This window comes from Denitrificimonas halotolerans (genome assembly GCF_034259425.1).
In the GTDB taxonomy this organism is placed as follows: Bacteria; Pseudomonadota; Gammaproteobacteria; order Pseudomonadales; family Pseudomonadaceae; genus Denitrificimonas; species Denitrificimonas halotolerans.
In genome coordinates, this window is the sequence record NZ_JAXIVU010000015.1 from 1 (window position 1) to 57,671 (window position 57,671).

General features: G+C 45.5%; 55 protein-coding genes, 1 tRNA gene and 1 pseudogene (1 of these 57 running past the window's edge). 9 read left to right on the plus strand and 48 right to left on the minus strand.

From position 1 onward, the window contains the following. Positions 1 to 31 precede the first annotated feature (31 nt). Positions 32 to 139, plus strand: a pseudogene (locus TOI97_RS10165) (zinc ribbon domain-containing protein); the annotation flags it as partial. 214 nt (positions 140 to 353) lie between these two features. Here TOI97_RS10165 and ligA read toward each other — a convergent pair. The 22 genes from ligA to trmJ all read right to left on the minus strand — a co-directional run bounded on the left by ligA (position 354) and on the right by trmJ (position 21,335). After that, positions 354 to 2,711: an NAD-dependent DNA ligase LigA gene (gene ligA, locus TOI97_RS10170; protein ID WP_321554015.1), complete on the minus strand. Its 2,358-nt coding sequence runs from the start codon at positions 2,709 to 2,711 to the stop codon at positions 354 to 356. Between the two features lie 64 nt (positions 2,712 to 2,775). After that, positions 2,776 to 3,579: a cell division protein ZipA gene (zipA, locus tag TOI97_RS10175; protein ID WP_321554016.1), complete on the minus strand. Its 804-nt coding sequence runs from the start codon at positions 3,577 to 3,579 to the stop codon at positions 2,776 to 2,778. A 302-nt stretch (positions 3,580 to 3,881) separates the two neighbouring features. Beyond that, entirely contained in the window at positions 3,882 to 4,676 is a 795-nt protein-coding gene (locus tag TOI97_RS10180) for an amidohydrolase (RefSeq protein WP_321554017.1), read from the minus strand. 200 nt (positions 4,677 to 4,876) lie between these two features. Then, positions 4,877 to 6,340 carry a ribosome biogenesis GTPase Der gene (der, locus tag TOI97_RS10185; RefSeq protein ID WP_321554018.1) on the minus strand — a complete coding sequence of 488 codons (1,464 nt, stop codon included), beginning with the start codon at positions 6,338 to 6,340 and terminating at the stop codon, positions 4,877 to 4,879. Between the two features lie 99 nt (positions 6,341 to 6,439). Next, complete coding sequence (bamB, locus tag TOI97_RS10190; RefSeq protein ID WP_321554019.1) at positions 6,440 to 7,591, minus strand: outer membrane protein assembly factor BamB; 1,152 nt, start codon at positions 7,589 to 7,591, stop codon at positions 6,440 to 6,442. Beyond that, positions 7,584 to 8,228 (minus strand): YfgM family protein, encoded by a 645-nt coding sequence (locus tag TOI97_RS10195; RefSeq protein WP_321554020.1) that lies wholly within the window; start codon positions 8,226 to 8,228, stop codon positions 7,584 to 7,586. Before TOI97_RS10195 ends, bamB begins: the two co-directional genes overlap by 8 nt. A 13-nt stretch (positions 8,229 to 8,241) precedes the next feature. Beyond that, entirely contained in the window at positions 8,242 to 9,543 is a 1,302-nt protein-coding gene (gene hisS / locus TOI97_RS10200; RefSeq protein WP_321554021.1) for a histidine--tRNA ligase, read from the minus strand. Between the two features lie 16 nt (positions 9,544 to 9,559). Next, a complete protein-coding gene (gene ispG / locus TOI97_RS10205; RefSeq protein ID WP_321554022.1) occupies positions 9,560 to 10,669 on the minus strand; it encodes a flavodoxin-dependent (E)-4-hydroxy-3-methylbut-2-enyl-diphosphate synthase in 1,110 nt (369 codons plus the stop codon). Between the two features lie 2 nt (positions 10,670 to 10,671). Continuing rightward, on the minus strand, positions 10,672 to 11,655 hold the full coding sequence (locus TOI97_RS10210; RefSeq protein WP_321554023.1) for a RodZ family helix-turn-helix domain-containing protein: 984 nt from the start codon (positions 11,653 to 11,655) through the stop codon (positions 10,672 to 10,674). Beyond that, the gene (pilW, locus tag TOI97_RS10215; RefSeq protein ID WP_321554024.1) at positions 11,655 to 12,413 is read right to left on the minus strand and encodes a type IV pilus biogenesis/stability protein PilW; all 759 of its coding nucleotides are present in this window, start codon (positions 12,411 to 12,413) and stop codon (positions 11,655 to 11,657) included. The genes TOI97_RS10210 and pilW overlap by 1 nt, the downstream gene beginning before the upstream one ends. Before the next feature lie 35 nt (positions 12,414 to 12,448). Beyond that, positions 12,449 to 13,561, minus strand: coding sequence for a 23S rRNA (adenine(2503)-C(2))-methyltransferase RlmN (gene rlmN, locus TOI97_RS10220; protein WP_321554025.1), 1,113 nt, complete (start codon positions 13,559 to 13,561; stop codon positions 12,449 to 12,451). 31 nt (positions 13,562 to 13,592) lie between these two features. Further along, positions 13,593 to 14,024: a nucleoside-diphosphate kinase gene (gene ndk / locus TOI97_RS10225; protein WP_321554026.1), complete on the minus strand. Its 432-nt coding sequence runs from the start codon at positions 14,022 to 14,024 to the stop codon at positions 13,593 to 13,595. A gap of 148 nt (positions 14,025 to 14,172) precedes the next feature. Continuing rightward, positions 14,173 to 14,373, minus strand: coding sequence for a Fe-S cluster assembly protein IscX (gene iscX / locus TOI97_RS10230; protein ID WP_321554027.1), 201 nt, complete (start codon positions 14,371 to 14,373; stop codon positions 14,173 to 14,175). Between the two features lie 16 nt (positions 14,374 to 14,389). Then, entirely contained in the window at positions 14,390 to 14,728 is a 339-nt protein-coding gene (gene fdx / locus TOI97_RS10235; RefSeq protein WP_321554028.1) for an ISC system 2Fe-2S type ferredoxin, read from the minus strand. A gap of 5 nt (positions 14,729 to 14,733) precedes the next feature. After that, positions 14,734 to 16,599 carry a Fe-S protein assembly chaperone HscA gene (hscA, locus tag TOI97_RS10240; protein ID WP_321554029.1) on the minus strand — a complete coding sequence of 622 codons (1,866 nt, stop codon included), beginning with the start codon at positions 16,597 to 16,599 and terminating at the stop codon, positions 14,734 to 14,736. Positions 16,600 to 16,640: 41 nt separating this feature from the next. Then, positions 16,641 to 17,177 (minus strand): co-chaperone HscB, encoded by a 537-nt coding sequence (gene hscB, locus TOI97_RS10245; RefSeq protein WP_321554030.1) that lies wholly within the window; start codon positions 17,175 to 17,177, stop codon positions 16,641 to 16,643. Then, entirely contained in the window at positions 17,170 to 17,493 is a 324-nt protein-coding gene (gene iscA, locus TOI97_RS10250) for an iron-sulfur cluster assembly protein IscA (protein WP_321554031.1), read from the minus strand. Before iscA ends, hscB begins: the two co-directional genes overlap by 8 nt. Position 17,494: 1 nt before the next feature. Continuing rightward, positions 17,495 to 17,890, minus strand: coding sequence for a Fe-S cluster assembly scaffold IscU (gene iscU / locus TOI97_RS10255; protein WP_321554032.1), 396 nt, complete (start codon positions 17,888 to 17,890; stop codon positions 17,495 to 17,497). Between the two features lie 29 nt (positions 17,891 to 17,919). After that, entirely contained in the window at positions 17,920 to 19,134 is a 1,215-nt protein-coding gene (locus tag TOI97_RS10260) for an IscS subfamily cysteine desulfurase (RefSeq protein ID WP_321554033.1), read from the minus strand. A 24-nt stretch (positions 19,135 to 19,158) separates the two neighbouring features. Beyond that, positions 19,159 to 19,629 (minus strand): Fe-S cluster assembly transcriptional regulator IscR, encoded by a 471-nt coding sequence (iscR, locus tag TOI97_RS10265; protein WP_321554034.1) that lies wholly within the window; start codon positions 19,627 to 19,629, stop codon positions 19,159 to 19,161. 127 nt (positions 19,630 to 19,756) lie between these two features. Continuing rightward, positions 19,757 to 20,557 (minus strand): serine O-acetyltransferase, encoded by an 801-nt coding sequence (gene cysE / locus TOI97_RS10270; RefSeq protein WP_321554035.1) that lies wholly within the window; start codon positions 20,555 to 20,557, stop codon positions 19,757 to 19,759. Next, positions 20,550 to 21,335 carry a tRNA (cytosine(32)/uridine(32)-2'-O)-methyltransferase TrmJ gene (gene trmJ, locus TOI97_RS10275; RefSeq protein ID WP_321554036.1) on the minus strand — a complete coding sequence of 262 codons (786 nt, stop codon included), beginning with the start codon at positions 21,333 to 21,335 and terminating at the stop codon, positions 20,550 to 20,552. The genes cysE and trmJ overlap by 8 nt, the downstream gene beginning before the upstream one ends. Positions 21,336 to 21,498: 163 nt before the next feature. Here trmJ and TOI97_RS10280 point away from each other — a divergent pair, with 163 nt between their 5' ends. Continuing rightward, positions 21,499 to 22,314 (plus strand): inositol monophosphatase family protein, encoded by an 816-nt coding sequence (locus TOI97_RS10280; RefSeq protein WP_321554037.1) that lies wholly within the window; start codon positions 21,499 to 21,501, stop codon positions 22,312 to 22,314. A 62-nt stretch (positions 22,315 to 22,376) separates the two neighbouring features. Here TOI97_RS10280 and TOI97_RS10285 read toward each other — a convergent pair whose 3' ends face one another. The 6 genes from TOI97_RS10285 to queA form a co-directional block, all read right to left on the minus strand. Next, the gene (locus TOI97_RS10285) at positions 22,377 to 22,916 is read right to left on the minus strand and encodes a glycine zipper 2TM domain-containing protein (protein ID WP_321554038.1); all 540 of its coding nucleotides are present in this window, start codon (positions 22,914 to 22,916) and stop codon (positions 22,377 to 22,379) included. A gap of 130 nt (positions 22,917 to 23,046) precedes the next feature. Then, entirely contained in the window at positions 23,047 to 23,955 is a 909-nt protein-coding gene (gene secF, locus TOI97_RS10290) for a protein translocase subunit SecF (protein WP_321554039.1), read from the minus strand. Between the two features lie 11 nt (positions 23,956 to 23,966). Beyond that, the gene (gene secD, locus TOI97_RS10295) at positions 23,967 to 25,829 is read right to left on the minus strand and encodes a protein translocase subunit SecD (RefSeq protein WP_321554040.1); all 1,863 of its coding nucleotides are present in this window, start codon (positions 25,827 to 25,829) and stop codon (positions 23,967 to 23,969) included. Between the two features lie 127 nt (positions 25,830 to 25,956). Next, the gene (gene yajC, locus TOI97_RS10300; protein ID WP_321554041.1) at positions 25,957 to 26,289 is read right to left on the minus strand and encodes a preprotein translocase subunit YajC; all 333 of its coding nucleotides are present in this window, start codon (positions 26,287 to 26,289) and stop codon (positions 25,957 to 25,959) included. Positions 26,290 to 26,325: 36 nt separating this feature from the next. Beyond that, entirely contained in the window at positions 26,326 to 27,447 is a 1,122-nt protein-coding gene (tgt, locus tag TOI97_RS10305) for a tRNA guanosine(34) transglycosylase Tgt (RefSeq protein WP_321554069.1), read from the minus strand. A 12-nt stretch (positions 27,448 to 27,459) separates the two neighbouring features. Further along, positions 27,460 to 28,506: a tRNA preQ1(34) S-adenosylmethionine ribosyltransferase-isomerase QueA gene (gene queA / locus TOI97_RS10310; protein WP_321554042.1), complete on the minus strand. Its 1,047-nt coding sequence runs from the start codon at positions 28,504 to 28,506 to the stop codon at positions 27,460 to 27,462. Between the two features lie 107 nt (positions 28,507 to 28,613). Here queA and TOI97_RS10315 point away from each other — a divergent pair. From TOI97_RS10315 to TOI97_RS10335, 5 genes are all read left to right on the plus strand, one after another. Continuing rightward, positions 28,614 to 28,700: transfer RNA gene (locus tag TOI97_RS10315), tRNA-Leu, on the plus strand. A gap of 281 nt (positions 28,701 to 28,981) precedes the next feature. Continuing rightward, the gene (locus TOI97_RS10320) at positions 28,982 to 29,992 is read left to right on the plus strand and encodes an AraC family transcriptional regulator (RefSeq protein WP_321554043.1); all 1,011 of its coding nucleotides are present in this window, start codon (positions 28,982 to 28,984) and stop codon (positions 29,990 to 29,992) included. Positions 29,993 to 30,102: 110 nt separating this feature from the next. Further along, positions 30,103 to 30,879 (plus strand): class II aldolase/adducin family protein, encoded by a 777-nt coding sequence (locus TOI97_RS10325; RefSeq protein ID WP_321554044.1) that lies wholly within the window; start codon positions 30,103 to 30,105, stop codon positions 30,877 to 30,879. A 9-nt stretch (positions 30,880 to 30,888) separates the two neighbouring features. Next, positions 30,889 to 31,815 carry a TauD/TfdA dioxygenase family protein gene (locus TOI97_RS10330; RefSeq protein ID WP_321554045.1) on the plus strand — a complete coding sequence of 309 codons (927 nt, stop codon included), beginning with the start codon at positions 30,889 to 30,891 and terminating at the stop codon, positions 31,813 to 31,815. A gap of 3 nt (positions 31,816 to 31,818) precedes the next feature. Then, positions 31,819 to 32,754: an NAD(P)-dependent oxidoreductase gene (locus tag TOI97_RS10335; protein WP_321554046.1), complete on the plus strand. Its 936-nt coding sequence runs from the start codon at positions 31,819 to 31,821 to the stop codon at positions 32,752 to 32,754. Positions 32,755 to 32,952: 198 nt separating this feature from the next. Here TOI97_RS10335 and TOI97_RS10340 read toward each other — a convergent pair whose 3' ends face one another. The 4 genes from TOI97_RS10340 to TOI97_RS10355 form a co-directional block, all read right to left on the minus strand. Continuing rightward, positions 32,953 to 33,888: a 2-hydroxyacid dehydrogenase gene (locus TOI97_RS10340; protein ID WP_321554047.1), complete on the minus strand. Its 936-nt coding sequence runs from the start codon at positions 33,886 to 33,888 to the stop codon at positions 32,953 to 32,955. A 142-nt stretch (positions 33,889 to 34,030) separates the two neighbouring features. Next, entirely contained in the window at positions 34,031 to 34,753 is a 723-nt protein-coding gene (locus tag TOI97_RS10345; protein ID WP_321554048.1) for an RNA-guided endonuclease InsQ/TnpB family protein, read from the minus strand. After that, the gene (locus TOI97_RS10350; RefSeq protein WP_321554049.1) at positions 34,690 to 35,028 is read right to left on the minus strand and encodes a hypothetical protein; all 339 of its coding nucleotides are present in this window, start codon (positions 35,026 to 35,028) and stop codon (positions 34,690 to 34,692) included. Before TOI97_RS10350 ends, TOI97_RS10345 begins: the two co-directional genes overlap by 64 nt. Before the next feature lie 105 nt (positions 35,029 to 35,133). Next, complete coding sequence (locus tag TOI97_RS10355) at positions 35,134 to 35,355, minus strand: hypothetical protein (protein ID WP_321554050.1); 222 nt, start codon at positions 35,353 to 35,355, stop codon at positions 35,134 to 35,136. A 151-nt stretch (positions 35,356 to 35,506) separates the two neighbouring features. Here TOI97_RS10355 and mutS point away from each other — a divergent pair, with 151 nt between their 5' ends. Further along, on the plus strand, positions 35,507 to 38,086 hold the full coding sequence (gene mutS, locus TOI97_RS10360; protein ID WP_321554051.1) for a DNA mismatch repair protein MutS: 2,580 nt from the start codon (positions 35,507 to 35,509) through the stop codon (positions 38,084 to 38,086). A 135-nt stretch (positions 38,087 to 38,221) separates the two neighbouring features. After that, positions 38,222 to 38,545 (plus strand): ferredoxin FdxA, encoded by a 324-nt coding sequence (gene fdxA, locus TOI97_RS10365; RefSeq protein ID WP_321554052.1) that lies wholly within the window; start codon positions 38,222 to 38,224, stop codon positions 38,543 to 38,545. Between the two features lie 96 nt (positions 38,546 to 38,641). Here the strand turns inward: fdxA and lipA are convergent, their stop codons facing one another. The 16 genes from lipA to TOI97_RS10445 form a co-directional block, all read right to left on the minus strand. Then, on the minus strand, positions 38,642 to 39,616 hold the full coding sequence (gene lipA, locus TOI97_RS10370) for a lipoyl synthase (protein ID WP_321554053.1): 975 nt from the start codon (positions 39,614 to 39,616) through the stop codon (positions 38,642 to 38,644). Beyond that, entirely contained in the window at positions 39,609 to 40,268 is a 660-nt protein-coding gene (lipB, locus tag TOI97_RS10375; protein ID WP_321554054.1) for a lipoyl(octanoyl) transferase LipB, read from the minus strand. The genes lipA and lipB overlap by 8 nt, the downstream gene beginning before the upstream one ends. Further along, the gene (locus TOI97_RS10380; protein WP_321554055.1) at positions 40,268 to 40,549 is read right to left on the minus strand and encodes an HP0495 family protein; all 282 of its coding nucleotides are present in this window, start codon (positions 40,547 to 40,549) and stop codon (positions 40,268 to 40,270) included. The genes lipB and TOI97_RS10380 overlap by 1 nt, the downstream gene beginning before the upstream one ends. A 125-nt stretch (positions 40,550 to 40,674) precedes the next feature. Then, positions 40,675 to 41,793 carry a D-alanyl-D-alanine carboxypeptidase family protein gene (locus TOI97_RS10385; protein ID WP_321554070.1) on the minus strand — a complete coding sequence of 373 codons (1,119 nt, stop codon included), beginning with the start codon at positions 41,791 to 41,793 and terminating at the stop codon, positions 40,675 to 40,677. A gap of 178 nt (positions 41,794 to 41,971) precedes the next feature. Beyond that, positions 41,972 to 42,946, minus strand: coding sequence for a septal ring lytic transglycosylase RlpA family protein (locus tag TOI97_RS10390; protein ID WP_321554056.1), 975 nt, complete (start codon positions 42,944 to 42,946; stop codon positions 41,972 to 41,974). Between the two features lie 8 nt (positions 42,947 to 42,954). Further along, a complete protein-coding gene (gene mltB / locus TOI97_RS10395; RefSeq protein ID WP_321554057.1) occupies positions 42,955 to 43,962 on the minus strand; it encodes a lytic murein transglycosylase B in 1,008 nt (335 codons plus the stop codon). A 9-nt stretch (positions 43,963 to 43,971) separates the two neighbouring features. Next, complete coding sequence (gene rodA / locus TOI97_RS10400; protein ID WP_321554058.1) at positions 43,972 to 45,111, minus strand: rod shape-determining protein RodA; 1,140 nt, start codon at positions 45,109 to 45,111, stop codon at positions 43,972 to 43,974. Next, positions 45,101 to 47,074, minus strand: a complete 1,974-nt coding sequence (mrdA, locus tag TOI97_RS10405) for a penicillin-binding protein 2 (RefSeq protein ID WP_321554059.1) — start codon at positions 47,072 to 47,074, stop codon at positions 45,101 to 45,103. The genes rodA and mrdA overlap by 11 nt, the downstream gene beginning before the upstream one ends. A gap of 9 nt (positions 47,075 to 47,083) precedes the next feature. Further along, complete coding sequence (gene rlmH, locus TOI97_RS10410; protein WP_321554060.1) at positions 47,084 to 47,551, minus strand: 23S rRNA (pseudouridine(1915)-N(3))-methyltransferase RlmH; 468 nt, start codon at positions 47,549 to 47,551, stop codon at positions 47,084 to 47,086. After that, a complete protein-coding gene (gene rsfS, locus TOI97_RS10415; RefSeq protein WP_321554061.1) occupies positions 47,552 to 47,914 on the minus strand; it encodes a ribosome silencing factor in 363 nt (120 codons plus the stop codon). Between the two features lie 21 nt (positions 47,915 to 47,935). After that, positions 47,936 to 48,577, minus strand: a complete 642-nt coding sequence (gene nadD, locus TOI97_RS10420) for a nicotinate-nucleotide adenylyltransferase (protein ID WP_321554062.1) — start codon at positions 48,575 to 48,577, stop codon at positions 47,936 to 47,938. Continuing rightward, positions 48,570 to 49,835 carry a glutamate-5-semialdehyde dehydrogenase gene (locus tag TOI97_RS10425; RefSeq protein WP_321554063.1) on the minus strand — a complete coding sequence of 422 codons (1,266 nt, stop codon included), beginning with the start codon at positions 49,833 to 49,835 and terminating at the stop codon, positions 48,570 to 48,572. Before TOI97_RS10425 ends, nadD begins: the two co-directional genes overlap by 8 nt. Positions 49,836 to 49,978: 143 nt before the next feature. After that, a complete protein-coding gene (locus tag TOI97_RS10430) occupies positions 49,979 to 53,044 on the minus strand; it encodes a UDP-N-acetylmuramoyl-tripeptide--D-alanyl-D-alanine ligase (RefSeq protein ID WP_321554064.1) in 3,066 nt (1,021 codons plus the stop codon). Between the two features lie 60 nt (positions 53,045 to 53,104). Next, positions 53,105 to 54,325 (minus strand): HlyD family type I secretion periplasmic adaptor subunit, encoded by a 1,221-nt coding sequence (locus TOI97_RS10435; protein ID WP_321554065.1) that lies wholly within the window; start codon positions 54,323 to 54,325, stop codon positions 53,105 to 53,107. Between the two features lie 27 nt (positions 54,326 to 54,352). Next, entirely contained in the window at positions 54,353 to 56,539 is a 2,187-nt protein-coding gene (locus TOI97_RS10440; protein ID WP_321554066.1) for a type I secretion system permease/ATPase, read from the minus strand. A gap of 2 nt (positions 56,540 to 56,541) precedes the next feature. Beyond that, positions 56,542 to 57,671 carry the 3' portion of a TolC family outer membrane protein gene (locus TOI97_RS10445; protein ID WP_321554067.1) on the minus strand. The gene runs 268 nt beyond the window's last position, so the window shows 1,130 of its 1,398 coding nt (coding positions 269–1,398); the start codon falls outside the window, past its right edge; it ends in the stop codon at positions 56,542 to 56,544.

The window sequence follows — 57,671 nt, forward strand, 5'->3', positions numbered from 1 at the left end:
GAAAGGTATCGCAGGACTTGGAATATGAGAATGGACGTGCAGTGGGTGCGGTGTTACCCACTATCGCGATATCAACGCGGCACGTAACATTCTCGCGGTCGGGCATGGTCGTCTAGCAGTAGGAATCCCCGTCCTTTAGGTCGGGGAGGATGTCAAACCGCATAAGTGGTAAGCATCGCTAAAACAATAAAAAAGACGGCCTGGACGGCCGTCTAAACAATATTCCATGGGGAAGGAATATTTTACGCATGAAGTTGTCATCTCGCAGGAGGTAGACGCTTTCGATAGTAACCGAGTAGCTTTCCTAAACAATCCAACGAAAGTCTAATCAGTCAATATATGACTAAATATTTCTAGCCTTCCAACTCAGCTATTTTTTCTAAAAACTCGGCCTCATCCAGCACTGTTATATTGAGTTCTTGTGCCCGTACTAATTTAGAACCAGCATTTGCTCCTGCTACAACACAACTGGTTTTTGCAGAGACTGAACCTGCCACTTTAGCCCCCAACAACTCTAAACGTGTTTTTGCTTGTGTACGTGTTAAAGTCTCTAACGTTCCTGTCAGCACCCAAGTTTGATTAGTTAAAGGGGCTGCCTGCACAGTTTTACTCTGACAAGACCAATGCATACCAAAGTCCAAAAGCTGCTGTTCAAGCTGTAAAGCCTGCTCACGCTGGCCTCCTTGCTGAATAAACCTTTCGACAGCTTGCGCAGCATTTTTGGATATTCGATCTATGCTTGATAATGCTAGCCAGTCAGCAGCGAACACAGCGTCAACACTTTTAAAATGTTCTGCTAAGCGTTGCGCAGTCGTCCGTGCTACGCCTGCGATATTAAACTGTTCAATAAAGCCTGCCAAAGTGGTAAAACCTTGAAACTGCGGTTCAGGCTCACCTTCATCTATAGGCTGTACATTCAGTTCTAACAATTCAGTCAAAACACTTTGATTGTGCTCATCGGAAAAAAAGCTTGCAATCTCATGCGCCACTTCTAGACCAATTTCAGGCAGCCACAATAAAGTTTGCGGATAGGCTTTTCGAATCCGCTGTAAAGAACCCAACGCACGCGCAAGCACTTTAGCTGTTTCCTCGCCCACATCAGGAATCCCCAACGCAAAAATTAAGCGTGCTAAAGTCGGCTCTTTACTCTGCGCAATAGCTGCTAACAAATTGCTCGCAGACACATCGGCAAAGCCATCCAGCTCAATCACTTGCTCATAGGTGAGGCGGTATAAATCTGCTGGGGAGGCAACCAGCTTACGAGTCACCAATTGTTCAATGATTTTTTCGCCTAGACCATCAATATCCATCGCACGACGTGAAACAAAGTGCAGTAATGCTTGCTGCAACTGTGCTTGACAGCTTAAACGGCCCATACAACGCCAAACTGCTCCATCACTCAAGACTTGCTTGCTTTTACTCCGTCGCACCAGCTGAGTACGCTCCACCTTAGCCCCACATACAGGGCACTGAGTTGGAATCTGCACTGGTTGAACATGCTCAGAACGACGTTCCAAGACAACCTGGGTAATTTGCGGGATCACATCACCGGCACGACGAACGATCACTTGATCACCAATCATTACACCTAAACGAGCGACCTCATCCATATTATGCAAGGTCGCATTAGACACCATCACCCCCCCCACATGCACAGGTTTTAAACGTGCAACCGGCGTGACCGCACCAGTGCGTCCAACCTGAAACTCAACATCTAATAGTTCGGTAATTTCTTCTTGTGCTGCATATTTATAAGCAATGGCCCACCGCGGCTCACGGGCCCGAAAGCCTAAACTCTGCTGTTGTATTAAGGCATTGACTTTAAATACTACGCCATCAATATCATATGGTAACTGTGTACGACGCGCACCAATATCTGCATAGTAAGCTAGACAATCTTCAATACTGTCCATTACTTTAAGTTCTGGACTGATGCTGATGCCCCATTCGCGTAAACGTTGTAGGGTTTCACTATGACTCTCCGCCAACCCTTCGGTACTGGTACCATAGCAACAAAACTCTAATGGGCGCGTAGCTGTAATTTTTGCATCCAACTGACGCAGGCTACCGGCTGCAGCATTCCGCGGATTGGCAAAAGGTTTGCTTCCAGCAGCTAAGACACGCTCATTTAAATCCGCGAAGCCTTGCTTAGGCATGTAGACCTCGCCACGCACTTCCAGTAGTTCAGGCCACCCTTTACCCTGCAGTTTCAAAGGCACATTACGTATAGTGCGCACATTTGCTGTAATATCCTCACCCGTTTGTCCATCACCACGAGTAGCAGCGCGGGTTAACACCCCTTGCTCATAACTGATACTAACTGCTAAACCGTCCAGTTTCGGCTCACAACAATATTCAACCTTTGCTACGCTAAACAAATCATCACTTGCTTGCTTCAATGACTGTTCGACGCGCTGAGCAAAATCCAATACCTGCTCAGCAGCAAATGCGTTACCTAAACTCAACATAGGTACTTGGTGCTGCACTTGTTGAAAAGTGTCTAAAGGCTGGCCAGATACACGCCGTGTCGGTGAGTCTGCAGTGATCAGTTCAGGCTGTTGTGTTTCAAGCTCGCGCAGCTCATTGAAGAGTCGATCATACTCACTATCAGGCACAGTGGGAGCATCTAACACATAGTAACTGTAATCATGCTTCTCAATTGCCTCACGCAACTGAAGTATACGTTTAGCTGTACTGTGATTTGAATTCATAGCCTATATCCAAACAAAAAGAGCAGCGTAAGCTGCCCTTTTTAAACAAGACGAATGACAGTCATTATAGTTTCTGAGTTAACTGCTGTCGCTCAAAATCAGAAATCCGTTGGCGATAATGCTCAATAGTCTGCGCAGTTAGAACACTACGATGATCATCTTTTAGGTCACCATCTAGCTCTTTTGCTAATTTACGAGCGGCGGCTATCATTAAGTCAAATGCTTGACGACTGTTGCGCGGGCCTGGCAATCCCATAAAGAAACACACCGCACGAGTACTGAACATATCCATATCATCCAAATCAAAAGTCCCTGGGTTCAGTGCGTTAGCCATGGAGAATAATTTCTCCCCATTACCTGTCATACTTTCATGACGATGAAAAATATCCATGGCACCAAAGCGTAGCCCACTCTCTAAGATACTTTGCAATAAAGCAGGCCCCTTAAATCCTTCTGGGTCACGAGATACCACATGAATGATTAAAATTTCATCGTAATCCCCCATGCCTTTCTCTTCCTCTACAGAACCCTCTATCTCTTCATCGTAAGGGTTCACTAGATCATCAATATCCGGCTCAACGCGATCGACAGTAACATCCTCTACCCTTTTATTTGAGGTAGGAGTATCAGCTTGCAAACCTGACTCAAAGTCACTATTGGCCGTTAAAGAAGGCTCTCGCTTTTCCACTTTGCGTACAGGACCTAAAATCTCAGGGTTTTCCTCTTCAGGTAAGTCAGCCAAGTTACGATCTAACCGAAACTTAAGATTACTTTTATTACCGCTCATACGTCTCCAGCCATCAAATAAAACGGCGACAATGACAATAATGCCGATAACAAATAGCCATTCACGTAGACCGATATCCATAAGATATGTGTACTCCAAAGCAGTTAAATGAAAAAGGGCTTCACAACCCTACACACGTAAACACACTGCAGTTTGATGCAATGTGCTACGCAAAAATATAAATTTTATACTGTCCCACAACACCAACATACACATTTAGTAGAAAAAACTCTAAGCTTGTTTGTGTATTAGCGCTATATTAACAAAGATTTCAACCCAACTTACATGTCATGCTGAATAAATCGACATAACTGAAGCCAATAATGACGCACCTTTAGACACTAAAAATACCTATGTACTCAGTACTAGATTTTTAAAACTCTCTATATCTCGAAAACAAACTCATCAGCATCTAAATAAGCGGGAAAGCGTTGTTTGAATTGTTCCAAAGGTTCAGCTTGTAAACTGCAGTAAAATACACCTTGCTGGTCAGCAGCATGCAGCAATGTTTCACCCATAAAGTCTAATACTTGACTATCCCCAGCATATTGATGGCCTTTATTATCCTGCCCTGTACGATTCACTGCAGCAACGTAACACAAATTCTCAATTGCCCGCGCTGGCAATAAACGGTTCCATGCAGCACGGCGAGCTGCAGGCCAACAGGCCAAGTAAAACAACAGATCCGTATCTTGAGCATCGCGGCTCCATACAGGAAAGCGCAAGTCATAACAAATCAGTGGCCGAATGCGCCAGCCGTTAAGCTCTACTTGCAATTGCTTTTCTCCAGCCGTAAAGCGTTTATGTTCGCCAGCCATGCGAAATAAATGACGCTTATCATAATATTCAAAACTACCATCTGGACGTGCCCAAATTAGCCGGTTGCGATAATCGCCTTCAGCCACCTTCACAATTAAGCTACCACAAAGCACCACATTTAAATCACTTGCATGTTGCAATAGCCACTGAATGGTGATTCCCATTTCCGACTCTGCTTGTGATGCTGAGTCCATCGTAAACCCTGTGTTAAACATCTCGGGTAGTAATACCAAATCAACAGGATTCAGGCTTTTAAATAATTGACTGAAATACTCTAAATTCGCTTGCTTATCATGCCATACCAAAGGACCTTGCAATAAAGCGAGTCGTAAATCAGGTTTTGGAGTTGCATCGGACATTATTATTTTTACTCACTTTCGGCTGTTCAGCCTGCACAAAATGTAACTCGCACCAAGCCTTATTAAGACATTGTGACTAAGACCATGTTGGCAATTCTCTGTAGCAGCGTCAATCAATCCACAAAGTTAATTCTCCCACATAAACTTTATGGTCAAAAAAAAGCCAGATACTGCTCGCAGAATCTGGCTTATGCATCACTTTATTTCTTCTTTTTACGTTTCTCTTGCTTTTTCTTATTAGCAATGAGACGGCGTTTTTTATTCACTTGTCGATCAGTGAGCTTATTTTTTTTACCTTCGTATGGGTTTTCACCACCTTTAAACTCAATACGGATAGGCGTACCTACCAGCTTCAATACACGCCGATAGGTATTCTCTAAATAACGCATATAGCCTTTAGGCACTGAATCAACTTGGTTGCCGTGGATCACAATCAATGGTGGATTCGCACCACCCAAGTGAGCGTAACGCAACTTAATGCGACGACCAGCAATCATTGGCGGTTGATGCTCACGAACTGCATCTTCTAGGATTTGAGTTAAACGATTGGTCGGCCAACGAGTCACAGCTGAAGCAAAAGCATTTTGTACTGATTTATATAAATGCCCAACCCCGGTACCGTGTAAAGCTGAAATAAAATGAATGTCTGCAAAATCAACAAAATACAAGCGTCGCTCAAGTTCTTTTTTTGCGTACTCACGCTCGCTAGGATGCATGCCATCCCATTTATTAAGGGCAATAACAATTGCACGGCCCGACTCTAACGCAAAACCCAGTAAGTTCAAATCATGATCCACCACCCCTTCTCGGGCGTCCATGACAAAAATCACTACGTTAGAATCTTTAATGGCCTGCAAGCTTTTAACGACCGAAAACTTTTCAACATCTTCAGAAATGCGACCACGACGGCGCACACCTGCAGTATCAATTAAAGTGTACTTTTCTTCACCCCGTTCAAAAGGAATATAAATACTGTCTCGCGTCGTACCAGGTTGGTCGTAAACCACTACACGTTCTTCACCGAGCATACGGTTCACTAAGGTAGACTTACCCACATTGGGACGCCCAATAATAGCGATTTTAATCCCGTCTTTTTCATCCGGCCCAGGAATACGCTTAAGCTCTTGCCCTTCCTCAATAGTGGAAAAATCTTCGAGCTCAAATACAGGATCCTTTGGGAATTGACCCAAGGTGAATTCCAACATCGGATTAATACCACGGCCATGAGCTGCTGCAATGGCTACAGAGTCTCCTAACCCCAGAGGACTGAATTCAGCCAATGCAATATTCTCATCAAGATGGTCAACCTTGTTGACTACAACCAATGAAATTTTATTACGCTTACGTAGATGTTCTGCAATCATCTGATCCGCAGGACATAAGCCATCACGCGCATCAACTAAAAACAGCACCACATCCGCTTCTTCAATCGCGAGTAGCGACTGTTCGGCCATTTTGGCATCAATACCTTCCTCGTCACCGGTAATACCACCGGTATCGATCAAAATATAACTGCGACCCTGCCACTGCGCTTCACCATATTGGCGGTCACGCGTTAGACCGGGAATATCGCCTACAATCGCATCGCGGGATTTAGTCAGGCGGTTAAACAACGTCGATTTGCCAACATTTGGTCGGCCCACCAGAGCAATTACGGGAACCATTGGCTCCTCCAGCGATAATTCATAAAACACAAAGGCCGCTGTCGATCTAACGACAGCGGCCAAACGCTTAGCTAGACAGGTCTCTCGCCTACCTAACTCTTACTTAATGGTCAGGGCAACTAACTTGCCACCATTTCCATAAACATACATCCAGCCACCGACGACTAAAGGTTGTACACGTACACCTTTACCATCAACTTTTGTACGGGCCACAAAACGCCCATCAACTTGGCTGAGCACGTGCAAGTAACCCTCTAAATCAGCGACAGCTATGTAACTGGAAAACACCGCGGGAGCCGTTAACTGACGACGCATTAAATCTGTATTACTCCACATCGCCGTTGCTGAACGCTCATCAACACTTTCTATCACGCCATCCGCTAAACTTACATAAGCATTACCATAACCTTCAGCCACGCCCACGTAGCTAGAGGCTTCACGTTGCCAAAGTACTTGGCCACTTTGCGGGTCAAGTCCGGCTAAACGCCCTTGGTAACTGACAACATATAAAACATTACCACTAAGTAGCAAGTCGCCATCAATATCCACCATTCGCTCTAATTCTGTGCGCCCTGTAGGTATAGCAATACGTTGTTCCCACACAGGCAAACCACGCTGGGTATCAATAGCGACAACTTTACCTGTGGACAATCCCGCATAAGCAACATAGTCAGTCACAATAGGAGTGCCACTACCACGTAAAGTCAAAACAGCAGGAGTACTTTCGTAAATCCAACGCTGCTGTCCTGACTGCGCCTCCAAACCAATTAAACGATCATCTTGAGTTTGCACTACAACTACATCACCGTTCGTTACTGGAGCTGATAATACTTCGCTACTCACTTTACTGCGCCAAAGGTCTTCACCTGTAGCGGCATCTAAAGCAATAACATCACCCGCTAGAGTGCCTAACAAAACCATTCCAGATGCTGCGCCTACACCGCCAGAAACGTCTAGTTTGAGCTTACGAGTCCAAAGCGTTTTTCCAGTAAAACGATCCAGAGCCATTACCCGCCCCTTCACATCTGCTGTATAAATCTGGTTACCATCAACTGCTGGAGCTAAGTTATTCCACAACCTACCTTGCCCTGCGCCAACAGACTTACTCCACTCTTTCTTCAGTGAGACTTCAGTGGTTATTTTTTCCAGCGCTTGGGGTTTCAATTCTTTTTTACTGGTGCTGCTGCAACCCACTGCAAACAGCGCTAAAACTAGCACTGCCATATACTTGTACTTTTTCAAGTTAGGCATCCTTTTCACTTAGATTGTCGAGTTTCATCAATAAAGCGCCTGTTGCCGCATCAGAAGCAAGCGACTTTTGCGCTTTTTCATAAGCTGCTCGAGCGTCTGCTGGCCGCTGTAAAGCAACCAATGCATCACCACGCAGCTCTTCACGCGTTGCAGCATAGGCCGGTAACACTTGGGTATCCAATAACTTCAATGCTTTTTCAGCTTTTTTTTGTGCAAGGAATACGCGAGCTAAGCGCTGACGAGCAAGCTCTTCTAGCGTTTCATCAGCCGGCTTATCTAAAATACCTTGCAACTCCAATACTGCATCATCTAACTGGTTACTATCCACCGCCACTTTAGCAGCTAATAATCGTGCATATTGTGTGTAAGCACTGTTAGCCTGAATTTTTTTTAGTTCAGTTAATAACTGTGCAACACGCTGAGAATCCACTTGATCTCTCGGTAACAACGCTACCTCTAGTAACTGCTGATACAACATAGATACTGTTGCACTCTGATTGGCTTGATGCTTTTGCCAAGCCTGCCAACCAAATACTAAGACAAGCGCTAATGCGCCGCCTGCCAGCAGCGGCTTACCGTTGCGCTGCCACCACTCTTTAATCCGCGCAATTTGTTCTTCTTCGCTGTAGTCGCTCACGCTGAAACTCCTATTAGTTCAATGCTGCGTCATCACACAAGTTGTTGCGTAAATGCTCGCTTAATACATCCCAGGCTACCGACTGTTGTTCAGCGTCAGTCCGTAACGGTTTGACTGCAACAGTATTAGACTCTAACTCATTATCACCCAATATTAATGCATATAATGCGCCACTTTTGTCAGCTTTTTTAAACTGGCTTTTAAAGCTACCAGCGCCCGCATTCACCTGTAAGCGCAACTGCGGCAACTCATCTCGTAAGCGTTCAGCCAAATTTAACGCAGCCAATTCACTGGCCTCACCAAAAGCACAAAAATAGACATCCACTTGGCGTGATAATGCTTCAGGAATTTTACCCAAAGTCTCAAGCATTAAAATTAAACGCTCAATCCCCATAGCAAAACCTACTGCAGGTGTTGCACGCCCACCCATTTGTTCGACTAGGCCATCATAACGCCCCCCCGCACATACAGTACCTTGAGCGCCTAATTGATCGGTAACCCACTCAAAAACTGTTTCGCTATAATAATCCAAGCCTCGAACCAGACGTGGGTTGATCACATAGGGAACCCCAGCCGCGTCCAGACGAGCACGTAACCCAGCAAAGTGAGTTTGGGAGTTCTCATCCAAATAGTCCTCCAACTGTGGCGCATCCATTAACAAAGCTTGCGTATCTGGATTTTTACTGTCTAGCACGCGCAAAGGATTACTCAACACGCGGCGTTGGCTGTCCTCATCTAATTCGTCGTAACATCCCTGTAGGTATTCAACCAAAGCCTCACGATACACCGTACGAGTCGCAGAGGTACCTAAGCTGTTAAGCTCTAACTTAACATGCTCACTGATCCCCAATTTCTTCCACAAACGCCATGTTAAAACAATTAATTCAGCATCCACATCTGGTCCTGCTAAATTAAATGTTTCCACACCAATCTGATGAAACTGGCGATAGCGGCCCTTTTGCGGACGCTCATGACGAAACATAGGGCCTTGATACCAAAGTTTTTGCACCTGACCGCCACCAGCCAAACTGTGCTGCATCACTGCCCTAACACAGCTCGCAGTGCCTTCTGGACGTAAAGTTAAAGAATCACCATTACGATCCGCAAAGGTATACATTTCTTTTTCAACAATGTCAGTCACCTCACCAATTGAACGCTTAAACAGTTCGGTAAACTCAACAATAGGCATACGAATTTGACGATAGCCGTAGCCATCCAATAAGTCTGCGACTGTTTTTTCAAAATAACGCCACAGCGGGGTTTGCTCAGGCAAAATATCATTCATGCCACGGATGGCTTGCAATGGTTTACTCACAAAAATTCCTTGATGATTAACCGCGGACAATTAACGCCGCATCTGCTGCGACTTTTTCACTTGCGCGCTTACGGATTAGCGCTTCAAGTTCATCCACCAAATGTTCATTAGTTAGTTTCTGTGCAGGCTTACCGTCGATATAAACAAGGTTCGGTGAACCACCGGTCAAACCCACATGCACTTCTTTTGCTTCGCCTGGACCGTTAACCACACAACCAATCACAGCAACATCCATAGGTACTAATAAGTCCTCTAAGCGCTCTTCAAGTTCATTCATGGTTTTCACCACGTCAAAATTTTGTCGAGAGCAACTTGGGCAAGCAATGAAATTAATACCACGTGAACGAAGTTTCAATGACTTTAAAATATCAAAGCCTACTTTTATTTCTTCCACAGGGTCAGCTGCAAGCGAGACACGAATAGTGTCTCCAATACCTTCAGCCAACAACATACCTAAACCTACTGCAGATTTAACCGTGCCGGAGCGTAACCCACCTGCCTCGGTAATACCTAAATGTAGCGGCTGCTCAATTTCCTTCGCTAACTGACGGTAAGCAGCAACGGCCATAAACACATCTGATGCTTTCACACTGACCTTAAAATCTGCGTAATTTAAACGATCTAGGTGCTCCACATGCCGCAGCGCAGACTCTACTAAAGCCTCGGCTGTAGGCTCTCCATATTTTTTCTGTAAATCTTTTTCTAGAGAGCCTGCATTAACTCCAATACGAATTGGAATACCACGATCACGTGCAGCATCAACCACAGCTTTAACACGCGCTTCATTGCCAATATTACCTGGGTTAATTCGCAAGCAATCAACACCCAACTCAGCAACCCGTAAAGCAATACGGTGATCAAAGTGAATATCGGCCACTAAAGGTGCATGCACCTGTTTTTTAATGCGTCCAAAAGCTTCTGCTGCTTCCATAGTCGGAACAGAAACACGCACAATATCCGCACCAGCCTGTTCTAAACGCAAAATTTGCGCCACAGTCGCTTCGATATTACAGGTATCTGTGTTGGTCATACTTTGCACGCTAATTGGAGCATCCCCACCAACAGCGACAGAACCAACATGAATTTTTCGAGAAATACGACGTTCTATTAAATTTTGCTTATGCATGATTACTCGCCCAACTTAAATCTGGCAGTTGCACCGCGAATTGACGAGCTAAAGTCAACAGGTTCGCCATTATAAATAATACTGACACCTTTGGCATAACCTAAGCGAACATTCAATGGGGGTTGAGCTGTAATAGAAACACTGTCACCCGCACGCTGCAAACCGCTTTTAACCTCTTTACCACTGGCATCAACAATCCGAATCCAACAATCATCTGTAAAGTTCAATTCAACATGCCCCATACCAGACGCCAACTCCAACTCTGGCACAGCATCAACTTCTGATTCACTTTCCACATCAGTACCAGCTACCGCTACAACTGCTTCAGCCTCTGAAAGCAACTCAGTAACTGCACCCTCTACTAATACTGCATTATCTTTAAGCATCGCTTCTTGTGTAGAAGACTTAACAGCCAGTTCAACCATTTCACTGGCATCCTCTGTTCTTGCTATGTTTGCACTAGGCGTTGATGGTACTGTAATTTCGTCTGACTCATCTAAGGTTTGCACATGCAGCGAACCATCTGCGCGCTCGATTTCAACACGTTCAAATGCCGCAATACTATCATCTGTTTTAGAATCCGCCTGACTAAAGGCCTGCCAGCCATAGTAAGCGGCTGTAAAAATAATCAGCAAAATTACAAGCAGGCTAAATTGAAACATGCCACGCGATACTCGACGTGACTCGCCAACACGATCAATGCTTTGAACACTGTGAGTGTCTGCACTTGTACCGATCTGTTGATCAAACTGCTGAGCCATTCGCGCTTCATCTAAACCTAACAGCTTGGCATAGCTGCGAATATAGCCCCGAGAAAAAGTAGTTCCAGGCAAGCGTTCAAACTGGTCACTTTCAATCGATTGCACTGTACTTTCAGTCAGGTGCAGTTTTTTTGCCACATCACTTATGGCCCAACCAGCTGTTAATCGCGCATTGCGCAGGCTGTCACCAACGGTCTCTGGTTGCGCATTTGTTGCTAAGGTCATCACTGCTCCGATTGATACTGTTTATACTCAGCGCTAGCAGGGTACAAGCGTTTTAGCTGCAAACCTAATTCAGTTGCTTGAGTACGATCTTGAAATATTTTTGCGAGGCGCACACCCAACAACAAGCTACGTGCGTTGTGCTCACTTAATCGCGTAAAAGACTCATAATGTTTTTGTGCGAGCACATAGTCTTGACGCTCGTATAATAACAGTGCTGTCTCTAAAAGGGTGCTAGGCTGTTGGGCGTTTAAACGTAAAGAACGCTGAAAGTACTCTAACGCTATTTTTTTATCGTTAAGACGCAACGCTGTCAGCCCTAGATTTTCAAACACACCAGAACGCCCAACATACATGGGATCTTGCGCGGCAGCTTGAAATTTCTGATAAGCACCTGAGAAGTCACCTTGCTCGTACAGAAAACCGCCATAATTATTTAAAATGCGACTATTACGGCTTTCTAATGCTAACGCTTTTTGATAATGCTGCTCAGCTAGCTGCACTTCTAGTTCGCGCTGAAAAACCGCAGCTAAAGCAGCATGGGCATCAGCACTTTTAGGGTCAAGTTCTAAAGCCTTCTGCAACGGTATTTTAGCCTGTTCTGTTAGGCCTTCCTGCAAATAACCAATACCCAACTGAATATAAGCATCCAGGGCTTGGTGCCGGCCGTTTGATGTATGTAGCGGACCACTCGTCGTATTAGACACACAAGCAATGAGCACACTCGACAGCGCCAGTAAAAACCCAACACGAATCAACATGCTCACCCCTCCGAATGACCCAGCAATGGAATCAATTAACCATTGACTTGACGCACAGCGATATAGCGTTCACTACGGCGCGTACGATCTTGCACTTGTCCTACCAACTGACCGCAGGCCGCATCAATATCCTCTCCTCGCGGCATGCGCACAGTGACACTATAACCAGCATGATGCAAAGCGTCCTGGAAGCGACGAATCGCATTATTACTTGGGCGCTCATAACCTGAATGTGGAAAAGGATTAAAAGGAATCAAATTCACCTTACATGGCACATCTCTCAGTAATTCAATCAACTGTTCTGCATGCTCTGGTAAATCATTCACATCTTTCAATAAGGTATACTCAATGGTCAAGTAACGCTTCTCACCTAAACCTGCCATATAGCGTTTACAGGCATCCAACACCACATTCAATGGGTATTTTTTATTAATCGGTACAAGTTTATTACGCAACTCATCATTAGGTGCATGTAAAGATAACGCCAAAGCCACATCAATACGCTCTCCGAGCTTATCAATCATAGGCGCCACACCTGCCGTTGACAGAGTCACTTTACGTTTCGAAATACCATATCCAAAGTCATCTAGCATGACAGTCATAGCATTGACTACATTTTCAAAGTTAAGTAACGGCTCCCCCATACCCATCATCACCACGTTGGTAATGGCTCGGTCAACAGTAGCAGGTATAGAGTTAAATGACTTTGATGCTATCCACACTTGACCAATGATCTCAGCACTGGTGAGATCACTATTAAAACCTTGCTTTCCCGTAGAGCAAAAACTGCAATCTAGAGCACAACCTGCTTGCGATGAAACACACAAAGTGCCACGCGTACCTTGCGGGATATAGACTGTTTCTACACAACTGCCTGAAGCAACACGCACCACCCATTTACGGGTACCATCACTAGAAATATCTTCGCTAACAATTTCCGGACCACGAATTTCGGCACAAGCTGCAAGCTTTTCCTGCAAGGCCTTACTGACATTCGTCATATCTGAAAACTGATCGACACCAAAGTGGTGAATCCATTTCATCACTTGGTCAGCACGAAACTTCTTCTCACCAATAGAGGCAAAGAACTCAATCAGCTGCTCGCGCGTTAAACCAAGTAAATTAACTTTTTCAGCTATAGTCGTCATGGATTCACCTTTTTTCAAAACCTACCCACGATTAACGGATACGGTCACACACTTCAGTTGCTGCAAAGAAGTATGAAATTTCACGCGCAGCCGCAGCTTCTGAATCAGAGCCGTGCACAGCGTTTTCATCAATAGAAACAGCAAAGTCCGCACGAATTGTACCTGCCTCTGCTTCTTTAGGGTTGGTCGCCCCCATCAGCTCACGATTTAAAGCAATAGCGTTCTCACCTTCTAAAACCTGAACAATTACAGGTCCTGAAGTCATAAAGCTTACGAGATCTTTAAAGAAAGGACGCTCTTTGTGCTCAGCATAGAAACCACCCGCCTCGCGCTCTGACAGCTGTACCATTTTAGAGGCAACAATACGCAAACCTGCTTTTTCAAAACGTGAAGTGATTTCACCGACAACGTTTTTAGCAACGGCATCAGGCTTAATGATAGAGAATGTACGTTGAACAGCCATATGGAACTCCTAGTGAATATTAAGTGTTTAAAAGAACTAAACCCGCGAATTATACGCGGGTTTAAAAGAAATGCGTAGCCAATCACAGCAAGAGTGCCACTGACCTGCATTATTGTATTGCAATAAATGACACAGAACGACTTTATACTCAGTCTAGCTCTTCGATCCACGCAGCTTGAATTGCCTCTAGAATTTTTTCACCACTGCGCTCTGGATCATCATCGAAATCCTCTAGGTCCAACACCAACTGGCGCAACTTAACAAAGTTTATATAGCGCGGATCGATATCTTCGTGCTTATCACTCAGCTGAATGCCAATTTCCTGCACATCTACCCATTTCAATTTCATAATGAACTCCTTTCCGCTACTGGCGCTCAGAGACTTGGTTAATGGTGTACTTTGGAATCTCTACTGTAAGATCGGTATCTTTAACTACAGCCTGACATGATAGACGTGAATCAGGTTCTAGCCCCCATGCTTTATCAAGCATATCGTCTTCAAGATCATCAGACTCATCCATCGAACCAAAACCCTCACGCACAATCACGTGACAAGTAGTGCATGCACATGACATTTCGCAGGCATGCTCAATTTCAATACCATTACGCAATGCTGCATCAATAATGGTTTCACCAGGGGTTGCTTCAACGACCGCACCTTCTGGACAAAGCTCTTCATGAGGCAAAAAGATAATTTGCGGCATTGGGATTAACCCTCCATTTCATCTAATTGTCGCCCAGCCAGTGCAGCTTTCACTGTAGCATCAAGGCGACGTGTAGCAAACTCATTGGTTGCATGATTAAGCTGTTGAATATGGCGTGCAATAGCGTTTACATCATCACCATGACGCACACTTTCTAAAGCTTCCATTGAGGCAGCAATATCAGAACGCTCCTTCGCACTCAATAAGGCCTCTGCATCGACTTCTAACGCAGTGCGTACAGTCTCTAATAAACGCTCTGCATCAACACGTTGTTCTTGTAATGCACGCGCTTGTTTATCACGAGCCGCATTTTCAAAGGACTCTTTAAGCATGCCGCTAATTTCAGTATCCGTTAAGCCATATGACGGCTTAACTTGAATACTTGCTTCGACACCACTACCAAGCTCTTTAGCTGTTACGCCAAGCAAACCGTCAGCATCCACTTGAAAGGTCACACGAATTTTCGCTGCACCCGCCACCATTGGCGGAATACCGCGCAACTCAAAACGCGCCAAAGAACGGCAGTCACTCACCAACTCGCGCTCACCCTGCAAAACATGAATGACCATCGCTGTCTGACCATCACGCGCAGTGGTAAAATCCTGCGCACGAGTCACAGGAATCGTAGTGTTACGTGGAATAATTTTCTCCACCAAATCCCCCATGGTTTCTAAACCAAGGGACAAAGGTGTCACATCCAACAGCAGCAATTCATCGCCATCACGCTTGTTGCCAACTAGAGTATCAGCCTGAATCGCAGCACCAATAGCCACCACTTGATCAGGATCAATATCTGTCATAGGTGTGCAGTCAAACAACTCTCCCACTCGGGTACGCACCAAAGGTACGCGAGTCGATCCCCCAACCATGACTACAGATTCGATTTCATCTAACTCAACATCGGAGTCACGCAGGGCTCGACGGCAAGCGCGCAAACTACGCTGCACTAAAGGCTCAATCAACTCATTAAAAGCATCACGAGTTAACACTCCTTGCCAGTCACCATATTTAACGTCCACGTTTTCTTGTGCCGTCAAAGCCTCTTTCGCCGCACAAGCTACTTCTAACAAATCTCGCTGCTCACTTGGCGACAGGTCACTGGATATAGCGGCCTGAGTGATCACCCAATTCGCAACCACATGATCAAAATCATCTCCGCCAAGTGCGCTATCTCCGCCCGTGGCTAAAACCTCAAAAACACCACCACTTAAGCGCAAAATAGACACATCAAAGGTACCACCACCTAAATCATAGATAGCTACCACACCTTCGGCTTTCTGATCTAAACCATAGGCCACTGCTGCTGCTGTGGGCTCGTTGAGCAAGCGCAAAACATTTAAGCCCGCTAAACGAGCAGCATCTTTAGTCGCTTGGCGCTGTGCATCATCAAAGTAAGCGGGCACTGTGATCACCACACCAACCAACTCCCCCCCTAAAGCAGCCTCACCACGTTGACGCAGCTCTTGCAAAATATGGGCGGAGACTTCCACAGGGCTTTTCGGCCCTTGTACCGTTTCAATAAACGGCATGTGCGACTTACCCGCCTGAAAATGGTACGGCAACTGCTCACCAAGCTGCTGAACATCAGCCAATCCGCGCCCCATTAAGCGCTTTACGGATAAAATGCAATTATAGGGATCACTGGCAGCTGCTTCACGAGCAGCCCCCCCCACTTCAACCCGACCATCCGCGTGATAGCGCACAGCTGACGACAGTGCAATACATCCATTTTCATCTGCCAAGGCTTCAGCAATACCGCTGCGCACGGTTGCCACTAATGAGTTTGTAGTCCCTAAATCAATCCCTACGGCGCGACGGTGCTGATGCGGCAAGGGGCTTTGTCCAGGTTCGGCAATCTGTAGTAAGGCCATACGAATCTTTAATCTGACAGCTCGCTGATGCGAGCTTTGGGTTAATCGTCTAAGCGCTCTTCTAACTGACGCACTTCATAAAACATCTTGTCTAAGAACTGCATACGTCGCGCTAGGCGCTCGGCTTGAATGCGCTGCTCTGAATCATGCACACACTCTGCAAAAGCGATATCAATAGCCTGCCGCGCTTGCTTAAGCTCACGCACAAAACTATCGATAGCAGCAAAATCAGCTTGATCTTGAAGTGTTTCCAGCTGCTCCCGCCATTCCATTTGCTGAAATAAAAACTCACCATCTTGAATCGTAGTTTCTTCAGGCAGCTCAGCCTGTTGGCGCAGTAGATATAATGCACGCTGCGTTGGCGACTTTAACGTCTGATAAGCATCATTGAGTCGTGCCGCATGCTCTACAGCCTCACGCTGCTGAGCAGCAGATTCACTCGCAAAACGATCAGGATGCACATCTTTAGCCAGCTCTCGGTACGTTGCAGCCAAAGCTTTACTGTCAATCAGAAAACTCGGCTGCAATCCGAACATAGCAAAATAGTCTACTTGTCCTGCATTCGCTGAATTAGACATTAAAACTCTCGCCGCAGCCGCACTCACCACTCACATTTGGATTGGTGAATTTAAACCCTTCATTGATACCTTCACGAACAAAGTCCAATTCAGTGCCATCAATGTACGCTAGGCTCTTAGGGTCAACGACAATTTTCATGCCATGGCTTTCGAACACTTCGTCACCATCCTGCAGCTCATCAACAAACTCAAGCACATATGCCATACCTGAGCAGCCCGTGGTACGCACGCCAAGACGGATGCCTTCGCCGCGACCACGATTCTCAAGTGAGCGCCGCACATGATTAGCTGCGGCTTCTGTTAAGCTGATTGCCATATCAAACCTCTTTGATTAAGCCTTTCTTTTGCTTGTAATCATTGACCGCAGCTTTAATTGCATCTTCTGCTAAAACTGAACAGTGAATTTTCACTGGTGGTAGGGCCAACTCTTCAGCAATAGTGGTGTTTTTGATCTGCTCTGCCTCCTCAATGCTCTTACCTTTCATCCACTCGGTTGCAAGTGAACTAGAAGCAATAGCAGAACCACAGCCATAAGTTTTAAATTTCGCATCTTGAATGATGCCATCGTCACCAACCTGGATTTGAAGACGCATTACGTCACCACAGGCTGGTGCTCCAACCATGCCAGTGCCAACGTTATCTGCATCAGCATCCATTTTGCCAACGTTACGCGGATTCTCGTAGTGGTCTAAGACCTTGTCACTATATGCCATGATGGTATTCCTTCTTTAACGGGCAAAAATTAATGTTCTTGCCACTCAACTTTAGAGAGATCAACGCCGTCTTTGTGCATATCCCACAGCGGTGATAATTCACGTAGGCGCTCTACTGCTTCACGGATTTGTCCTGCAGCATGATCAACCTCTTCTTCGGTCGTAAAACGCCCGAAAGTAAAACGAATTGAACTGTGTGCCAGTTCATCACTGCGCCCTAAAGCACGCAGCACATAAGATGGCTCAAGCGAAGCAGAAGTACAGGCTGAACCTGAAGATACTGCCATATCCTTAAGCGCCATAATCAGTGACTCACCCTCAACAAAATTGAAACTGAGGTTCAAGTTATGCGGCACGCGTTGGGTAGCACTACCATTAAGATAAAGCTCCTCCATATCACGCACTTTGTCGTAAAAACGCTGGCTTAATTTAGCAATACGCTTATTGCTTTCTTCCATTTCGAGACGAGCTAACTCAAAGGCTTCTCCCATACCTACAATTTGGTGCGTTGCTAGCGTACCAGAACGCATACCACGCTCATGTCCACCACCATGCATTTGCGCCTCAAGACGCACACGTGGTTTGCGGCGCACATACAGCGCCCCCATACCTTTTGGACCATAAGCTTTGTGTGCAGAGAAAGACATTAAATCAACCTTCATTTCTTTCAGGTCAATTTTTACCTTGTCTGCTGACTGTGCCGCATCGACGTGGAACAAGACCCCTTTAGAACGCGTCAACTCACCAATAGCAGCGATATCATTAATAGTGCCGATCTCATTATTTACATGCATCACCGATACTAAAATTGTATCTTCGCGCAAAGCTTCAGCAACTTGCTCAACAGTGATCAATCCGTCTTCAGTTGGATCCAAGTAGGTCACCTCGTAACCTTCGCGCTCCAACTGACGAGCCGTATCCAACACTGCCTTATGCTCAAGCTTGGAAGTAATAATATGGTTGCCACGACTCTTATAAAAATGCGCAACACCTTTAATTGCAAGGTTATCTGATTCTGTCGCACCTGATGTCCAGACAATTTCACGCGGATCAGCATTAACTAACTCAGCAACCTGGCGACGCGCATTTTCAATCGCCTCTTCTGCTCGCCAACCATACACATGAGAGCGCGATGCAGCATTACCAAAGTTACCTTCTAAGGTCAGGCACTCCATCATTTTCTTCGCTACACGCGGATCAACCGGTGTTGTTGCTGAATAATCCAGATAAATCGGCAGTTTCATGTAAATCTCCTAACGGTCTGCGCCTTACTCAACAAAAGACGCATGAATTTTATTTGCTACGCGCTGATTCTGACGCTGTGCAACAATTTGAATTTCTTGACGCGCAACCAAATCCGCCAAGCTGATGCCACTTAAAAAATCATGTATTTGCTTACTTAAATCACACCATAAACGGTGGGTTAAACACTCATCACCACCTTGACAGTCACCAACACCTTGGCAGCGCGTAGCATCAACAGACTCATCTACGGCGTCTATAACCTGAACAATTTGGATCGCACTCGGCTCACGCGCCAATTGGTAGCCACCGCCAGGCCCTCGCACACTACTAACCAAGTCACAACGACGCAACTTAGCGAACAACTGCTCCAAATAAGACAAAGATATCCCCTGCCTTTCAGAAACATCAGCAAGCGGCACAGGTGCCTTCTGCGCATTCAACGCCAAGTCAAGCATAGCTGTTACGGCATAGCGGCCCTTAGTTGTCAGTCGCATAAAATAATACCGCTGTAAGTAAATATCAGGTGCCCATTATGCTATAACCCACTAAAAAGGTCAACTATTAGCCTGATTAAAACACTCAAGTATAGTTTGACTCATCTCCTTAACAAGACTCCTCATACTATTTATCCACCGACTTATCTATCTCGCCCACTGAAAAGTCCTCTACAGGCTCCGAACACGGGAAAGCAAAATCAGGCAAGTCAGGCAATTTTTCACCCTTATAATCACTACCCAGCTTATTCATAGCCTCACACATCCCTTCAAGTCTACTTTCAACCGCTTCCAAGTGATCTAAAATCTGACCAATAGAGCGCGCAACTGGGTCAGGCATATCTTCACTCATACCATAAGCATCAAAACCAAAACGTTTAGCAATCTCTTGCCGCTTTGCCTCAACCTCATCACTAGGCTTCACAATAATACGACCCGGTATACCAACAGCAGTTGCACCTGCTGGAACCGCCTTAGTGACTACAGCATTTGAGCCGATCTTAGCACCAGCACCTACGGTAAAAGGGCCAAGAACCTTGGCGCCAGCACCCACTACTACCCCATCTTCCAAGGTTGGATGACGCTTACCTTTATTCCAACTAGTACCACCTAAAGTCACACCTTGGTACAGCGTTACATCATCACCAAGCTCCGCAGTTTCACCAATCACAATACCAACACCATGATCTATAAAAAAACGACGCCCAATCTTTGCTCCTGGGTGTATTTCAATGCCAGTAAACCAACGCCCAAAGTTAGAAATCATCCGAGCCAACCACTTCCAGTTGCGCACCCACAACCCATGCGCCAATCTGTGCAACCAAACTGCATGCAACCCTGGGTAGCAAGTTAAAACTTCAAAAGCATTACGCGCCGCTGGGTCACGATGGAATACACTTTGAATATCTTCACGAATACCTTTAAACATGTTCACCTCGACGCTGGATAACTTTACCGCGCGCTGCCTTTTGAGTTTCCGTCAAAATACCACGCAAAATATTTACTTCTGATTTTTTCAACTGACTGCGACCATAAACACGGCGTAACCGAGCCATTAAGTGCCTTGGTTTTTCCGGATCCAAAAACTCGATATCAATCAAAGTCTGCTGCAAATGCTCATAAAACAACTCTAGCGACTCATGAGTTGCGGGCGCTGAACCTAGCATACCAGTAGCCTCTACCTCTGGCATATGAGTCGGCTGCTCAGTCTCTTTCAGCCATGCCATGCGCATTTCGTAAGTCAACACTTGCACAGCTGTCGCCAAATTCAAAGAGCTAAATTCCGGATCCGCTGGAATATGAATATGATATTGACAGCGCTGCAACTCTGTATTAGTCAACCCCGCATACTCACGACCAAAAACCAAAGCCACCTCAGCCTCGTGATCAGCCTGCCACACTTGCAAGCACTTTTGCGCTGCTTCTCGCGGATCCAACAATGGCCAAGGAATACGTCGATCACGTGCACTAGTACCTAACACTACACTGCACCCCTGCAAAGCCTCTTCCAAAGTCGCCACCACTTGCGCATTTTCTAAAATATCATCTGCACCTGCCGCTCGCGCACTAGCATCATTGTGCGGATATTTCTTCGGATCCACCAAAAATAGGGATGTCAGCCCCATATTTTTCATCGCTCGGGCAGCACCACCAATATTACCTGGGTGACTGGTGTTGACTAAAACCACGCGAATTTTTTCCAGCACAAGGCTCTCCAATGTTCTGTTATTCAAGGATAAATATTGTAAAGCAGACAAGCTTACCGAAGCCCCCGCTATCACGCTACGAAAAAGTATCTAGCAAGCAACACTTAGCGCTTTCTTTCTGTTAGAATCGGCATTCCTCTTTAACAACATCCGGTGACTTTTCATGCAGCCAATGCTGAATATCGCGCTGCGCGCTGCGCGTGGCGCGGGCGAATTAATTATGCGCTCAATTGAACGCTTAGATACAATCTCGGTTAGTGAGAAAGACGCAAAAGACTACGTCACCGAGATTGACCGCGCTGCCGAGCAACATATTATTCATGCCATCCTTAAGGCCCACCCTAACCACGGTATCAATGCCGAAGAAAGCGGGCGTATAGCAGGAAAAGATGAAGGTGCTGACTACGAGTGGATTATTGACCCTCTAGACGGCACAACGAACTTTATCCGCGGTGTCCCACATTTTGCTGTCAGTATCGCCTGCAAATATCGTGGCCGCCTTGAGCACGCTGTGATTGTTGACCCGGTGCGCCAAGAAGAATTTACTGCTAGCCGTGGTAGTGGCGCCGCATTTAATGGTCGTCGCATGCGTGTTAGTAAGCGCAAATCGTTAGACAATGCTCTACTCGGAACGGGCTTCCCCTTCCGTGAAGGGCAGCTAGAGCACATAGACAATTATATGTCGATGTTTAAAGACTTAGCTGCGCAAACCGCGGGCATCCGTCGCGCTGGTGCAGCCAGCTTAGATTTAGCCTACGTCGCATGTGGCCGCTACGATGCATTCTGGGAGTACGGTCTTTCCGAATGGGATATGGCTGCTGGGGCACTGCTGATTCAAGAAGCGGGCGGCTTAGTCAGCGATTTCAATGGTGGCCATGATTATTTAGATCGTGGTCATATTGTTGCTGGTGGCCCAAAGTGCTTTAAAGCAGTACTTACCACAATCCGCCCCTTTGTTCCAAACAGCTTTAAATTTTGAATCACGATTAAGATATAAAAAGCGTCTTAAAAGGCGCTTTTTATATCTACAGTATGGGCAATTTAACGAATAACTTTACTGATAACCACTCGACCTTGATCATCCAACTCTAAACGACGCCCTGGGTCTTCATCCATACGCACTGTACGCACCTTACCGTCCAGTTCATAACTTACATCGTACCCAGCATTTTTTTCACTGATATCATATTCTGTTCTGCAACGCTGTTCCGTCGTCGTATATGTATTGTTTTGCTGCAAATGCTCTTGCGTCTTATTACCAGCATAACCACCACCAACAGCCCCCGCTACCGTAGCAATTTTTTTACCATTACCACCTCCCACCTGATTACCCAGCAGACCACCCACTACCGCTCCTACCGCACTACCTACAATACGATTTTCATCTTTAATTGGCTTACGCTTAGTGACCGTTACTTCACGGCATTCTTGGCGTGGAGTTTTAATTGTCTCCTTAACTGCTTTAACCGCCACCACTTCAGCATAGCTTGGGCCACTCATCAAATTATAAGTCGCATAAGCACCGCCTGCAGTAACGGCAACCGCACCCAACACACCACCAATCAACATTGATTTATTCATTCTATTTCTCTTATATTTTATTGAATCGTAACGTCTTAGAAACAAAAAACCCGTACAAGTTCACACACTTGCACGGGTTCAACTATCTCAGCGCTAAAGTTTAAAGAAAAACTTCTGCACACCTTAAGCCCTAAGGCATTTCGTCTATTTCTTCAGTGCTCACCGGTGGAATTAAATCCTCCACCGTTAGCTTCTGCCAAATAAGCATAATGCTAGACATATAGATTGAAGAATACGTCCCCACAATAATTCCAATAAATAAAGCTAAAGCAAACCCCCACAAGTTATCTCCACCAAAGAGCAATAACGAACCTACTGCTAACAAAGTAGAAATTGAGGTTGCCAAAGTGCGCATCAGAGTCTGCGTAGTAGAAATATTGATGTTATCGATGAGCGAGGTATTACGCAAAAAACGAAAATTTTCACGGATCCGATCATACAAGACAATGGTATCGTTGAGTGAGTAACCAATAATTGCCAAAATAGCAGCCAATACAGTCAAGTCGAAGGTCAACTGAAAGTATGCGAACACACCTAAAGTAACAACCACGTCATGAAATAAACTAACAATGGCACCTAACCCAAACTTCCACTGAAAACGGAAACCTAAATATACCATGACCCCAGCTAGAGCTAATAGCATCCCTAGCCCGCCCTGATCACGAAGCTCCTCACCAACCGCTGGACCGACGAACTCTACACGTTTTACCGTCACTTGACTGACTGCATCTTGACGCAACACATCAGCTACTTTATTACCCAACTCCGGATCATCACCTGGCATACGGACAAGCACATCATTAATGGCACCAAAGCTTTGTACAACAGCATCAGGATAACCACCATTTTGTAACTGATCACGAATTTTATTTAAATTTGCACCTTGCTCATAGTTCAATTCAATGAGCGTTCCCCCAGTGAAGTCCAACCCCCAATTCAACCCTTTAGTGGCGATGGAAGCAAGCGCAGCTACAGTCATGACCAGAGTCAGGGCAATCGCAAGTTTACGTACACCCATAAAGTTAATTACACGTTTCATACTTGCCATCCTTAAATCCACAGCTTCTTGACGTCACGGCCACCATAAATCAGGTTAACCATGGCACGTGTCACCATAATTGCAGTGAACATTGAGGTAATGATCCCTAACGACAAGGTCACCGCAAAGCCTTTAATTGGACCGGTTCCCATTGCAAAGAGAATCGCACCTACCAAAAGCGTTGTCAGGTTACCGTCAATAATCGCAGAATAAGCTTTATCGAAACCTTCGTGAATCGCACGCTGTGGAGACATTCCATTAGCAATTTCCTCGCGAATACGCGAGAAAATCAGCACGTTTGCATCAACTGCCATCCCCATAGTCAGAACAATACCGGCAATACCCGGCAAAGTTAAGGTTGCCCCTAACAATGACATCATTGCTAACAAGTTGACCATGTTCAGGCTCAAGGCAATTACCGCTAACAAACCAAATGCCTTGTAAATTAAGACAATGAAAATAGCGACAAACAAAAAGCCCCATAATGCAGCCTGAACCCCTAGCTGAATGTTTTCAGCACCCAAACTTGGACCAATAGTGCGCTCTTCAGCAAAGTACATGGGTGCAGCCAAACCACCAGCACGCAACAATAATGCCAACTCCGATGATTCACCTTGACCATCTAACCCCGTAATACGGAACTGACTACCTAAGGCCGACTGAATGGTCGCCAAGCTGATCACTCGCTTCTCTTCTTTAAAGCTTTGTACCGCAACTTCTTTTTCTTCGCCATCAACCATCTGTCGCACATAACGCGTCATTGGGCGTTGCTCGATAAAGATTACTGCCATACTTCGACCAATATCATTCCGTGTGGCGCGATTCATCAGCTCACCACCATGGCCATCCAGACGGATATTAACCTGTGGGCGACCATTCTCATCGAAGCTAGCCTGTGCATCTGTAACCTGGTCACCTGTAATAATAACGCTACGCTCTAACGCCACCGGTGGGCGACCTTCCTCACGAAACTCGTACATTTCAACAGCAGCTCGTGGCGCATCTAAGGGAGCTGCTAAGCGAAATTCTAAGTTCGCTGTTTTCCCCAGAATACGCTTAGCTTCAGCAGTGTCTTGCACCCCCGGCAACTCAACCACAATACGGTTAGCACCTTGGCGCTGCACTAACGGCTCAGCGACACCCAACTCATTCACGCGATTACGTACTGTGGTTAAGTTTTGCTTAATCGAGTACTCCCGTATCTCAGTGACTTTAGCCGGTAACAAAGTCAATTGTAGCACTGGCTTACCATTGCGCTCTGTCGTTACCATTTCAAAATCAACAAAATCTTTGCGAATCAAAGTACGGGCTTTATTTAGGGTTGCATCATCTTCAAAGCCCAACTGAAAACCATTATTAATTGCAGGCAAACTCCGATAGCGCACACGCTCTTTACGTAAAATAGCTTTAATTTCACTATCCTGCACTTTAATACGTGCAGAAATAGCCTTTTCCATGTCTACTTCAAGCAAGAAGTGCACACCACCAGACAGGTCAAGTCCTAACTTCATTGGACTGGCCCCAAGAGCACGCAACCACTGCGGTGTCGTTGCAGCTAAATTAAGAGCAACAACGTACTCATCACCTAAAACTTTACGCACGACATCTTTAGCTGGTAACTGATCATCACGACGCTTAAGGCGCAATAAACCACCCCGCGCTTCTAAAGCAGCACTTTTAACATCAATACCAGCTTTTTCCAGAGCAGCCGTCGCACGATTTAGGTCGGCTTGTTCAATCTGTAATGCACTACTCGCACCCGTTATTTGAATCGCTGGATCATCCGGAAACAAATTAGGTGCTGAGTAAATAAAACTGATGGATAGAATCACCGCAATCAGCAGATACTTCCATAAAGGATACTTGTTGAGCATGACACCGCCCGCTTATATGACTGAGCTGCAGCTCAGTCGAAACTAATCGAATATAACGCAAATCGGGCAGCGCACCCATAAGCTTTTCATGCACAACTTATAGGTACAACCGCCCAACAAAAACCACTTAAATTGCTTTTAAAGTGCCTTTTGGTAATGCTGCTACAACAGCACTTTTTTGAACTTTTAACTCAACAGTATCAGAAGCCTGAATCACTAAAAAATCATCAGTTACCTTGGTGACCTTTCCTGCTATACCACCACTGGTTACTACTTCATCACCTTTCTGCAAGCCACTCACTAAATTACGGTGTTCCTTGGCACGCTTAGCCTGCGGACGCCAAATCATCAGGTAGAAAATTACCAAGAAACCAGCCAACAAAATAAACTGCATATACTCCCCCCCAGGAGGTGCGCCAGCAGCAGTGTCAGCATAAGCAGCAGAAATAAAGAAATCCATGTACAACTCCCATTATAAAAAAGACATTAGTGTCCGTTAGTTTTCATTCAGTGGCGGCGTAGGTAAACCTCGACGCGCATAAAACTGATCAACAAAGTCGCTCAATGTACCTTGTTGGATAGCCTCTCGTAAACCCGCCATAACCCGCTGATAATGTCGCAAATTATGTATGGTATTAAGCATACTCCCCAACATCTCCCCACACTTATCTAAATGATGTAAATAAGCACGGGTAAAGTTCTGACAAGTATAACAATCACAGCAGGCATCAAGGGGAGAATCATCATGACGATGCACCGCATTACGGATTTTAATCACACCAGTGTCGATAAATAAGTGGCCATTACGCGCATTACGTGTTGGCATTACGCAGTCAAACATGTCAATACCGCGGCGCACACCTTCCACTAAATCCTCAGGCTTACCCACACCCATTAAGTAACGCGGTTTTTCTGGTGGCATATGTGGTGGTAAAAAATCCAAAATTCGAATCATATCTTCTTTTGGTTCGCCCACTGACAAACCACCAATTGCCAACCCATCAAAGCCAATTTCACATAGTCCCTCGAGTGAACGCTTACGCAGCTCTTCGTACATGCCACCTTGCACAATACCAAACAAAGCTGCTGGGTTATCACCATGTGCAGTTTTCGAGCGCTTCGCCCAACGCAAAGACAATTCCATTGACTTTTCAGCTGTAACAAAATCTGCAGGATAAGGTGTGCACTCGTCAAAAATCATCACTACATCAGAGCCCAACTCACGCTGTACCTGCATAGACTCTTCAGGCCCCATAAAAACTTTGGCACCATCCACAGGTGAAGAAAAATATACCCCTTCTTCTTTAATCTTGCGCATAGCACCTAAGCTAAACACTTGAAAACCGCCCGAATCCGTCAAAATAGGGCCTTTCCACTGCATAAAGTCATGCAGATCACCGTGTTCTTGTATCACTTGAGTACCAGGGCGCAACCATAAGTGGAAAGTATTACCCAAAATCATATGGGCACCAATAGCCTCAATATCACGCGGCAACATACCTTTCACCGTTCCGTAAGTGCCAACAGGCATAAAGGCTGGGGTCTCCACCACGCCACGGGGAAAAGTTAAACGTCCACGACGCGCACGACCATCAGTCGCCAACAAATCAAACTGCATAAAAGACATGCATTACTCCTTAGGGCTGCGCGGCTGCGGATTGCGCGTAATAAACATGGCATCACCATAACTGAAAAAACGATAACGTTGCTCAACTGCACTACGATAAGCGTCCATAGTTTCTGGGTAACCGGCAAAGGCTGCTACTAACATTAATAAAGTTGATTCCGACAAATGAAAATTAGTGACCAACGCATCCACCACATGGAATGGCTGCCCTGGGTATAGAAAAATATCAGTTTCACCAGCAAAAGCTTGTAACTCACCACTCGCCTGCGCGGCACTTTCTAACGAACGCACACTCGTTGTACCAACAGCAATGACACGCCCACCTCGTGCTTTACACGCTGCTACCGCCTCAACCACCTCTTGCGAAACCTCTAGCCACTCACGATGCATTTGGTGATCCTCTAGATTGTCGACTCGAACAGGCTGAAAAGTACCGGCACCCACATGCAAAGTCACAAAAGCCGTTTCAACACCCAACTCTCGGATATTGGCCAACATTTTGTCATCAAAGTGTAGACCTGCGGTGGGGGCTGCCACAGCACCAGCATACTTTGCGTAAACAGTCTGATAACGCTCACGGTCATCAAGCTCATCCTCACGCTCCATATAAGGTGGCAATGGTATATGGCCTACTCGCTCTAGCAACGGCAACACAGGTTCAGAAAATTGCCACTCAAACAAACTGTCTTGACGCGCAAGTAGAGTTGCTTGTGCCTTTCCTTCTAGCTCAACGGTGCTGCCAATTTTAGGAGCTTTACTGGAGCGCACATGAGCTAAAACACGCTCCGTATCTAACACACGCTCAACCAGTATCTCAACCCTGCCACCTGTAGCTTTTTTGGCAAATAAGCGTGCGGGGATTACTCGAGTGTTATTAAACACCATTAAATCGCCTGGGCGTAAATAGTCGAGCAGGTCAGTAAAATGCTGGTGAGCAATAGTACCACTGGGGCCATCCAACACCAAAAGGCGACTGGCACGGCGTTCAGCTAGCGGATAACGAGCTATCAGCTCATCAGGCAAATCAAATTGGAAGTGTGAAACGCGCATAATCATGATCATTTATAGAGGGAAACAAAGCTTAACGGAAATATTTGCATCTGACCATGCAAAATCAGTTGACCGATGCGCAAAGTCTCTCTATAATTCTGCGCCATGCCTCGGTGGCGGAATTGGTAGACGCAGTGGATTCAAAATCCACCGTTGGTAACAACGTGGGAGTTCGATTCTCCCCCGAGGCACCAATTACTTTAGCCCTTAAGTCTTCGGACTTAGGGGCTTTTTTATGCTCCATAACAAAATACGTCGATCCTTTACTAGCAAGCACTACACTTACAGCGGCATTGACACCCCCCCCGACCCAAAGAACGGAAAGAATGTCATCCCTATAACTAAAGCCTATAGTTGGGCTGCATACAGCATGAATATTTTTGCTAAAATAAGTGCTTCTTGAATATTTTTAACTGCATCAGTTTTATACACTAATCACAAATAGTGCAGTTTATTTTATCGATTCCTAACTGGAGTGCTTGCCATCAATACCGATGCTCGATATGTACTCTGGCTTCTAGATTTTCTATCCGAAAGAGGCTGTGATACAGAGTCTTTAATCCAAACCCACAATCTGGCCAACCTGGATCAGTTGGATGCACCTATTAGTAACGCAACGCACAGGGCTCTATTATCTGACGCATTGCGTATGACCGGAAATACGGGGCTAGGCCTAGAAATTGGCTTGCACCGCTCGCAAGCAACCTATGACCAGCTAGCCTACTTAATGATGAGTTCTTCAACCTTACGTGAAGCAACAGAACTAGGGCTACGTTATCAGAACTATCCCGGCCGTTTTTCAGGGAATGAAATCATTACAACCTTTAGTGAGATTGATGGCCAAGGCTGCTATCAAATCAATGCTAAAGGTGGCCTAGGTGAATTTAGACTGCTCGCAGTAGAAGATGTCCTCAGTAGCATCATGACGACAGTGCGCTGGGTACTTGGTCGACCACTACCTGTGACAAAACTACGCTGTGACTATCCTGAACCACCTCATTTAGCGGCCTATCAGAAAATATTTAACTGTCCCATTCATTTCGATGCACCAGTAATTCAACTATTTTTTGATGCCGAGGTACTTGATCAGCCGTTGCCTAACGCTAGCCCACAAAGCGCAAGGCTTTACGCCGCATTATGTGAAGAAAAAAGTATCGCTCGCCAACAAGGCGATATTGCTTGGCGCCTCTCACAAATCATCATTCAGGACCCTGCTAACCCACCTGATATGACTGAAGCGGCTAATCTATTGCATTGCAGTCCACGCACCCTCCGGCGAAGGCTCAAAGCAGAAGGTTGGCAATACCAGCAACTGATTGACCAAGTGCGCACTATCAGAGCACGTCGTGCGCTCAGTGACCCAACCTTATCCATTACAGAGATTGCGCTACAACTAGGATTTGCCGATCACTCCGGCTTCTTACGTGCTTTTAAAAAGTGGACCGGTCTGACACCAACGGAGTTTCGCAGCAAACTTCTCAACTAAGTATCGTTCTGTCCCTTAAGGCTTGCTTTATGGCCACATATTCCTATTAAAGACACCGCTGTCATCGATAGAATCGAAAGCCATAACAATAGCAATAAGGAACAAAAGCCGTGTTAAAGACTGATTATGTTAATGTCGAGATGCTCAAAAAGTTTGCACCTCGCCCAGGAGCTAGAGACCTGCTCCCTGAAATCTCCCCGAAAGCACAAGTTGCACTGATGTGCCGTATTCTATTCGCTGAAGGCTGGGATGATCATATTGCTGGACATATTACCGTCCGCCAGCCCGACGGGACTATCCTGACTAACCCTTGGGAGTTAGCTTGGGATGAAATCACTGCGGATGACATCGTCACTCTTGATGCTGAAGGTAATGTCCTCGACAGCGACTGGAATATTACACCTGCAATCGGTCTACACTTACAATTACACAAAGCTCGTTCTGATATTCATGTTGTCATTCATAACCACCCTAAGTGGAGTGGAATTTGGGCTTGCCTGCAAGAAGTTCCACCAATTTATGATCAAGCCGGTGCATATTGTGGTGTAGATCTTCCAATCTACAACGAATACCTTGGTACCCTCGACAATAACGAAGCTTGCGCTAGTTTGATCGAAGCTTTGGGTGAAAATGCCAAATGGGCACTGCTTGCACAGCACGGTGCACTCGTTGTAGGCAAAGACCTACGCCAGGCACACCTACGTGCTGCAACTTTAGAGTGGCGCTGCCGTCGTGCTTATGAAGTACGCCTGGCCGGTGGTGCTGAGCCACTACCAAACAAAGTGGTCGAGGAAGTCAGCCTCCCTGATCCAAACGGTTTCCCATTCCTATGGGAAGCAATGGCCCGTCGCGAACTACGTCGTGACCCTAAAGTTCTTGGCTCTTGAGGTAATAACATGACACTTACAGTAAAACCACTCGACAATATTGGTGTTGAGATTCTCAACTTTGACATTAACCAGCCTTACACCGATGAGCTCAAAGAACAACTTCGCGCACTTTGGTATGAACATGGTGTACTGATTTTCCGCAACCAAAAAATCAACCCTAAAAACCAAATTGAATTCAGCCGTATCTTTGGCCCATTAGAGATGCACCCACTGAAGGCAACGACTTCAGCTGAGTACCCAGAGTTATTCGAACTAGAAAATGGTGGCGACAAAGATAAACACATGACCGCCAGCTACAAAGGCGAGACCATTGTGGGTCGACTCGATTGGCACATTGACTTACACTACACCGGTAAACCAAATCATGGTGCAGTACTGACTTCTGTAGAAGTTGCTGGCGAAGGTGGTCTCACAGGCTTTGGTGACCTTGCCAAAGCTTATGAAGCACTCGACGATGAAACAAAAGCGCTTATTGAGAAAATCGAAGTTGCCTATGCCTTTAGCATGCAACGTCGCAACATGCGTTATGTTGACTTAGAAGGTTACGAGCCCGGCCCATACAGCCCGAAAAAACCAGCAGATGTCCGCTTCCCGAACTTCCCTGAGTCTGTCTACCCAGCAGTAATGACTCACCCTATTAGTGGCAAAAAAGTACTCGGGATTGTGGAACAGTTTTTAGATCGCGTCATTACTCCACATAAAGTGGGTTTATCAAATGATGAAGCAATCGATCTACTCAAACGTCTCGTTGCCCATACCCGCGACCCACAATTCCACTACTTCCATAAGTGGGAAGAAGGCGATATGGTTCTTTGGGATAACTGGCGCGCAATGCACTGCGCTACAGGTACACCACCCGGCGTACGTCGCCGTATCAACCGTACCACTATCGAGGGTAACCATACCCTAGGTAGAATATTGATGGACGAGTGATACATGCGTATCGCCTTGCAGTTTGACACACCTCAGCTACGCAAAGAAATTGCCAAAATTGCACCTGAAGCTGAGGTGGTTCTTTTACCTGCAGACGGTTCACTCAATATAAAAAAACCGGTGGATGTGGTGCTCGCCACACCCGCCGGCAGTGAGCAAATGGCTCGTCTATTAGCTGTTACTCCGAATCTCAGTTGGGTGCACATTATGGGCACAGGTGTTGACGCCTACCCTTTGAATCTACTGACCGGTAGATGTGTCACCTGCTCTAAAGGCTCCACCGCAGTTCCCATCGCCGAATGGGTACTAGCCATGATCTTAGCCCACACCAAACAGCTCCCTAATAGTTGGATTAAACAACCTCCTGCATGCTGGTACAACGCAGATCTAGACAGCTTAGAAGGTAAAACCCTCGGTTTGATCGGATTTGGTCAAATTGGTCAAGCCATCGCTAAACGCGCGCTGGCTTTTGATATGCGAGTCATCGCTGTAGTTCGCAACTTTCGCCCTTCACCTATGGCAGGTGTCGAATTCATTAAAAAAATTGAGCAACTACTCCCTAGAGCTGATCACTTAGTCCTTGCCCTTCCTGCCACACGCCAAAGTACAGGCTTAATAGGGGCTCAACAACTGGCACTAATGAAGCCTAATAGCCACTTAATCAATATTTCACGTGCAGCCATTCTAAATCAAACCGCACTCAAAAATGCGCTTGATAACGGCCATATTGCACAAGCATCACTGGACGTCGTTGAGCCTGAACCCTTACCTGAAGGACACTGGATCTACCAACACCCTAAAGTTAAATTAAGTCCACATATTTCGTGGAACGCACCATTCAGTTACCAACGTATGATCAATCCATTCCTAGACAATCTAAGCCGTTGGATCGCCGGAACACCCCTACGTGGCATGGTTGATACACAAGCTGGTTATTGACTCAATCCTACATCATTGCTGACCCTACAGGGCTGACCTTACAGGGCACCCCTATTTAAAAAGGCGGATGCACAGCAACTGTAATCTAGCCACAGCCGCGATACTCATACAACTAAGAACGTTCTCGCGGCGAGGCATGACCTTCTAATAGTAGGCTACCTATCCTTTAAGTCTGACCGGACGTCAAACGAAAAGGAGTTAAGAATTCACCTGGTTTACAAGTGGCTTACCAGAAAAATAAGTCGCTAAATTTTCAAATGTCAATGCAAACATAGCCTGTACTGTTGCTTCAGTAGTACTCGCCATATGCGGTGTCAGTACAACATTAGGCAGGTCTTTTAAGGCTTGCGGCACATGTGGCTCATCACTGAAAACATCAAGACCAGCAGCAAGAATCTGCCCCTCTTGCAGTGCTGAAATCAGCGCTGGTTCATCCACAATAGTACCCCGCGCTATATTGACTAAAATCCCGCGCGGACCGAGTGCACCAAGCACCTGTGCATTAATCATGCCTTGTGTTTCTGGCCCTGCACTCGCACAAATTACTAAAAAATCCACGTCTGCAGCAAGCGCCTTTACATCAGTATGCCACGTGTAAGACTCACTTGGCTTTTTTGACCGTCCAGTATAGGCAATACTCATCCCAAAAGCTTCTGCTCGCAGCGCAACAGCTTTACCGATTCGTCCCAACCCAACAATACCCATGCGCCGACCAAATACCCCTCCTGTCATAGGGTACCGCCCCTGAACCCACTCGCCATTACGAACATACTGATCTGCGGTGTGAATTTGACGTGCTGCGCAAAGCAAAAGCCCTATAGTAAAATCAGCAATATCTTCGGTAGACAGCCCTGGAGTATTGGTAACACATACATTCTGTTTACGTGCAGCCTCTAAATCGACACCATCGTAACCAACCCCCATTACCGAGATGATTTCCAATGCGGGCAATTGAGCGATTAAATCACCCGACACAGTGGATTCAGCACTGGATACAACAGCTCGAATAGCTGGAGCAATGGCCAAAAACTGCTGCTCGTCCAAATCACAATACAAGTGGCAGTTGTACTGCTCACTTAAACTCTTCAGTAGCGCTTCAGGTAAGTTAATTAAAAATAACAAATCCGGCTTCATTTTTTATAGATCTCTTATAGTTGTTAAATTGTATAGATAAGCCAATCGGCTGTGCTCTTCTATACTAACAACGCTGCTCCGAGAACAGTAGACACACCGGAGATTTCTTCTCTACTTTTGCTTCATTGACATCCTCCCCGACCTAAAGGACGGGGATTCCTACTGCTAGACGGCCATGCCCGGCCGCGAGAATGTTACGTGCCGCGTTGATATCGCGATCGTGAGCGACACCACACCCACTGCACGTCCATTCTCTTATTCCAAATCCTGCGATACCTTTCGGCCTCGATTCGGGCAAACTGCCACAACTCGAACAGGTTTGGGTGGTGTATGCCTCGTTAACTTCCTTAAAAACAATGCCTGCGTGAGCGCATTTATAGTCCAGCATTGTTTTTAATTGACCCCAACCAGCATCCAACACTGACTTGGCCATCGTGGTTTTAACGAGTTTTAAACTACTGACATTACCGACATAGATTTCACCGCAGCGATTGACCAGCTTACGGCTGAATTTGTGCAATGCGTCTTTTCTACGGTTAGCGATTTTCGCATGAATGGTTTTGACTTGGGTTTTATTTATGGCTCGTTGTGCTATGGCCAACTTTTCCTCAAGGCCACGATAGAAGCGGCCCGCTTCTAGCTTGGTGCCATCCGAGCAGGTGGCTGTATCAGTTAAGCCAAGGTCAATACCGATGCGCTCTTGGCCGGCGGGTATCTCAGCCTGCACATCCTCCTCTACATTGAAGTACCAGCGGCCACGGGTATCTTCGTTGAAGCTACCAGAGCGGAATTTATATTGGCTCAGGCCGTAACTGTCCCACACTTTGAAGTAGTGGCCATTATGGTAGACCTGCCGTTTTTCCATTGAGCTGCACCGGTATTGACGGGTATCCAACCCAATGAGCGGCGTACACCGCCTGATTTGCGCCAGTTCAGCCGCACTTTATTAAACTGCTTTCGGCGTGTGACATACTCACCCGCGATGCACTGTAAGGTTTGGCTGTGCAGCCCAAGCTCCTTATCTGCGCCCTTTGTGTAGGGATGCATATCAAAAGCAGACAAAAACACACCACGCTCTTTAATCGAGCGTTGACTTAATTCATGAACAAATTTCCAGATGAAATTGACGCTTCGAGCCATGCGGTTCTGCAAAGACTTTAGCAGTCTGTTAAGGGGCTGCTTACGCAGCCCTCGCTATCCACCCCCGCATTAAAAGTACGAGGTCTTCGCGATTTTGATAAGGTATCAGTCTTCCTCCACTGCTTGTTCACCCTCTTTTTTCAAATGTTGCTCACGCATGGCTTGCATTTCATCATGTGATTTTATGTGGCACACAGCGAGTTGCTCTAAACGCATCTGTCTAATTGCCACCAAAGGATCATCTATCTGCTGATTCATATGCGTCTGCTCATAAATCCGGCTGTCATCTTGAGCTTTATCCTCCGACTCACCTACCCTTTGCTTCATACCTCACTCCAGTCCAATCAAAATAACAACACTTAATTTATCATGCTTAATCCAGAATTTTTCCGCCCCCAACACTGCCCTGCATAATTTTTTTGTGTAATCCGCTAGACTAGTCCTTTTGCCACATTACTGAGTTGAGTCTAGTTCCCTTATGAGTGCTAAAGATTTAAGTAAACATACGCCAATGATGCAGCAGTATTGGCGCTTAAAAAACCAACACCCTGATCAAATTATGTTTTATCGCATGGGTGACTTTTACGAGCTCTTCTATGACGATGCAAAAAAATGTGCGCAGTTACTAGACATCACCCTAACCTCTCGCGGTCAATCTGGTGGCAGCGTGATTCCTATGGCCGGCATTCCATTTCATGCAGCCGAAGGTTATCTAGCGCGCCTAGTTAGCCTTGGTGAATCAGTGGTGATCTGTGAGCAAACCGGTGATCCTGCCACATCTAAAGGCCCAGTCGAGCGCCAAGTGGTGCGTATTCTGACACCAGGTACCGTTAGCGACGAGGCTTTAATGGATGATCGCCGTGATAACCTCGTCGCAGCCATTATGCATAACGATAGTCTTTATGGTTTAGCCGTCTTAGATATCAGCAGCGGTCGTTTTAGTGTGCAAGAGCTCAACAGTGAAGAAAATCTGTTCGCAGAATTGGAACGCATTAACCCTGCAGAACTGTTAATAGCTGATAACTGGTCGGTGCCCTCCACCTTAGAAAAGCGCCGCGGCTTACAACGTCGTGCCCCTTGGGACTTTGATTACGACAGTGCTTTTAAAGCATTGTGCCAACAATTTAACACCCAAGACTTGAAAGGCTTTGGCTGCGAGCAACTCACCCTAGCCATTGGTGCTGCTGGCTGTCTACTCAATTATGCTAAGGATACGCAACGCACCGCACTGCCACATATTCGAAGTTTATTCCATGAACGCTTAAGTGAAACCGTTATTTTAGATGCTGCCACACGCCGCAATCTAGAACTGGACAAAAACCTCTCTGGAGGCCGTGAAAACACTTTACAATCCGTCATGGATCGTTGCCAAACTAGCATGGGAAGCCGTTTACTAAGTCGTTGGTTGAACCGCCCACTGCGCCAACAAAATATTTTAGAAGCGCGTCAAGATGCCATTGCTTACTTACTTAAAGACTACCACTTTGAAAGTGTACAACCGGCCCTAAAAGATATCGGTGATATTGAACGTATTTTAGCCCGTATCAGTTTACGCAGTGCTCGTCCCCGAGACCTAGCCCGACTACGTGACGCCCTCAATGCACTACCTGCGTTACAAAGTGTTTTAGCTAAGCTTGATGTCACTCGCGTACAAGAACTCTCAAAAGCCATCAGCAGCTACCCTGAGCTGGCTGATATCTTAAGTCGCGCTATTATTGACAATCCCCCTGCAGTCATTCGCGAAGGTGGTGTCTTAAAGCTCGGCTATGATACAGAATTAGATGAATTGCTAACGATCAGTGAAAATGCAGGTCAGTTTTTAATTGATTTAGAAACTCGAGAAAAAGAGCGCACTGGGTTAGCCAATCTCAAAGTAGGATACAACCGTGTCCACGGCTACTTTATTGAAATCCCAACAAAGCAAGCAGAACAAGCACCTCCTGAGTACATTCGCCGCCAAACTCTGAAAGGAGCCGAACGCTTTATTATTCCGGAACTTAAAGCTTTTGAAGATAAAGCACTCTCAGCAAAAAGTCGGGCCTTAGCTCGTGAAAAGCAACTCTATGATGAGTTATTGGATATTCTAATTAAACAAATAGCACCGCTACAGGCAAGCGCTGCGGCTTTAGCTGAGCTAGACGTCCTCAGCAACCTAGCAGAACGTGCACTCAACTTGGATCTGTGCCGACCACAGTTTAGCCAGCACCCTTTATTAGAGATCAAGCAAGGCCGCCACTTAGTAGTGGAAAGCGTCCTCACGACCCCCTTCGTTGCAAATGATGTCAAAATGGACGACACAACACGTATGCTGATTATTACCGGTCCAAACATGGGGGGTAAATCGACCTATATGCGTCAGACTGCTTTAATAGTGTTGTTAGCACATATTGGTAGTTTTGTTCCTGCCCAAGCATGCTCACTATCTTTAGTAGACCGCATCTTCACTCGCATTGGCTCCAGCGATGACCTAGCCGGTGGACGCTCAACTTTCATGGTGGAAATGAGTGAGACCGCCAATATCCTGCACAATGCCAGTGCCCAAAGTTTAGTATTAATGGACGAAGTCGGACGCGGCACCAGCACCTTCGACGGTTTATCTTTAGCATGGGCAGCGGCAGAGCAACTGGCGAAACTTCAAGCTTGGACACTATTTGCCACCCATTACTTTGAGCTCACCTCTCTACCTGAGCACCTTAATAATGTAGCCAACGTCCACCTAAGTGCTACCGAACACCAAGACCGCATCGTTTTCTTACATAGTGTGCTACCTGGGCCTGCCAACCAAAGCTATGGTTTGGCTGTAGCTCAGTTAGCAGGCGTTCCCCCCCAAGTAATTGCCCGAGCTCGCGAACACTTGCAACAATTGGAAGCTCACAGCTTAATGCAAACAGATCATCAAGCTCCAACACAATCAAAAGTTGAGCAAGCGCCCATACAAAGTGATTTGTTCGCTACGCAGCCACACCCACTACTGCTAGAATTAAAAGACATGAATCCAGACGAGCTGACTCCCAAGCAAGCACTTGATCTGTTATATGCTTGGAAGATGCAAATCTAACGTTCTTGCTCACAAGCTGTTAGAATTGCCGGCCTTTAAATTTATTAACTGCACTGCATAAAGCTGTGCCGACTACTTTACTTGCAGCTCTACGTAGATGGAGCGCAAGTTACCAGCCCAAGGAGATAGCTAGTTATGACCTTCGTTGTCACTGATAACTGCGTGAAATGCAAGTACACCGACTGCGTAGAAGTCTGCCCTGTAGACTGTTTCTATGAAGGCCCAAATTTCTTGGTCATTCATCCAGACGAATGCATTGACTGTGCACTGTGTGAACCAGAGTGCCCAGCTGAAGCCATTTATGCCGAAGATGAAGTACCAGATGATATGCAAGAGTACATTGAGTTAAACCAAGAGCTTGCAGATATCTGGCCCAACATCACTGAAAAGAAAGACCCACTACCAGACGCTGAAGAGTGGGATGGTGTAGAAAACAAGATTGAACATCTTGAACGTTAATATGAACCGCTGATCATCAACGCCTTACACCAATAAAAAACCCGTATCTGCTCTCATGTAGATACGGGTTTTTTATCAGTTGCACTCTATACTAAATCACTTTAATTCTTTTGCTTGCTCATCAGCGTGATAAGACGAACGCACTAAAGGTCCTGAGGCTACATTTTTAAAGCCCATTTTTAGCCCTTCTTCAGCAAACCAAGCAAAGGTATCAGGATGCACATAACGCTTAACTGGCATGTGATCACGTGACGGTTGCAAGTATTGCCCTAAAGTCAACATGTCAACGTCATGCTCACGCATCCGTTGCATCACTTCAATCACTTCCTCATCTGTCTCACCTAACCCTAGCATTAAACCCGATTTAGTTGGTACGCCAGGAACACGCTGCTTAAAGCGCTCCAACAAATCCAGTGACCACTCAAAATCAGAACCAGGGCGTGCAGCCTTATACAAGCGTGGCACAGTTTCCAAGTTGTGGTTAAACACATCAGGTGGCTCAGTGGCAGTAATATCTAAAGCAACATCCATTCGGCCACGGTAGTCAGGGACTAAAGTTTCCAATTGAATATTAGGGGACAAAGCTCTAATTTCACGAATACAATCTGCAAAATGCTGCGCACCACCATCACGTAAGTCATCTCGATCCACAGAAGTGATGACTACATACTTCAATCCCATATCAGCAATAGCAACTGCTAAATTATGCGGCTCATTTTCATCTAAAGGGTTAGGGCGGCCATGACCCACATCACAGAAAGGACAGCGACGAGTACAAATATCACCCATAATCATAAAGGTCGCGGTCCCCCCAGAGAAACACTCGCCCAAGTTTGGACAAGATGCCTCTTCACAAACACTGTGCAATTTATGCTTGCGTAAGGTTCGTTTAATGTTTTCAACTTCAGGCGAAACAGGCACACGCACACGAATCCAATCGGGTTTACGTAACACATCATCCGTTGGAATAATTTTCACTGGGATACGTGCCAGCTTATCTGCACCACGTAATTTCACCCCCATCTCTACTTTTGCGGGTTTAGCCTTTACTGGTGCCTCTTGATTACTCATAGCATTCAATCCCATCGGTAAGGGTTATAAATTCACTGAATTTCAAGTGTGAAACAAGTGCATCACGTAAGCAAACACTCACCTCAGACAATTCAATTTTTTGCTGCGTCTCATCACGCAACTGTGTCATTTGCATGCCAGCATAGCCACACGGGTTAATACGCTGAAAGGGCTGTAGATCCATATCCACATTCAGAGCTAAACCATGAAAAGAACATCCGCGACGAATACGCAAACCTAAGGAAGCAATTTTTTTCTCAGCCACATAAACTCCAGGAGCATCAGGTTTAGCGTAAGCATCAATATCATATTGATATAAAAGTTCTACCAAACTGTTTTCAATACTGCTAACTAAATCACGGACACCTTGTCCAGCACGACGCACATCCACTAGCACATAAGCCACTAACTGACCGGGACCGTGATAAGTCACTTGCCCACCACGATCCACTTGCACTACGGGAATATCACCTGCTGCGAGTACATGTTCAGCTTTACCTGCCTGCCCTTGCGTGAACACTTTTGGGTGTTCCAGTAGCCAAATCTCATCAACAGTCTCAGCGTCACGGTTCTCGGTAAAGCTCTGCATTGCATGCCAGGTCGGCTCATAGGGCACACAACCCAAATGGCGAATAATAACCGGCCTGCTCATTAGAGCACCATACGCACTAAACCTGTTTCGCGTAAATCCTGATTGATCTGCTCCAAGTGCTCAACGCTTTTGGCAGTAATACTCACTTGAGCAGATACAAAACGTCCTTTACTACTATCACGGCAGACAACAGTCTCTGGGTCAACTTCTGGTGCATGGCGCTTTAACACTTCTAGCACCACATCAACAAAGTTGTCACAACTATCGCCAATGATTCTCAGACTATAGTTTTCACAAGGAAATTCAATTTTGGGTGGTTGCTGCTCTGTACTATGGGTCATTTTAACTCCGAGCTTTTGGCTCTTTCAGTAGAAGGCTTGGATAAAGCCAGCTATATACATACCGCTTTTACTGGCCTCAGCAAGGTTCAAAGCGACTTACCAAGGCCTGTACCAACACTTCAAAATCACTTAAAAAAGCTGTAGATAAACATCAAAACAGTGTCGAAAATTCTGCTGAAGAAACCACCCTCTTCAACATCTTGTAGCGCAACCAAGTCTGCTGTATGAACGATTTCATCACCTGAGCGTACTTCTACAGTACCAATGCGATCACCTTTATTGACAGGAGCCACAACACTTTCATCCAAAATCATAGTTGCAGCCATTTTCTGAATCTGGCCACGAGGTAAAGTCAAAACCAAGTCTTCATCTAGACCCACTTTAACTTCTGAAGCTTGCCCCTTCCACACCTTACTTTCAGCTAACTCAGCACCTTTTTTATAAAAGGTTTTAGTCTCAAAAAATCGGAACCCGTAGGTTAAGAGTTTCTGAGTTTCTGCCGCTCGAGATGCCTCACTTGCTGCACCAAACACAACAGAGATCAAGCGCATATCATCGCGCACAGCGGATGCCACTAAGCAATAACCTGCCTCATCTGTATGGCCTGTTTTAAGACCGTCAACGCTTTTATCACGCCATAACAGCAAGTTACGGTTTGGCTGCTTAATGCCATTCCATAAAAACTCTTTCTGTGCATAAATTGCGTAATGCTCTGGGTCTTCATAAATAATTGCACGTGCTAAGCGCGCCATGTCGTGTGCCGAAGAATAGTGATCTTCAGCTGGCAAGCCCGTTGAGTTTTTGAAATGACTATTATTCAATTGTAAACGTGCAGCAGCTTGGTTCATCATGCTTGAGAACGCTTCTTCACTACCCGCAATATGCTCAGCTAAAGCAACACTGGCATCATTACCTGACTGAATAATAATACCGTGAAGCAAGTCATCGACCGATACTTGTTTGCCCACATCAATGAACATGCGCGAACCACCTGTGCGCCAAGCTTTTTCGCTCACTGTAACCATATCTTCTTCAGAAATCTGACCGCGCTGAATTTCTTTAGTGGCAATATAAGCAGTCATTAGCTTAGTCAAACTTGCGGGAGGTAAGCGCTCATCCGCATTACTTTCCACCAATATTTTACCGCTAGCCGCATCCATTAAGACATAAGAACTGGCCGCCAATTCAGGCATAGCCGGTATAACCACAGGCGCAGTAGCAGCCGTAGGAACCGGATCAGGCATAGGTACTTCTTGTTTTGCACTCACATAACCTGCTGTACAGACAATTACAGTGCCCAAACACAACGTTCTAAAAGTTTGACTAATTTTCATACAGCTCTCAAATTAAAAAAAATAATATTCACAAAACTATGTAAACAGCTTACGCAATAATTAAGCTAACGTGCAGTGCACGTTAGCATTAGTCGGTAGACACCAAGGCCGGCCACCCTAAATTGGCCAATCGCACACGGTCCTGCAAATGCTCAGCTTCATTTTGACTAGGCACAGGCCCCATACGTACACGATGCAATACTTGCTGATCACGCACGACAGAATTAATAAATACTGGTGCAGTAGTTAAAGCACTCAACTTATCTCGCAAAAGCTGTGCTGCATCAGGGTTAGCAAAAGCCCCAACCTGCAAGTACAACCCCTGTGCCATTGGAGCCTCACTCTCAACTTGTCTAGGGTTTACCGCAGCCACATGCTGTGTTGGCGGTGTATAACGCTCTGGTTGATGCAGCTCAACGGTCTGCTTTTGCTGTGCTAACACGGTGTTCGATATACCGTGCTCTGGTACTGGCTGACCACGTTGCGCCCACCATTCATAAGGATCAATACCTTCTACACTCACCCGTGCAACACCCTTTTCGGCATACCCTAGCTTTTGCGCTGCGGCAAAAGATAAGTCAATAATACGATCTGAGTAAAATGGCCCTCGATCATTGACCCTTAAAGTCACACTTCGACCATTTTCTAAATTGGTCACTTTGACATAGCTGGGCAATGGTAAAGTTTTATGAGCGGCAGTCATCCCATAAAGATCAAAGACTTCACCGTTGGCGGTATCTTTGCCATGAAACTTCGTGCCATACCATGAGGCTGTACCTGTAGCTCGATAATGGCGCGCCTCTTGAATCGGATAATAACGCTTACCCAATACCGTATAAGGTGCTGCTTTAAAGTTACCCGCATGCGGCATCGGCACAGCATCTGGGATTTTAGACACATCCACATCCCACCAAGGTGCGCCATCCTTATGTGATTGTTTATAGTTCACAGGACCACTAATTCTAGCGTTACTAGAACTTGTCTGCGGCGGATTGGACGAACAGCTCACCAAAGCTAAACTCAGCGTTGCCATAATGAGTATTCGCAAATTATGTTTCAACATAACGAATATTATTCCTTACGGGCAGCGGCTAACAACTCAGCAAGTTCGTGAACCGCCATCGCATACATTACGCTGCGATTATAGCGCGTAATTGCATGGAAATTTTCCAAGCCAATCCAGTACTCAGCTCCCCGCTCAGCGTCTAGCCGAAAGGCTGTAACCTTGTGATTTTTATTCAGTTTCTGACGCGGCTTCCAGCCCAGCGTCTTAAGTTCTTTAATCGTAATTTCTGGATTCAAATTCGCTGACAGACCTTTTTCCGCATCCCTTTTCTTGCTTACGTCTGCACGCACTACGACATTTTGCCCAGGTTTCCAACCGTGCTTAATGAAGTAATTCGCAACACTGCCTATAGCATCAGTTGGGTTCTGCCAAATATCAATATAGCCATCATTATCAAAGTCAACCGCATACGCTCGGAAGCTACCCGGCATAAACTGCGGTAGCCCCATCGCGCCAGCATAAGAGCCGGTCAAACTCAATGGGTCGACCTGTTCTTCTCGAGTCAACAATAAGAATTCTTTCAACTGCTGCCGGAAAAACGGTGCGCGTGGTGGGTAATCAAAAGCCAAAGTAGAGAGTGCGTCAATCACTCGATAACTACCGGTATTACCGCCGTACATGGTTTCTACGCCGATAATAGCCACAATAATTTCTGCTGGAACGCCGTACTCTTCTTCCGCTCTCTGTAAAGCTTCTACATTGTTAGCCCAAAACTCAACACCACGATCAACCCGTGACTGTGTGATAAAAATGGGACGATATTCCTTCCACAATTTAACACGCTCAGCGGGACGAGAAATGGCATTTAAGATCGCTTGTTTACGCTGTGCATTTGCAAAAAGTTTCTCCAAAGGTTCCTGTAAAAAACCATGCTCAGACGTCATCTCTTCAATAAATGGTGCGGTCAAAGTGTGAGCAGCATAACTTGGCTCTTGCGCAACTGCATGTGTGGTTACCAGTACCAATCCTAAGCCGGCAACTAAGTTTTTCAACTGAAACAACATCGCTTTCATGTATAACCCTTAAGAGTGCGCAATCCACTTACGGTGCGTATGAATCGCCATTAAAATACCAAATCCAGACATTAGGGTGACCAAAGAAGTTCCACCGTAACTGATAAATGGCAACGGAACTCCGACCACTGGCAACAAACCACTGACCATTCCAACGTTAACAAAAACATAGATGAAAAACGTCAGGGTAATAGAGCCAGCCAACAGCTTACCGAAGACCGTTTGCGCTTGCAGAGTAATCACTACACCTCGCCCAATCAACAACAAGTACACAATCAGTAATAAACAAATACCAACTAAGCCAAACTCTTCGCCTAATACCGCAATAATAAAGTCAGTATGACTCTCTGGCAAAAAGTCTAAATGCGACTGTGTGCCGAGCAGCCACCCCTTTCCAAATATGCCCCCAGAACCAATCGCTGCTTTAGATTGAATGATATTCCAGCCGCTGCCCAAGGGGTCACTCTCAGGATTTAAAAAGGTGAGTACACGCTGCTTTTGATAAGGTCGCATAACAAACATCCACATCCCAATCGCAACCGGTATCACTGCCGCAATGGCCCCTAAAATCCAACGCCATTGCAAACCACTTAAGAATAGAACAAAGACACCTGACACCATAACCAACAATGCAGTACCTAGGTCAGGCTGCCGAGCAATCAAAACAAAAGGAACAATCAGCAGGACCCCGCTGACTAAGATGCGCTTAAAGGATGGTGGCAGATTATGGCGTGCCAAATACCAAGCAATGGTCATAGGCACAAATACCTTCATCAACTCAGCAGGTTGGAAACGGACTACACCTGGAATATTAATCCAACGCGTAGCTCCCATGGCTTTATGCCCCATAAACTCTACAACTAGTAATAAAAACACGCCAATAACATATAAAAACGCTGACCAACGTGCCATTAATCGCGGTTCGACTTGAGCGATAATCAGCATCACCAATAAACCAACACCAAAAGATGATGCTTGACGTATCAGCAGGTGCTCATCCTTCCCCCCTGCAGAATATAAAATAAACAAACCAATGGTTGCCAGCACAAAGAGTAAAAACAACAACCAACCATCGATGTGCAATCGTTGTAACACCGTCGCCCGGCGGCGCATCACATCACCCTCGGCTAGGACACGATCAAAGCCCATCTTCTACCCCTGCCTGCTCTGCTAACTCTGCCTGCTCTGCTTTCAAACGTTCTTGAGCTGCTTTAATACGTGCAGCTGCAATTTCTGGGCGCTGTTCTTCCGTTTGATACTCATCTTTGACAAAACCGTCTTCATCTAGCAGCCATGCATCTAATACCTCTTTAGCTACTGGCGCAGCGACTCCAGACCCCGACTCCCCATTTTCCACCATCACTGCTACCGCAATCGCCGGATCATGCACTGGAGCAAACGCAATAAAGAGCGCATGGTCACGATGGCGTTCGGCAAGTTTATCGCTGTCATAACGTTCACCTTGCTTAATAGCCACCACTTGCGCAGTACCACTTTTTCCAGCAATTCGATATTGCGCAGCTTGCCCTACTTTACGCGCGGTACCTCGTCGACCATGTAGCACATCTTCCATACCTTTGAGTACAGCTTGCCAATGGCTTTCATCTTGCAGCACAATGTCATCAGACTCTTCAGCATCAACAATAGGTTGAATACCCCCCACGCTGCGCGCTAAATGCGGACGAATCCACTTGCCTCGAGTAGCCATCAAGGCAGTGGCTTGAGCTAGTTGCAAGGGGGTAGTTTGCATGTAGCCCTGCCCAATGCCTAAGATTAAAGTTTCACCAGGGTACCATGGCTGACGATAGCGACTGCGCTTCCAATCTCGTGACGGCATGAGCCCCGCAGTTTCTTCAAACATATCCAGTGCCACACGTTGGCCAAAACCAAATCGCGTCATGTAATCATGTATACGATCCACACCTAGCTTATGCGCTAAATCATAAAAATACGTATCATTTGACCGCGCCATAGCTAAGTTTAACTCCACCCAACCATCACCATAATGGTTCCAGTTACGGTAACGGTGCTTATTATTAGGAAGCTTATAAAAACCGGGGTCATATACTCTTGTTTCAGGAGTAATCATCCCTGCATCCAAGCCAGCAATTGCCATCATAGGTTTAATGGTTGAGCCTGGCGGATACAAACCACGCAACACACGGTTAAATAAAGGTTGGTCAAGGGAGTCGCGCAACAAGCCATATGCTTTAAAACTAATGCCCGTAACAAAAGGATTCGGGTCAAAACTTGGCTGACTGACCATAGCAAGCACTTCACCCGTTTTCGGTTCTAAAGCCACAATAGCACCACGGCGCCCAGCCAAGGCCAGTTCAGCAGCCTCTTGTAATTGACTATCAAGGGTTAAGTAAATGTCTTGCCCCGACACAGGGTCTACACGATTAAGCACCCGAAGAACACGGCCACGAGCATTGGTTTCCACTTCTTCATACCCAACTTGTCCATGCAATTGTTCTTCATAAAAGCGTTCGATACCGGTTTTACCAATATGGTGTGTACCACTGTAATTAACAGGGTCAATTCGCTTTAACTCACGCTCATTGATGCGCCCTACGTAACCCACAGAGTGAGCAAAGTGCTCTTTCTGTGGGTAGTAACGCACCAAGCTAGCCGCTACTTCGACACCCGGTAAACGAAACTGATTAACAGCGACCAGTGCGATTTGCTCTTCAGTGAGCTCAAACATGACCGGGACAGGCTCAAAAGGTCGACGGCCTTGACGGATGCGTTTCTCAAACAACTCCCGACTGTCGTAATCAAGTTCAAAAATCTCAATAATAGAGTCAAGCACCCGCTCCCAATCTCCTGCACGCTCGCGGGTTAAGGTCAAACTAAAACTGGCTCTATTATCAGCCAATACCACCCCATTACGATCAAAGATCGTACCTCGCGTAGGCGGCAGCGACTGAACATGAATCCGATTATTTTCAGCGAGCGTGGAGTGATACTCAAATTGCACTACTTGCAAGTAGTACATCCGCGACACTAATAAGAGGGTTAAAAAAATCAGCGCAAAGCCTGCAAATAACACCCGCGAACGGATCATTCGCCTATCACGCTCATGATCTTTTAACCGAATGGGAGGTGGCATACCGTTTCACTATTTATGATATGGATGGCCATTGAGTACGGTCCATGCCCGATAGACCTGCTCACCAAGAAGAATGCGAACTAAAGGATGTGGCAAAGTTAAAGGAGAAAGCGACCAGCGTTGCTCACTGCGTGCACAAACTTGCGGTGCTAAACCTTCTGGTCCACCGACCATAAGGTTTACATTACGTGCATCTAAACGCCACCTATCCAACTCTTGCGCCAACTGCTCAGTACTCCAAGGTTTACCGTGCACTTCTAAGGTAACAATACGCTCCCCAGGTTGAACCTTAGCAAGCATAGCATCACCCTCTTGTTGGATTAACCGTTGCACATCGGCGTTTTTGCCTCGAGTATTTAGCGGTATTTCCACCAATTCAAGCTGCATTTCCTTGGGTAGACGCTTGGCATATTCATGCCAACCATCCTCTACCCAACGCGGCATTTTAGTGCCTACGGCAATTAAGCGAATACGCACTTACTCAGCGCCTTGCTCAGTCATTTGTCCACGACTTTGCTCTGCACCCTGCCAAAGTCGCTCAAGATCATAATGTGCACGCGTCTCCTCTTGCATGACATGCACCACTACATCATTCAAGTCAAGCAAAGCCCACTCTCCAGTGTCTAAACCTTCGTTACCAACAGGCTTAACACCTTGCTCTTTAACTTTCTCTAACACATTTTCTGCCAAAGCTTTTACCTGACGTGCTGAGCCACCAGAAGCGATGATCATAAAGTCAGTGATACTGGTTTTTTCACGGACATCAATAGTAATAATATCTTTAGCTTTTACTTCTTCTAAAGCGGAGATCACTATTTTTACAAGTTGTTCATTTTGCATCGGGTATCTAACCTCAAAAGCTCACGACGATTGATAGAGTCCATGAGCATAAATATATTTAAACACGGCATCTGGTACCAAATACCGCACACAACGTTGTGTTGCTAGAAGTTGTCTAATTTGTGTCGCAGAAATAGCTAGGGGTGTTTGCCAAACAAAAGCAATTTGCCCATTCGGACCTTGCAAGGCATCAGGATCACTCACACTTTTAGCTGCTACCAAATCACGTAGTGCTTGCGGTGCTTCAATATCAGCATCAGGACGTTGTAACACTAAGATATGACAATGCTCTAATAGTTCATCCCAACGGTGCCAACTCGGCAAACCACAAAAAGCATCCCAGCCTAAAATGAGTAACAATTGATCATCCTTATCCAACTCTGCACGCAATGATAGCAAGGTATCAATGCTCCATGAGGGTTTATCACGGCGCAACTCACGATCATCCACACTGAGCAAGTCCACACCGTCCACAGCCAAACGCACCATTTCTAAACGCTGCTGCGGACTCACTTGCGGCGCGCCCCTATGAGGCGGCTGAGCATTAGGCACTAATAGCAGTTGGTCTAGAGCATAATTCTCGGCAACCTCCAAAGCACTGCGTAAATGGCCAATATGCACAGGATCAAAAGTGCCACCGAGCATTCCGATACGCTTAGCCACGCACGTGCCCGTCACCAAATACGATATATTTCTCACTGGTTAAACCCAGTAATCCAACTGGTCCACGGGCGTGTAGCTTGTCGGTAGAAATACCAATTTCCGCACCCAAACCGTACTCAAAACCATCCGCAAAACGAGTTGAAGCGTTAATCATGACAGAACTCGAATCAACCTCAGTTAAGAAACGACGAGCATCAGTAAAGTTTTCCGTAACAATACTATCAGTATGCTGTGAGCCGTATCGATTGATGTGACTAATAGCCTCATCTAATGAACTGACAATGCGAATAGCTAGAATAGGCGCATTGTACTCTGCAGCCCAATCATCTGCAGTAACAGCTTTAACGCGATCCGCAAATAAAGCACAGACTTTTTCACATCCGCGCAGCTCTACTTGCTTGCTTTCATAGATATCAAGCAAAGGACGCAACACTGCATCCACTTGAGACTCATGAATCAATAAAGTTTCCATCGCATTACACGGTGCGTAGCGCTGAGTTTTAGCATTATCCGCAATACGAATGGCTTTCCCTGCATCTGCCGCTTGGTCCACATAGACATGACATACGCCATCCAAGTGTTTAATCACAGGCACACTGGCATCACGACTGATGCGCTCAATCAAGCCTTTACCTCCACGCGGAACAATGACATCCACGTAGTTCGGCATCGTTATAAGCTCACCTACCGCTGCACGATCAGTGGTTTCTACCACTTGTACCGCTGTTGCAGGAAAACCTGCGACCGCTAGACCTTCTTTTAAACACTGAGCAATGGCCTTATTCGAATGAATCGCCTCTGAACCACCACGTAAAATCGTAGCATTGCCCGATTTAATACATAAGCTAGCTGCTTCTACGGTCACATTAGGACGTGATTCATAAATAATCCCAATCACACCTAAAGGCACGCGCATCTTACCCACTTGAATACCAGAAGGGACAAAATGCATATCTCGGATTTCACCAATGGGATCAGGTAAAGCGGCCACCTGCTTTAAGCCTTCAATCATTTCATCGATACGCGCAGAGTTCAGCGCCAAACGATCAAGCATGGCATCATCTAGACCGTTAGCACGGCTAGCTTCCATATCCAGCTCATTAGCTGCAAGTAAAACAGTACGGGATTGATCAAGGGCATCAGCGGTGGCTAATAAAGCCTGATTTTTTTGAGCAGTACTGGCTCTTGCCAACACACGCGAAGCCTCACGCGCAGACTCGCCAAGACGCTGCATGTAGTCAACAACAAGTTCGGTCATAGCATCAAACCAAAGTCAAAAGTGAAATAGGTATCGATTATAGCGAGGTCGAGAGAGAAACGCACAGGAAGATTAACACTACTGAAAAGCTCGGCAAACATTGACTAAAAGATAAACCTTCAATGCTGCGTACATGCAACACTTCATTGTTTGAAAACGAGGTGATCTCGCAACTTTTTGAAACCTATTGAGTTTGACGCCTTCATAAAAACATGATCATGATCTTCTAGCCAATCATCGATGTTTTCAATTATTTCTCTCACGGTTGGGAACCATGCTTTTCTCACAACAGCCAGCTCACGACTGGTAGATACTTTACTCCACAAGCTATGCATCAGTTCACCACATAAAATAATTTTATCGGGGCGAGCTTGCACCAAACTAGACAACAACTCTTTATGATATGTAATACTATCCAAACCGAGCTCTAACATATCACCCAAAATTACAAACCTAGTTCTCCCCGATTCAAGCGAACTTACAGCTTCAATCACAGCTCGCATAGATATAGGGTTGGCATTATAAGACTCATCATAAAGTGTGATTTTTTTACCATTAAAACTCAGCTCACTCACTTCACCACGCCCTGCTAAAGGCCTAAATGTTTTAAACACACTTAAACATTTTAACCAATCTATTTTAAGAGCCTGCATAGTCGCAAACACACTTAATGCATTGAGCACCATATGTTTATCTTTAAGCCCAATATCAAAGTATAAGCTGCGCTGTTCCCAACTTACCTGCACTACAGTGCCTTGCCTCTTGACAAGCTGAATATCGTTTTCTGCACCTTCCCCATAAGTAATGACATTTAACCCTTTCTTTTTAGCCTTACTCAAAAATATATCTTTATGCAAAATATCACCAAAAAGCACTAGCGTCCCACTAGGCAACATTGCTTCCATAATTAAAGCTTTTTTCTGTGCAATGGTGCGTGTATTCTGATGATACTCTAAATGTGCGGGCGCTATATTGGTGATGAGGGCCACCTGAGGCTTTACTAAGCTTGTATTAACAGCCATCTGTCCAACAGCCATTTCTAACACCCAATATTCCGAACTGCTTGACATATTGAATACATTCCAAGCAATACCTACTGGTAAATTAGCACTTTTTTTCGTTCCTTCAGCACTACCAAACATAGACAGTGCATGAGTCAACATAGCTACAGTTGTCGTTTTACCTGCGCTACCAGTAACCCCTACTACCTTTCCTAAAAAAGCATTACGCGCTGCTGTTCCCAGTGCTAATACAGCCGCTCTAATACTTTTAACTTGTAAGACCGGAACTCCAAGCTCTAAATATAGCGTTGGATCTGTACATACGATCCCAGACGCTTCATCTGCAGCTAACTGCTTTATCACTATATCGGATAAATAACCTCGGTCTAATGCGCCACGCGCCATTAGCAAATGGCCAGACTCGAATAAGGACTTGTGAGTACAAACACCTGTGACCTTAAAGTTACCTTCTGGTGCCACGACCCACTTGCCACGAGTCACTTGAGCTAAACTTACTGGTGATGAAATATCTAAACACTCATGTTGTTTACGTTTCAAATACTTCCTATACGCTACATACCCAGACAAATAATGCTCAACATCATCAATGCGCACCCTAAATGTATGATGGCGAATAAAAAAACTGCCCAAAATTCGTGAAGGGTTTTTAAAGAACATAGCTACTTCAGGGTAAAAGAAGCCATTAAGCAAATAACGAGCACGATACTCTAGTGCATGATAAAACTTATCTAGATCAAAATTTTCTAACAAATACACAACACTAGCATCATTCTGCATACGCTCAATCATGCGCTGCGCAGCCATCATCAACTCAAGTAAGGTTGGGTAAGTAGTGATACGAGTTAATACAAAGTCCAAATGATCGCGAATATTATCCAAACCAAACTTGTAATATTTATGATCAGGATTATATAGTGTCAACTCATTGACACAGTAGCTGAGCCAGTGATCGTGGGCTTTCCAGTGTTCTTGCTCAATAAAATAATCAAAAGCTTTTTCGACTGAGGCTAACCAACGCGGATCTTTAGTAATGCCGTATAAGCGCATCAGCCCAAAAGCAGCTTCACCATCATAATAAATAATACGATTTTCTGCTTTTAAGCTGAGGTCTGGATAATTGAGAATATGCACATACTGCCCAGTATCTGGTTTTTGCATAAATACAATACCTATGGCGAGCTGCTCCATGAGTGCTAAGTACTGCTTATTCCCAGTAATTTCTGTGTATTTAGCATAAGCTAAAATACACACAGCGTTACCGCCTAGTTTAATTTCATCATCCAAATCAACCAAAAAAGCAGCTGTTGTTCCATCTGGCAACTCAACCCTTTTAATTAACTGATGTGTTAAATAATCCAACGCACGATCAATAGCGCGCTTCTGCTTACGCTCTTGAGTGACCTCCCAACCTTCTAATAAAGCATAGGTGCTGCTGGCATGACGCAAAGCATTATAAGTTGGAATGGCACGGTCAAAGCATGGAAACCAACCGTAGTGGTATTCTCCATCATTCTTTACCTGCTTAGACAAATACTCTGTACTAGTCGTAATAATTTCGGTAACTGTTTCTGTGTCCCACTTTTCTACAGTGCGATACCCGCTATTACGTCCTTCAGGCTCAATTACATGAGTTTCTTTACCGTCAGTGAATACTCCTCGCGTTTTAAAACACCAAATTACATCCTGCTCATGCACAGGCCACTCGAGCTCACGACCGAAGCGTTTTTTCCCGTAGTTTTTAAGATTTACAGGATTGGCTGTTGCTACACTGATATCTGTTTTATACAGTAACGCATTGGCATACAGCTCATGCTCTAGCATTGCAGTTTTAAAATCAGCTGTTAAAGACAAGCCAAAACGAAAATAATTACGTTTTGTCCGTTCTAACCGTGCCTTAAGATTCCGCCAAGCCAACGCTTCAATGCTATGCACAGCCTCAACCCTAAGCCAAACTGGCGCATGCATTCTTTTCAAACGCCATTTTTTTAATGCCGCAACCCCTCTGGCCCAGCTTTGCTCAAAATGCGTGCCAGTAGCAATTTCTATATGCGCCCTTTCACGCCCATTCGAAATAACGAAGAATAAAATACTTTCAGGATGATCTGTAGAATAGTTTGCTACTGGGCATTCACTTAGCGCAGTTATAAGCTTTTCTTTTGCACGTACTAATAATCGATTAAACGACATGAAATATCCTTATCACTGATGCTACACGAGCATCATTGCCACACCACTAAACATTTTAACTCAGCGCTCACGCATGGCTTCTTTAGCTTGATTGATAGGCTTCATCAAGTAGTCAAAAACAGTTTTCTCTCCGGTTTTAATATCTACTGTGGCAATCATTCCCGGCACAATAGGATGAACCCCACCCTGTTCTGTTACCAAGGCATCGGTCTGTGTGCGAATAAAAACGCGATAATAGAAAACTTCTGGTTTGGCTTCATCTTGAATGGTATCTGGTGAAATAGTAATCACTTCTCCCTCTAAACCACCGTAAATTGAATAATCATAAGCGGTGATTTTTACTTTGGCTTCTTGGCCTGGATAAATAAAAGCCACATCTCGTGGTGAAATACGCGCTTCAATCAAGAGCTGATCATCTAAGGGTACAATTTCCATCAACTGCCCATTAGGTGGAATCACACCGCCACGAGTAGTTACTGCAACATCTTTAACAATACCCCGTACTGGAGAACGTAAAGTTAGGCGTGATAACGAGTCTTCACGACCTCGAATCACTGATTCTAAGGAATCCGCTTCAGCTTTCGCTTTAGCTAGCTCTTCACGCGCCATCACCATATATTCTGAGCGGCGATCAGTGAGTTTCAGGCGCAATTCAGACACCTGACGCTGCAACTTCAACACTTCCACATTACTAGCAGCCCCAGCTTTTGCTAAGGACTGAGTTAAGCGCAACTCTTCTTCTACTAAACGCAACGATTGCCGTAGCCCAGCCAAAGACTCTTCTAAACCACGCTTACGTGTTTGAAAGAGTCGAGTTTCTGTATCAATCAGATGTTGATATTCTTTCAACTCTTCAGGGAACTTTAATTTAGTCTGATTTACCTCTGCCTCTAAGCGCGCAATACTTGCTAAAGCAGCACGGTACCGTGCACTACTCTCTCCTACTGTTGCCTCAGTCTTGGTCAGATCTAGTTGAGCTAAAACTTGCCCCGCATCCACAATATCGCCCTCACGGACAAACAGCTCAGAAATAATCCCCCCCTCTAAAGACTGGATCACTTGCTCTCTAGAGGTAGGTACAACCTTACCTGTTCCCGTAGAAACCTCGACCAAAGAAGCAAAATAAGACCAAATTAAAAAACTGAGTAACAAAAATACAAAAACCCAAATAATACGGGACGACTTTACAATTTCAGCCTCATCAACTTGATCATTGTAACGGCGCTTATCTTCATCATAATCAAGCAGAAGAATCTTATCTTCTTGAGCTACATTACTCATACGAGTTCCTTTAGATAAAAATTCAGCTTAAGCCTTGGTAGCGGCTCTAGTTTTCCCTGACAATCGCGCCAAAGCATCCGCTTTTGGAGCGTCCAACACGATCTGTCCGTTATCAACCACAATGATGCGGTCAACCATGTTTACTACACTCATTTTATGGGTTGCGACAATAAAAGTTTTATCTTGTACCCAAGGCTTAAGCTGAGCGAGAAACAATTTTTCAGTTGTGTCATCCATTGCTGCTGTAGGCTCATCCAGTAACACTACATTTGGATTGCGAATCAATAAGCGTGATAACAATAACGACTGACGCTGGCCACCAGACAAACCTGAGCCCCCTTCAGCAATGACATGATCTAAACCTGATGGTAGTTTCTGAATAAACTGCAATGCACCTGTCATATGCAACACTCTTAACATGTCTTCATCACGTGCCATTGGAGCCCCAAGCATAAGGTTTTCACGAATCGTGCCATGAAATAAAGCTGCATTTTGGCTCATCAAACCAACGTCACGACGCACGTCAGCAGGATCAATATGAGCTAAACCTACCCCATCCAATGTCACTACACCGCTTTTAGCTTCTAACATTCCAGATAACACTTGCAGCAAGGTTGATTTACCTGCACCGTTACGTCCTAACAAGGCTATTTTTTCGCCCTGTTGAATCTCTAACTGCTTCAATTTGAGTGCCGGTGCTGGGCTATCTTCACCGTAGAAAAATGTTGCTTCTTTAATGCTGTAATTACCATTAATCACTGTCTTATGAACTTTCTTAGCACCATCCGGATTATCAACTGGAAGCTCCATCAGTTGGTTGATGCTGTTGTAAGCGACCTTAGCTTGCTGCCAGCGATTTAAAACTTGGGTTAAACCCGCCATAGGGCCTATCATGCGTGAGCCTAAAATAGAAGCCGCAATCAAAGAACCTGTAGTTAAGTCCCCCTCAATAACCATCGGTGCACCAAATAATACAATCACAGCAAAAGCTGAGCCCTGCACGCTTTGCGTCCAAGAGCTAAGATTATTGGTTAATGAACGCAGACGCAGGTTTACGTCAGCTGAGACGGCATTATAATTATTCCACTGTGTCTGAAAGCGCTGTTCTGCTTGTAAAGTTTTAATGTCTTCATTACCTTGCACTGCCTCAACTAACATTGCATTACGCAGTGAGCTCTCACGCATGGCAGAGTTAGCATATTCACGCAACTTACCTTGTGCTAACAAACCCGGTACCACCATTAAAATAACTGCAACAACGGGAATCCACACTAAAGAACCAGCTAAGTACCAAAACACCCAGCAAAATAATAGAAAGAATGGCATATCGGCAAACGCCGTCACCGTTGTCGATGTGAGCATCTCCCGTACATTATCTAGCTCACGCACTTGCGAAATAAAGGTACCTGTTGAGCGAGGACGAGATCCATTTTTAATACGCAGAGCATGCCCAAAAACACGGTCAGAGATTCTTAAATCGGCCCGCTTACCGACCAAATCCGTGATCCGTGCCCGCATGTTACGCATCACAAAACCAAAAATAATAGCTACGATCACACCTGAAAATAGCACATAAAGCGTAGAGTAAGATTCAGCTGGTATCACACGATCATATACTTGGCGAGTAAATAAAATACCTGCCAGTCCTAAGACATTAACCACAAAAGATGCAATAAAAATATGGCCATACGGGCGCCAATCCCTTAGCACTAACTTTTTAAACCAGCCTTGATCATGAGGTTTAATGTAATCATCAATACGCGCATCAGGTACTGTATGTGAAGGGCGCAATACAACAGCTAGGTTCACATTATCCAACAATGTTTGTTCGCTGATACTGCTTTTGACGCCCTCATCACCGCAGTAAGTAATACCAACCTGACCTTGTTGGTCGAGGGTATCAACTACTGCCACTTGTCCATCAGTAAACTGCACGACTAAAGGTAAACGCCAACTGGTCAGCACACTCTTTTTTAATTTAACCACGCTTAACGTTAAACCCGCTTGACGTGCCATACCACGTAATACGTCGCTCATCGGGCTATCTTGCAACCAGTGGCTAGCCAAAGAAATGTTCTCTTTAGAACACTCTAAGCGGTAATGTTTGGCAACTATTAAGATGGACTCAATCCAAGATGTATAATCAGCTTGAGGCTTTTTCATCACTTTAGCTTCATTGGAGGCAAGCGCATCAGCCTGTTTTTGATCACTCATGATTAATAACCATCCCCAGTATTAAGCGCAAAAGCATCGCGCAGTCCTGCTGTATTGTATAAACATTCAACTTGCAATCGTTGCAAGTCCAACTGAGCATTTTTTCTTTCCATACGTGCTTGGTGGATTTCTTGCTCAGTATTAAGTAAATCCAGCAAGGAACGTGTTCCTAAAGAAATATATTGTTGGCGATAAATGTTTTGCGTTTCAATGATGCTTTTAATTCGACTATCCAAAACAGATAAGCGTCGTTCATAACTGGCAGCTTGAGTAGTCGCCTCCTGCAAGCCACGAGAGATTTTTAGTAACGCTTCATCTCTAGCAGCGTCTGCAGCACGCAATGCATATTCAGCTCCGCGCTTACGCGCTACTGTGGCACCACCTTGATACAGATCTACATCAAAATTTAAGCTAGCGGTATAATCCGTACGATCGCGACGGTTGCCTGTAGTCACCTCGCGATCACGCGTATTTAAATAATGCTCCACGCCTGCATCCAAACTTAAAGTTGGAAAAAAGTCAGCCTTACTGGCTTTGATATTGGCAAGAGCCTCTGAACGTTGTGCATCCGCCATCATAATTTCCGGTACATTATTTAGACTTTCAACATTGACATAGCACGCCTGCGCCAAACTTGTTGGAGCACCAGCTAAAACTTCTGGCGGTACCGTTGACCCTACGAGGTTTTGTAAAGTGCGCTTCCACATATCCAACTGTGAAATCAACTGCAACTCAGACGCTAAAGCTGCCTCACGACGTGACTGTGCTTGCATTTCATCTGAACGAGTACTAGCCCCCATTTCTGCACGTTTCTTAGACAGCATTAAGAGATCAGTCACACCTTCAACTTGTTCTCCCGCAATGCTCACCAATTCTTGATAGCGCCGTACTTCTAATACAGCAAGAGCTGTTTCCCGAGCCAACTCATCAATCACACGCAAAGTATCTGCTTCAGAACGTTCGACCCCATACTCAGCAGCCTCTACATGACTAGAAACCTTACCAAAATCATATAACAGCTGTGATCCATTAATGGTAAAAGCCTCTTCCGAGCGCCCATCCGAATCACGGTAACTAGTCTTAAAGCCAGAACGCACTTGAGGGTAATAAGCAGATTTTGCAAAGTTAACTT

Coding starts and splice junctions, on each gene's coding strand:
- TOI97_RS10285 (WP_321554038.1), bottom strand. CDS start 22,916: ATGAATAAATCAATGTTGATTGGTGGTGTGTTGGGTGCGGTTGCCGTT.
- mltB (WP_321554057.1), bottom strand. CDS start 43,962: ATGAAAGCGATGTTGTTTCAGTTGAAAAACTTAGTTGCCGGCTTAGGA.
- ndk (WP_321554026.1), bottom strand. CDS start 14,024: ATGGCTGTTCAACGTACATTCTCTATCATTAAGCCTGATGCCGTTGCT.
- TOI97_RS10385 (WP_321554070.1), bottom strand. CDS start 41,793: ATGCCTGATCCGGTTCCTACGGCTGCTACTGCGCCTGTGGTTATACCG.
- TOI97_RS10425 (WP_321554063.1), bottom strand. CDS start 49,835: ATGACCGAACTTGTTGTTGACTACATGCAGCGTCTTGGCGAGTCTGCG.
- hscB (WP_321554030.1), bottom strand. CDS start 17,177: ATGTCTAATTCAGCGAATGCAGGACAAGTAGACTATTTTGCTATGTTC.
- lipA (WP_321554053.1), bottom strand. CDS start 39,616: ATGAGTAATCAAGAGGCACCAGTAAAGGCTAAACCCGCAAAAGTAGAG.
- TOI97_RS10380 (WP_321554055.1), bottom strand. CDS start 40,549: ATGACCCATAGTACAGAGCAGCAACCACCCAAAATTGAATTTCCTTGT.
- TOI97_RS10330 (WP_321554045.1), top strand. CDS start 30,889: ATGACACTTACAGTAAAACCACTCGACAATATTGGTGTTGAGATTCTC.
- iscX (WP_321554027.1), bottom strand. CDS start 14,373: ATGAAATTGAAATGGGTAGATGTGCAGGAAATTGGCATTCAGCTGAGT.
- queA (WP_321554042.1), bottom strand. CDS start 28,506: ATGCGCGTTTCACACTTCCAATTTGATTTGCCTGATGAGCTGATAGCT.
- bamB (WP_321554019.1), bottom strand. CDS start 7,591: ATGCCTAACTTGAAAAAGTACAAGTATATGGCAGTGCTAGTTTTAGCG.
- rsfS (WP_321554061.1), bottom strand. CDS start 47,914: ATGCAAAATGAACAACTTGTAAAAATAGTGATCTCCGCTTTAGAAGAA.
- TOI97_RS10350 (WP_321554049.1), bottom strand. CDS start 35,028: ATGGCTCGAAGCGTCAATTTCATCTGGAAATTTGTTCATGAATTAAGT.
- yajC (WP_321554041.1), bottom strand. CDS start 26,289: ATGGATTTCTTTATTTCTGCTGCTTATGCTGACACTGCTGCTGGCGCA.
- iscU (WP_321554032.1), bottom strand. CDS start 17,890: ATGGCATATAGTGACAAGGTCTTAGACCACTACGAGAATCCGCGTAAC.
- lipB (WP_321554054.1), bottom strand. CDS start 40,268: ATGAGCAGGCCGGTTATTATTCGCCATTTGGGTTGTGTGCCCTATGAG.
- cysE (WP_321554035.1), bottom strand. CDS start 20,557: ATGTTTAAAGGTATTCGTGAAGATATTCAAAGTGTATTCCATCGTGAC.
- rodA (WP_321554058.1), bottom strand. CDS start 45,111: ATGGGCTTTGATCGTGTCCTAGCCGAGGGTGATGTGATGCGCCGCCGG.
- TOI97_RS10340 (WP_321554047.1), bottom strand. CDS start 33,888: ATGAAGCCGGATTTGTTATTTTTAATTAACTTACCTGAAGCGCTACTG.
- TOI97_RS10435 (WP_321554065.1), bottom strand. CDS start 54,325: ATGAGTAATGTAGCTCAAGAAGATAAGATTCTTCTGCTTGATTATGAT.
- TOI97_RS10210 (WP_321554023.1), bottom strand. CDS start 11,655: ATGACCTTAGCAACAAATGCGCAACCAGAGACCGTTGGTGACAGCCTG.
- pilW (WP_321554024.1), bottom strand. CDS start 12,413: ATGTTGATTCGTGTTGGGTTTTTACTGGCGCTGTCGAGTGTGCTCATT.
- rlmN (WP_321554025.1), bottom strand. CDS start 13,561: ATGACGACTATAGCTGAAAAAGTTAATTTACTTGGTTTAACGCGCGAG.
- zipA (WP_321554016.1), bottom strand. CDS start 3,579: ATGGATATCGGTCTACGTGAATGGCTATTTGTTATCGGCATTATTGTC.
- mrdA (WP_321554059.1), bottom strand. CDS start 47,074: ATGCCACCTCCCATTCGGTTAAAAGATCATGAGCGTGATAGGCGAATG.
- iscR (WP_321554034.1), bottom strand. CDS start 19,629: ATGCGACTGACAACTAAGGGCCGCTATGCCGTAACAGCTATGCTTGAC.
- der (WP_321554018.1), bottom strand. CDS start 6,340: ATGGTTCCCGTAATTGCTCTGGTGGGCCGACCAAATGTTGGCAAATCG.
- iscA (WP_321554031.1), bottom strand. CDS start 17,493: ATGGCAATCAGCTTAACAGAAGCCGCAGCTAATCATGTGCGGCGCTCA.
- TOI97_RS10280 (WP_321554037.1), top strand. CDS start 21,499: ATGCAGCCAATGCTGAATATCGCGCTGCGCGCTGCGCGTGGCGCGGGC.
- ligA (WP_321554015.1), bottom strand. CDS start 2,711: ATGAATTCAAATCACAGTACAGCTAAACGTATACTTCAGTTGCGTGAG.
- tgt (WP_321554069.1), bottom strand. CDS start 27,447: ATGCAGTTTGATTTGTTGGCGACTGATGGTCGTGCGCGTCGTGGACGT.
- secF (WP_321554039.1), bottom strand. CDS start 23,955: ATGAAACGTGTAATTAACTTTATGGGTGTACGTAAACTTGCGATTGCC.
- TOI97_RS10390 (WP_321554056.1), bottom strand. CDS start 42,946: ATGTTGAAACATAATTTGCGAATACTCATTATGGCAACGCTGAGTTTA.
- secD (WP_321554040.1), bottom strand. CDS start 25,829: ATGCTCAACAAGTATCCTTTATGGAAGTATCTGCTGATTGCGGTGATT.
- TOI97_RS10260 (WP_321554033.1), bottom strand. CDS start 19,134: ATGAAACTGCCGATTTATCTGGATTATTCAGCAACAACACCGGTTGAT.
- TOI97_RS10335 (WP_321554046.1), top strand. CDS start 31,819: ATGCGTATCGCCTTGCAGTTTGACACACCTCAGCTACGCAAAGAAATT.
- mutS (WP_321554051.1), top strand. CDS start 35,507: ATGAGTGCTAAAGATTTAAGTAAACATACGCCAATGATGCAGCAGTAT.
- fdxA (WP_321554052.1), top strand. CDS start 38,222: ATGACCTTCGTTGTCACTGATAACTGCGTGAAATGCAAGTACACCGAC.
- fdx (WP_321554028.1), bottom strand. CDS start 14,728: ATGCCGCAAATTATCTTTTTGCCTCATGAAGAGCTTTGTCCAGAAGGT.
- TOI97_RS10440 (WP_321554066.1), bottom strand. CDS start 56,539: ATGAGTGATCAAAAACAGGCTGATGCGCTTGCCTCCAATGAAGCTAAA.
- TOI97_RS10345 (WP_321554048.1), bottom strand. CDS start 34,753: ATGGAAAAACGGCAGGTCTACCATAATGGCCACTACTTCAAAGTGTGG.
- TOI97_RS10355 (WP_321554050.1), bottom strand. CDS start 35,355: ATGAAGCAAAGGGTAGGTGAGTCGGAGGATAAAGCTCAAGATGACAGC.
- TOI97_RS10430 (WP_321554064.1), bottom strand. CDS start 53,044: ATGTCGTTTAATCGATTATTAGTACGTGCAAAAGAAAAGCTTATAACT.
- TOI97_RS10180 (WP_321554017.1), bottom strand. CDS start 4,676: ATGTCCGATGCAACTCCAAAACCTGATTTACGACTCGCTTTATTGCAA.
- hscA (WP_321554029.1), bottom strand. CDS start 16,599: ATGGCCTTACTACAGATTGCCGAACCTGGACAAAGCCCCTTGCCGCAT.
- ispG (WP_321554022.1), bottom strand. CDS start 10,669: ATGCATAAGCAAAATTTAATAGAACGTCGTATTTCTCGAAAAATTCAT.